This is a genomic window from Paenalicyclobacillus ferrooxydans (genome assembly GCF_001399675.1).
In the GTDB taxonomy this organism is placed as follows: domain Bacteria; phylum Bacillota; class Bacilli; order Alicyclobacillales; family Alicyclobacillaceae; genus Alicyclobacillus_B; species Alicyclobacillus_B ferrooxydans.
On the sequence record NZ_LJCO01000011.1, the window covers coordinates 1 to 57671 of the forward strand.

The following is a 57671-nucleotide window of genomic DNA, read 5'->3' on the forward strand; positions in this document are numbered from 1 at the left end:
AGCACAAGGAGCACAAGGAGCACAAGGAGCACAAGGAGCACAAGGAGCACAAGGAGCACAAGGAGCACAAGGAGCCCAAGGAGCCCAAGGAGCACAAGGAGCACAAGGAGCACAAGGAGCACAAGGAGCACAAGGAGCACAAGGAGCACAAGGAGCACAAGGAGCCCAAGGAGCCCAAGGAGCACAAGGAGCACAAGGAGCTGCGGGAGGTAACAGCATCTACTTGGCTTCGCCACAGGTCCCAGCTGGAACCAATTATCTTAGTGAAGGTTCAGCCGGGGATCTCCCGAGCAACAATGTGGTTATTCCAAGCAGTATGCACATTACGGGGTTAGTGTTTAGCATCCGCAATGAAAAACTAGCCTCGGGAGACTCGGTAACGGCTACGGTAGTTATCAGCACGGATTGTGGAAACACAGCGACAACCACACCTGCGACCGTAACGATTACCGGACCAACGACTGGAACAACAGCTTGTTGCGCGTTCATAACCAACTTGTCTATTCCCGTAGCTCGATGCAACCTTGTCTCGGTACAAATTACGGCTCCTAATGCATTGCAGAGGGGCGCAGCAGCAACCATTTTATTAGGTCCATAAAGGTTGTGGTTCAGCAGAAACCTTTATACTAGGCCCACCTACGACTGCGTAATATCCTCAAGAACATGAAAATGACAAAGGGCAGGCACTTGATACCTGCCCTTTGTCGACTGTTGTTTTATGGAATATGACTATGAGTCTTTTAGTATCGGATGCGTCTTATCCTTCTCTGAAAGAACTACCTCGCGAAAAGGCCAGTCGATGTGTAAATCGGGATCGTCCCAGGCAATTCCTTTGTCATGTTCTTTTGAGTAATACTGGTCGACCTTGTACATGACCTGCGTATTTGGAACCAATGTACAGAAACCATGGGCAAACCCGCGCGGAATCAGGAGTTGCCGGTGGTTTTCTGCCGTCAAAATAACCCCAACCCATTGCCCGAACGTCGGAGAATCCTTCCGAATATCCACGGCCACGTCGTAAATGGCACCTGCGATAACCCGCACGAGCTTGGTTTGTGCCATCGGCTCTTCCTGATAATGAAGTCCCCGTACCGTTCCTGCTGTAACGGATAACGAGTGATTATCTTGGACAAAGTCATAGTTTATGCCAGATTGCTGCATCGTTTTGCGATTGTAGCTCTCAACGAAGAAACCTCGCTCATCACCGTGTACAGTCGGCTCAAGGATGACGACTTCGTGCAACTGTGTCTCCACTATCTTCATTGTCCGCGTACCTCGCTCATTGAATTTGGCTGGCACTCCCGCAAAAAACGTTCGAGCGCATCTTGCCACGTCGGCAAGTCGTTGAAACCATTACGTTCAATTTCTGAATGGGCAAGTACCGAGTATTTCGGTCTCCTCGCAGGCCGTGGAAACTCTTCGGTGCTGCATGGACTTAAGTCCACGGTTAATGAAGCTTGTGTAAAAATCTCCTTTGCAAACTCGTACCACGAGCACTGGCCTGTATTTGTTGCGTGATAAATACCGAATTTGTTCGATCCGATAAGCTCCAGCAAAAACTGAGCCAGGTCCTTTGTGTATGTCGGACAACCGAACTGGTCGTTCACGACTCGGATGGACTTACCCCCTTGACCTAGGCGCAGCATGGTCTTCACGAAATTATTGCCGTGGATACCAAAGACCCAAGACGTGCGGACGATAAAGTAACTGTTTGTGCACTCTTGGATGAAGTGTTCACCAGCTAACTTCGTCGCACCGTACACGTTCCTAGGATTCGGCGTGTCAGATTCGCAGTACGGGTGTTCTGTGTCACCATCAAATACATAGTCGGTGCTGATGGCACACAACTTCGCCCTGACTTTGTCCGCTGCGAGGGCTACATTCCTGGTACCCTCTGCGTTGACCAAGTAAGCCTGTTCAGGGCTTTCCTCGGCCTTGTCTACTGCCGTATAAGCCGCAGTATGAATGATGACATCAGGAGTAACCGCGTCAATAATTGAAGCCGTTTGTTTGGCGTTCGTGATGTCTAACTCACTGTGGGAAAAACCGTACACGTCGTGTGAAGCTGAAAACAGCGATAAGACGTCTCGTCCGAGTTGCCCGTTGGCCCCTGTTACGAGCACCTTCATGGTTCATCACTCACAGTGTCACGTGTTTGGAACGGGGACTTTATTTTTACGTAGTCACGGTAGGCTCCGCTGCGGATGCGCTCCCACCAGTCCTTGTGATGGAGATACCACTGGATTGTCTGCTGAAGTCCTACATCGAGGGAGTACTTTGGCGACCAACCCAACTCTGTGCGAATCTTCGTTGCATCAATCGCGTAGCGTCTGTCGTGGCCAGGTCTGTCTGTCACAAACTGAATCAGGTCGTCTGGCTTGTTTAAGGCACTGAGAATGGATTTTACAATGTCGATATTCGTCCGTTCATTATTTCCGCCAACGTTGTAAACCTCTCCGTCACGCCCGTTGTGAAGAACCAGATCGAGCGCAGCACAGTGGTCCTCCACATGGAGCCAGTCACGAACGTTTTGGCCGTCGCCATAAACAGGTAAGGGCTTATCTTCAATCGCGTTGATAATCATGAGCGGGATTAATTTCTCCGGGAACTGGTATGGTCCGTAGTTGTTCGAGCAGCGCGTGATGTGAATGGGGAGACCAAACGTTTCGTGATATGCCCTGACAAGCAAATCTGAACTTGCTTTGCTTGCCGAGTAAGGACTGTTTGGAGAAAGTGGCGTTGTCTCTTGAAAAAAACCTGTAGGACCTAGGCTGCCATACACTTCATCTGTAGAGACATGCATAAATTTACGTACCTTATGCTTGATTGCGGCATCCAGCAAGACCTGAGTACCCATGACATTTGTCTGCAGGAAGGTACTCGGGTTCAGAATGCTTCTGTCGACGTGAGATTCTGCTGCAAAGTGAACAATCACATCGACGCCGCTCTGCAGAATCCGGTTCATCTTCACAGCATCCGTGATATCCGCGTGTACAAAGGAGTAGTTCGGGTTCATTTCGATGTCCCTTAGGTTCTCAAGGTTGCCTGCATACGTTAACGCATCCACATTGACAATTTGGTACGTTGCATACTTGTTCAGCATATAGCGAATGAAGTTGCTCCCGATGAAGCCAGCGCCGCCCGTTACAAGTAATCTCACTGGTACTCACCCCGTTACCTCAGGCATTCACACAACTACCGCGCCCTCGGCTTGTCTGTTGACCATGGACCAAACACCTAGGGACGAATGCTACAGGTATATTCGTCGCCTACGCGATTCGTGCACCCATGGGGAGGGAGGTCGACCTACGGCTGAACACGTTGGCTCGATTTTCTCGGATAACCTAACTGAGGCGATGTCAGGATTCCTTACAAAGCACCTCGACATCCATGAATTTCACTGTATATAATCTAAAACCTATAGGGAGGCTGCTCATGAAACGCATTGATGCCATTATTCGTCCCGAAAAGCTCCAAGCGGTCATTAAAGAGCTGCGCCAGATCAACGTTTCTGGCTTCACGGTGATTCCTGCTCAGGGGCGGGGGCAGCAAAAGGACTTGCACGGCGTATATCGCGGGCATACGTACGATATCAATTTGCACTCTAAGATTAAGTTAGAGATTGTCGTTTCAAACGACTTTCTTCAGCCCACCATCCAAGCAATCATCGGCGCTGCACAGACGGGGCGCATGGGGGACGGGAAGATATTTGTCTATGACGTAGAGGAAGCCTACAACATTCGTACTGGGCTCGTTGATGAGACGATTGACGAACTGAATCGATAGTCGTCTCTCGGTGCCTGCAGGTGGAGACAAGGAGGAGTGACAGTTGACAACCTCAGTTGCGCTGAACACCATTTGGGTTGTTCTGACTGCCGCTCTGGTGCTTTTCATGGAAGGCGGGTTCAGCCTCCTCGAGGCAGGCCTTGTTCGAACGAAAAATGCGGTCAATGTGACGATGAAGATTTTTGCCGATCTTACGTTTGGTGCACTAGCGTTTTACCTAGTGGGGGTTCATCTGCTCTTCGGACATGATGCCCTGCATATCCTTGGATTTGGCAGGGTCATTGGGCCGAGCAACCTGTCCCTTGCCGCTTTTACTCTATTCCAAATCGGTTTTGCTATCGCTGCTACATCTATCATCTCCGGTGCAGTGGCAGAGCGTATGAAATTTTCCGCATACATCGTGATTGTCATACTGACCTGCAGTTTTATTTACCCCATCTCAAGCCACTGGATCTGGGGCTCAGGCGGTTGGTTAGGTCGTCTTGGTATGGAGGATTTTGCGGGATCTACGGCCATTCACACACTTGGCGGGTTTATGGCCTTGGCACTGGCCTTCGTAATTGGGCCGCGTAAAAACCGTTTTAATGCAGATGGATCTGTCAATGTGTTTGCACCCAGTAATATTCCGCTCGCTTCGGCGGGTGCCTTCATCCTTTGGTTCGGATGGTTCGGCTTTAACGCAGGGAGCACGCTGGACGCCCACAGTGCAGTCCTTGGCACCATTGCTCTCAATACATTTCTTGCAGCCGCTGCAGGCGGTGCAAGCGCTATCGTCGTCAGCGTCATGAAGTTCCGCACCGCTGACCCTAGTATGACGATTAACGGATCGCTGGCTGGGCTTGTCGCTATCACCGCCGGTTGTGCGTATGTCGCCTCGTGGTCAGCAATTCTGATTGGATTGACGGCAGGAGCCCTCGTCATCTGGGCGACCGGTTGGGTAGATAAGTTACGTGTTGACGATCCGGTCGGTGCGGTCGCGGTCCACGGCGTGAATGGCGTGTTTGGGACACTGGCGGTCGGCTTGTTTGATGAGAAGCAAGGGTTGCTCACAACAGGTCATGTGCATTTGTTGCTCGTTCAACTCCTGGGTACGTTCATTGTGGCGCTGTGGGGGTTTGTATCCGCAATCGGGATCGGGACGCTCCTCAAACGAACGATTGGCATCCGTGTTTCTGAGGATAGTGAGGACGAGGGGATGGATATCATTGCACACGGGATCCCGGCGTACAACGAACTCGAGCGGTTTAGTGAAGGAAGCCAAATTGGTTTTGGGTATCTCGACAACATGTTCATGGAGCGTCAGAAAGACGTCCAGAATTCGCTGGACGGTTGAATCAATCCTAGCCCAGCGCACAAGCGCTGGGTTTTCATTTCCACAATGTGGTTTGTCACCTGCGGAATATATCGGAATTATCTGACGTATTCATGAGGTAGACTCGCTTATGGTCATACAAACGACCGACCCACCTACCCGCCATCAACTCCACCAACATCCGCAAATTGACACTTCTGCATGTCCCATCTTAGGAAAGAAGGGAATGTACATGGAGGTATCAAGTTGTTGTGGAGCTCCTCTTATGCCTCGAACTCAATCCGATCCTACGAACTTTTCAGATGACGACTACGAGTTGGTTATAAACGTCTGGTTTTGTTCAAAGTGCGGGGCCGTGATGGAAACGAAAAGGGAAAGGGGACGCGTGCATGACACAACCCAAAGTGGAGATCCCGCCAGTGGAACTTCAGAAGGTCATTACACCGAGTCCACGGAGTGATCTCATTGTCGAAGGCATCCAGATGATAAGCGGGCTTCTGCTCGTCTTATTCCTCTGGGTACATATGCTGTTCATCGCATCGGTTTGGTTGGGGGCGACTTCCTTCAACGCATTGGCGAACTTCATGAGCAGGTATGGCCTGGTCTGGATTACAGTGGCGTTTCTGGTGGTTGTCATCGGATCGCACGTGGGCGCGGTTGTTCGTCGAATTCCGAAGCAGTTCCGCGAGCAGAGAATTGTCTGGCGGCACGCTAAGCTGATTCGTCACATGGACACCTGGTCTTGGATATTTCAATCTATCACGGGCGCAGCACTTCTGGCTCTTGCTATTATTCATGTCGTTGTGGTCACGTACGGGGGCATCAGTGCAAAAATCAGTTCGACACGGGTGTTCAACCATTTCCTTATCTTCTACATCGTCTTGCTGCTCTTGGCAGAATACCATGCCAGCGTCGGTTTGTACCGAATTTTCGTGAAGTGGGGATGGGTCAGTCAACACCGCTTACACCGCGTGCTTGGGGTCATCACCGTTCTAACAGTGGGCATTGGCGCCGTCTCACTGTACGTCCTGTATACATTGGGGGCGCATTTTGCATGAATGACTACGATCTGTTTGTCACCGATGTCTTGATTATTGGTGCTGGACTGGCTGGGGAACGAGCGGCCATTGAGGCAGCATCGCAAGGATTGAATGTCACGATACTGAGTCTGGTCCCTCCGCGTCGGTCGCATAGTGCGGCTGCCCAAGGGGGCATGCAGGCTGCTTTGGGGAATGCCGCAATGGGCCAAGGAGACTCTCCGGATGTCCATTTTGCCGATACGGTAAAAGGATCGGATTGGGGGTGCGATCAAGAGGTTGCACGCATGTTTGTGGACATGGCTCCGGTGGCTGTGAGAGAGGCGGCGTTTTGGGGTGTGCCGTGGACACGAGTGACGATGGATAAACGCATTTACGACGGCCAGGAAATCCACGAAGACCCGAAAAAGGTTGGACTCATTACTGCACGCAATTTCGGTGGAACCGCGAAATGGCGAACGTGTTATACGGCGGACGGTACAGGCCATGCGCTGTTATACACGACGGACAGCATGGTGTTGAAGCTCGGTGTTACCGTCCACGACCGTGTGGAAGCCCTAAGCCTCATCCACGACGGCGACCGTTGTTATGGCGCCGTCGCCCGCTGCCTTCGCACCGGAAACCTGAGGGCTTATTCTGCACGGACGACGGTGATTGCCACAGGCGGCTACGGGAGACTGTACGGTGTCTCGACAAACGCGGTCATCAACGAGGGCACTGGGATGGCGATTGCACTTGAAACAGGCAAGGTCCCGCTCGGCAATATGGAGGCCGTGCAATTCCATCCAACCGGCTTGGTCCCGTCCGGCATCCTGATTACGGAAGGGGCGCGCGGGGACGGCGGGTATCTGCTCGACAAAAATGGATATCGCTTTATGCCGGATTATGAACCGAAGAAAAAGGAACTGGCCTCCCGTGATGTGGTCTCTCGTCGCATGATCCAGCACATGCGTGCTGGATATGGGGTCGATAGCCCGTACGGCCCGCACCTCTGGCTCGACATTCGCCATCTTGGGGCGAAGCATATCGAAACCAACCTTCGCGAAATTACGAGTATCTGCCGGAAGTTTAACGGGATCGATCCGGTCCATGAACTCATCCCCGTGCGTCCAACACAGCATTACTCCATGGGCGGCGTGCGCGTGAATAAGCACGGTTACGTGTACGGGATGAAGAATCTGTTTGCCTTGGGAGAAGCCGCATGCTGGGACCTCCATGGATTCAATCGCCTCGGCGGGAACTCGCTGGCGGAGACCATTGTATCTGGCAAAATTATTGGCGAGAAAATTGCCGAGTTCACGAAGGACGCGTTGCTCGATGTCCGCTCCTCCCTGATTGACCAACATGTGCACGATCAGGCGGAGCGCATTGAGAAGCTGCGGGCAAAAAAGAGTGGAACAGCCGACGTCTTTCGGCTGCGGCACGAGATGGAAGAGATTTTACGGGAGCACGTCTTCGTGTTCCGAACTGAAGCAGCGCTGGCCGAAGCAGTTGAGCAGTTGCATGCCCTGCACGTCCGCGCGGGAGACCTGCGGCTTCGGGGAAGCGGGCTTGGTGCGGACCCAGAGCTTAGTGCGGCACTTCGATTGCCAGGTATGGTGAAGCTGGCCTACTGCATTGCCAAAGGTGCCCTCGCACGGACAGAGAGCCGCGGCAGCCACTTTCGGGAGGATTATCCCAAGCGGGATGATGAGAACTGGTTGAAACGTACACTGGCTTATTGGTCCTACGAGAAAAACGAGCCTGTGCTCGACTACGAGCCGGTCGTCATCACGGAGTTGCCACCAGGTGACCGAGGATATGGAGAGGCAACCAGTGGCCCGGTTCAGAAAAAATAGATTACTGATGGGAGAGGGAGCTGATGGCGTCTCGGGAACTGACTTTCCGTATTTTACGATATAATCCGGAAACACCGGATGTGAAACCGCACTTGCAGGACTTCCATCTCAATGAGGAGCCGGGGATGACGCTCTTCATCGTTTTGAATCGCTTGCGTGAGGAGCAAGATCCGAGTCTGCGCTTTGACTTTGTGTGCCGCGCTTCCATTTGCGGGTCATGCGGCATGCTCATCAATGGAAAACCAAATCTGGCCTGCAAAACTCTTACAAAAGCCTTGCCCGATGTCACAACCTTGATGCCTTTACCTGTGTTTAAGCTGCTTGGAGATCTCTCTGTGGATACGGGCGTCTGGTTTAGGGACGTATCTTTGCGGACGGAATCCTGGGTTCACACGGACGAAGTGTTTGATCCCGATGCAGCAGAGGAGAAAATGGACAACGAATTGGCGAAAGAAATCTACGAGGCAGAACGCTGTATCGAATGCGGTTGTTGCATCGGCGGGTGTGCGACGGCCAACATTAAGCCCAGTTTCATCGGTGCGGCAGGCATCAATCGGGTGGCCCGGTTCATGATGGACCCGCGGGATAAGCGAACTGAGCAAGAGTACTTCGAGGTCGTGGCAAGTGAAGACGGCGTGTTTGGCTGCGTGGGTTTGATGGCCTGTGATGACAACTGCCCAGTTGGAGTCCCGCTTCGGTCCCAGCTAGCTTACGTCCGACGAAAGATGGCGGTGGCCGGGTGGCATATGGGTAGAGGCAGATAGAAACGATGAGTGGCTGTGCGTTGCCTTCACCAGCGACCCTAGGACAAATGTCCTAGGGTTTTTAGTTTCATGAGTTAGCTGGGATAAGTTAGCTGGCGGATTTATGGATCAACGGTTGTACGAGGTTTGCCGATTGCTGTGATGATGATGTAATACCATCCGCTCGATGTCGCAAACTAAGACATGGGGAGGGATGACGGCGTGCATGCTCATCAGAGGAAACACTTGCTTACGTCAGGATTTTTCATTGTTTCGTTCCTGATTACGTTCGCCATCTTCATTGAAAGGCTGGAACTTCACCGACTCATCGGCTTTGATGCGAGAATTACACACGTTGTTCGAAGAAAAATTGATCATCCGATAACACGATTTATGAAGTTCTTTACTTTTCTGGGTTCTCCGGCAGTCGTTTCCGCATTCGTAGCACTGACCGCCTCAGTGTTGTATCGCATGGGAAGGAAACGGGACGCAGCGGCCATGATTGCTGCGAATGCGATGGGAGCAGGATTTAATGAAGGCTTGAAATATATGTTCCGGCGCAAGCGCCCTGACATTCATCGCTTGGTTCCAGCACACGGATACAGCTTTCCGAGCGGGCATTCCATGGGTTCCGTGATGTTTTACGGAACCATCTGTTATTTCTTTTGCAGACAGGTTTCGAGCGTTCTTTGGAGAATCATTGCGTTCCTCGTCAGCGCAGTCATGGTCATCATCACTGGCACGAGTCGAATTTATCTCGGCGTTCACTATCCGAGCGACGTTTTGTCTGGATATGCGGCAGCAGGCGCATGGTTAAGCGCATCGATTAAGGGATTTCACGCATTCCTGCCTGGCGGTTCACGACGATGACGATGGAAACGCGACGATGTGGTTTAATCTTGCAAGAGCCGTATGTGATACAATTCAGATTAGTTTGTGCACTATGTGTGTTTGCGAGATGGGAGAGACGAGGATGGCAGGAAAACGGGCAGTTGGACCAGAGGACTTGTACGAGTTAACAGCACTTGCCGAGCCGCAGCTTGCACCAGGTAGTCAACTCGCGACATGGGTTGTGATATCAGTCGACAGAGAGCAAGACGGGTATCGTCGTTGAGACAGCTCGTCTAGGTGCCAAGTCCGAGTGGACTTTGAGCCCAGAAAGTTTGTCCGAAGTGAGCGGAAAGGACCTGTTTGCCAAAGAGAGGCTCGGTAATCTGCTGCGAGATGGCGTCGAGGAACGACTGACTGGTCTCAACGATGTTTTTTGCAAACAAGTTTATCTCGCAGAAGCTCAGCGGATGGTGTTTGATGGTGCAGACAACTGGCCTATCGAGGGATGGCTGATGCTTCCCGCCAATGACGCATCGAGAGCAGCAGATGCAAAAGACGGGTACCCGCTCATTTTGGTCGTGCACGGTGGACCGCACGGCGCCTTCGGGTGTGGCCTTTTCACTCAAACACCAGACGTTCTGCGGGTCGGGATTCGCGGTTCTGTACGTGAATCCCCGCGGCAGCCAGGCCTATGGCACGGACTTTGCTACGGCTGTGATTGGAGATTGGGGTGGCAAGGACTACATCGACCTGATGAACGCAGTGGACACGGTCGTGGCACGAGGTTTAGCCGATCCGATGCGCCTAGGCGTAACGGGCTACAGCTATGGGGGATTCATGACCACGTGGATCATCGGGCATACGGATCGCTTCCAAGCAGCAGCACCGGGAGGATGTGTGTCTAATCTAATCAGCTTCCACGGTACAAGTGACATCGGCAAGAACTGGGGCCCAAAAGAGCACCTCGCAACTGTAGCTGATGGATTTGAAGCACTGTGGGCGCGTTCACCGATTTCCTATGTGAAAAACGTCACCACGCCAACCCTTTTGTATCACGCAGAGGGTGACAATCGGTGTCCGATTGGACAGTCTGAAGAATTCTACACCGCTCTGCGGGACTTGGGGAAAGAAGCCGTGTTTGTTCGATACTCTAGGGGAAGTCACTCGTACGGATCGACCGGAAAACCGGCGTTTCGGGTTGATACCAATGAGCGCCTGAACCGCTGGTTTAAGGAGAAATTGACTGTTCCGGCAGCGGATGCAGCAGTGCAGGCGTAGATGGCCGCCATGTATCCTGATAGATATGGACAAGAATGGAGAATACTATCATATCCACGCTTATCCAGTGTTCTACGCGTATCCATGCTTATCCAATGTTTTCGAGATAGGGGGCGATGTCTCGAATGGACATCCAACCAGATATCATTGAACGTGCCATTCAAGTGGCAATCGATGCACACCGAGGGCAAACACGAAAGGGCTCAGAGATTCCCTACATCACGCACCCGATTGCTGTCGGGTTTATTCTCGCGAGGGCCGGAGCAAGCGATGAGATTATTGCTGCGGGTATCCTGCATGACACGGTAGAAGACACCACACTGACTGAGGAGGATATTGAGCGACAGTTCGGTTCGAATGTGGCGAGACTCGTAGCAGGCGCGTCAGAGCCGGACAAAAGTTTGTCGTGGAAGGAACGCAAGGATCACACTATCGATTACCTAAAGGCGGCTCCCGAAGACGTCCGTCTCCTGACGTGCGCGGACAAACTGCACAACATCCGGTCCATCAGGCGTGATATGGAGACGATGGGAGACAGTCTTTGGGATCGCTTCAAGCGTGGAAAACCTCATCAGGAATGGTATTACCGAAGTGTCATCGACAGCCTTGGCACGCAAGGAACCTTTGAACTTCTGGAGGAACTTCGCACAGAGGTCGATGCGGTGTTTGGGTCATCTGAAGCATGAACGAGAGCCAGCGGACCGCAAGCCAAGGTGCACGCACGGAGGCAGATGCGTTACTTCAGGCATAGCTCGTCCGAACTAAAAAAACCAGTTATTTCTTCACTATAACAACAGTATCTTTATATCTTCTCTATCACCGTGGAGAATTCCTATAATTCGGTGTAATAAGATTTTCTCCCGGGGAGAGATGACGATGAAAAAACTGCTGTACGCGACAGATGGATCGGAAATCGCAGAAAACGCAGGGCGATGGACAGCCAAGTTGCTGCGCGGGTGGACGGAAGCGAAGGCGACCGCATTGTACGTCACACAGGATATTGTACTGGGATATGACGTGACTTCGGACGATGACCAGCGGCGGGAAGAGGCTTTCATCCTGGAATTGAATCGGCAGCTCGTGGAGGAAATCTTCCCGGATGTAGTAGCGAAAGTCGCGTTTGCTCATCATACAGGGCGGCCGCCGCAAAAGATTATCGAGGTCGCACGAGAGCAAGAGGCAGAACTGATTGTGATAGGAAGCCACGGTTATAACCTGTTCGATAGAATCTTTCTGGGCAGCGTCAGTGAGGAAGTCTTTCATCGCTCAGATGTACCCGTTCTGATTGTGCCGAACACCGATGCACCTGTTCAAAATGACGCCCGAATCCGAAAAATTCTCTTTGCCACGGACGGAACACCGTCTACAGAGTACGCCGGCGAACTCGTCACCTCGCTTCTCGAAGCGTTCCCGGATGCAGAACTGACCGTACTCTATGCAAAGCAGTCGATTGACAGTTACTACAGGGACTATATTTCCGAGGATGTCATTCAGAAAGAAGAACTTCGTGCCCGAGAGATTCGAGACAACCTGAATTCCGGGCTTCTTGCACCGTGGTCGCGCCGGTGGATGTTTCGTACGGCGGAGGGCGGCGCGGCTCAGATCATCTGTAAAATTGCAAGCGATGAGGAGTTTGATCTCGTTGTCATCGGGAGTCATGGCTTTGACCTTCCGGAGCGCCTATTTCGTGGCAGCGTCAGCAACGCTGTGGCACATCGGTCAAAGGTGCCGGTGTTGATTGCCAAAATGCCCCGGGCGGTTCAGGTGGGTGTTGAGGCCATCCATCAACAGCAAGAAGAGATTCCATCTTTGCCCCCACTGTTCTAAGGCCTTCATCAGTGTATTGAGCTGTATTCATCCGTATAAGGAGTGCGAATTCGGACGAATTCGCACTCCTATTTGTTGTGAGTTTTGGGGTAACTTGTTCATCTGTTTACGATTGCGTTAAAATGTTGAATAGATAAAAAATTCCAATCTGAGAGGTGGCACAGCGAGATTTGTAGCAGTCACGTATGCAAGTAATTGCAAGTAATTAGAAGATAGAAAATTGATGAGTGGTTGATGAGGTGAGAGGGGATGAGCAATAGGATGGAATCCTATACCTACAACATTGAGATGTTCAGAGAGACGTTTGAGTATGAGTTTACATACATCAAAGGCTTTATGCGAAACGTTCACCGGTTTGCAAACCGTCCGGCGCTAACCTGTCCTTTACGGAACCAGTCATGGACGTATGCCGAACTGAATCGGGATGTGAATCAGTTGGTTCACGCGCTGTTACAGGATGGCGTGGGTAAAAACGATGTCGTGATGTACCAATTGCTAAACTCTGTCGAGTTTGTTCACTGCTACCTTGCTCCTCAGAAAATCGGTGCCATCAATTGTCCCATTAACTTTCGACTTTCACCCGGCGAGACCGCATATATCATTGACGACAGCAGACCGGCTGTGTTTGTCTACGACGTTGAGGTTCGGGAAACAGCGGAACAGGCTTTGCAAATGGCCACGTACAAACCGCGTCGCGTCGTCATGGTAGATATGAGAGGTGAGGCGGAGGCACCTGAAGGATACACTCTGTACGCAGACTATGTTCAGGACCAGAGTACAGCGGATCCAGAGATCGACAAACCTTCCCACATCTACGATGAAAACACCAGACTATACACTTCGGGAACAACCGGCCGACCAAAGGGCGTCCCCATCAACAATATCAATGATGTTCTCTCCGCCCATGATGTGGCGATGCATTTTCCTTTGAGCCCAATCGACAAAACGATGAACATGAGCCCGTGGTTTCACCGTGGCGGGATTCATTCGGGTGGACCGAATCCGACCTTGTATATGGGTGGAGAAGTTGTCATTCTTCGATACTTTCATCCGAAGACCTCTCTGGACTACGTTTCGAAGTACGGCCTGACGTTCTTGATTGGCGCTCCACCGATGCTGAAAATGCTGTACGATGCGCAGAAGAAGTCCCCGGCTGATTTATCCGGATTAAAAGGGATTGTCACCATGGGTGCACCGCTCAGCCGAGAGGACTGTATCAAATTCCAGGAGACGTTAACACCAAACATTTTCAATGGTTACGGTACCTCTGAGGCCTTTTGGAACACGTTCCTTCGCCCCTATGATTTACCTGAAATGTCTGGCTCCGCAGGACGTGCATGCACGGACGATGATGTGCGTGTCGTGAAGATTTTTCCAGAGCGAAAAGCTGAACCCGACGAATTGGCGGCTCGGGATAACGTGGAAGTCGGTGAAGTGATTGTCAGGGCCCCAGGCAAGACCACCTATGCTTACTTTAACAATGAAGCTGAGAGCAAAAAGGTCTTTTACAAAGGCTGGATTTACATCGGTGACATGGCTACTTGGGATGAAAACGAGTATGTGACCATCGTCAGTCGAAAAAATGACATGATTGTTTCCTCAGCCGAGAACATCTATCCCGTAGAAGTGGAAGAAGTGCTCAGCGAACACCCGGAAGTGAAGGAATGCGTCGTGGTTGGGGCTCCCGATGAGCTGCGGGGACAGGTGGTCGTCGCCTATGTGGTCAAGGCTGATGATTCGCTGACCGCGGAGGAACTGCACAAGTTTTGTGCTGCCCATCCGTCGCTTGCTGCTTACAAGAGACCGCGGTATTACCGCTTTATTGATGAGCTACCCTATACGGCCACTGGGAAAAAGAAACACTTCGTCGTGCGATTAATGGCAGCAGAAGATCAGAAAAATGGACTGTTTGAAAGAGCTTAAGATCTGGTCTAAGGCTCACACTCAGAGAAAGGATTTGTGCTATGTACCGTAACGACAACTGTTTTGGCTGTGGGTCGGACAATCCGATGGGACTTCATCTAAAGGTAGAGCAACAAGATGAGGGTAGAGTCGTGACGCACTTTGTCTGCGAACCAAAGCACGCAGGTTGGCCGGGTATTCAACACGGCGGCGTCACAAGTGCATTGCTCGATGAGGTTTCCGGCTACGTTCCGAACTTTATGGGCGTAATGACGATGACTGCGGAGTTGAAGATTTCGTATCGTGATCCGATCTACGTTGGCGAGCATCTCGAGATCCAGGCAGAGCCGATTCGCGTAACCAGACGTTTGATTGATGTAGCGGCACGAATCGTGAATCACGAAGGCGCCGTGAAGGCGGAATCGCTAGCGAAGATGGTTGTTCTTACAGCGGAACAAAGGCGGGCTGCTGGCTTGAAAGATGTTGAGATGGAATAGTGGCCAATGAGGACTGCATCTTCATCCAATCACCGTGAACAGCAACAATGCCTCCCCTGTCGGAGGGGCATTGTTGCCCTAGCCCTCACAGGTGGTTAAAGCCTTGACACTCCTCTGCCTCGAGAGGGTGGCTTGGTGAATGTTTTCGAAAGTAGTGGAGGGCTCTGTGAACATCGCTGATAAAAGCGGTTGCCAAATCATGCGTGAATCCGTATCGGACGACAATTCGTGCTGCCACGAGGTGCTCAAGATTCCTCGGCAAGGTGTATGCCGGCACCTGCCATCCCCGCGTGCGCAGTTCATGCGTGAGGTCGTAAAGATTGAAAGGGACTCGGACGTTGTGACTGAGTGTCCAGGTCACGACAGGAATGCCATCCAAGCCGGTATGAATCAGTTCGAATATCCCCAAACGTGCCAGTTCTTTTGAGATGAGTGTTGCGATACTCTGCAGTTCTGCCATGATGGCTCGGTAACCTTGTCGACCAAACCGCAGGAATTGGTAGTATTGTGAAATCACCTGACCACCCGGGCGTGAAAAGTTTAACGCGAACGTAGGCATGCTTCCGCCAAGGTAGTTCACGTGAAAGACGAGGTCTTCCGGTAAATCCCTTCGTTCCCGCCACACGACCCAGCCTACCCCGACCGGTGCCAACCCATATTTATGCCCGGACGCATTGATGGACTTCACGCGTGGAAGGCAAAAGTCCCAGCGCAGCTGAGGTTGCAGAAACGGTGCGACAAATCCGCCGCTCGCCGCATCGACATGGACAGGAATGTCCCACCCAGTTTCCGCCTCGAGAGCATCTAAGGCCTCGCATGCAGCCTGCACCGGATCGTAATGACCAGTAAACGTGAGTCCTAAGGTTGCCACAACGCCAATCGTATTCTCATCACAGGACTCTGCGAGTTGATCGGGAGAAAGCGTGTAACAGCCATCCTCCATCGGGAGTTCTCGCAACTCCACGTCAAAATAGCGGGCAAACTTGTGCCAGCATACCTGAACGGGACCGGTAACGAGGTTCGGTTGTCCCTTCGGCCGATCACGCTGTTCCTGCCGCTTACGCCAGTTCCATTTCAGCGCAAGGCCACCCAGCATGGCAGCCTCACTCGATCCGGTTGTGGATGTTCCAATCGTCTGCTTTGAGTCCGGAGCATGCCAGAGAGCTGCAAGCACGCGCACGCAGCGCATCTCAATTTCCGTTGTTTTCGGGTACTCGTCTTTATCGATCATGTTCTTACTGATGCTGAGGTCCATGAGGCTTCGAATCTCGGTGTCTTCCCAAGTGGTGCAAAAGGTGGCCAGATTTTGACGCGCCCGTCCGTCAAGCATGAGTTCGTCGGCCACGAGTCGGTAGACCTTAGCGGCATCATGCTGGTCTTCGGGGAGCTGGTCCCTGGGGATTTGAAGGTTGAAATCGAGGGGAACAAAGTCGTTTTGCTCCTGACGGTATTCGTCGGACCGGGAACCGTACAAGGACGTCATCGGATCCATCATCTCCCTCCCTCAAGGATGTATATTCGAGGGAGCCAGAACTTTGCGGCCTGGATACGATTCCCGGCATGGCGATATGACTAGTCAGCCCATTGTCCGTCGTGAGGGAACTGTGCAAAGTCCTCCGGGTCATGTGAGATCTTCGTCCCTTACGTCATGCTCATAGAACAGGTGTCGCTGTGGTGTGCTGAAACCCCTTCAAACCTTCCCATATAAGCACCTCCAATCTGCTCCAAAGTATTCAATGATCACTTTTATGATAGACCGTGGAAACTGCACAATTTGTCGAATGGCGACAAATAAGACAGGACTGAGTCTTGGTGTGATAAAATGAACTACTGTCTAGCAAAACCTATTTCTTTGGCTGACAGCCGATGAACTCGTGATTGAATAACGGTTGTCGGGGCGCTTGGTTGCGTCAGCGGATATGACCAGAGATGGAGTCAGGGAAGCTTTTGTCCAGTTCGGATACTATCAAACGATTAGGAGTTCTCCGTTTTCGGAGGAAGGTAAAGGAGTGTGTATAATGTCAGTTGCAAACATTGTGCTTTCGTACTTTAACGAACTATGCATTATATCAAGTGCAGTTGTTTTCGGTTTTGGATGGGCGAGTATCCGCAAACAGAAAGTGGACCGTCATCGCCGACTGATGTTGACTGGCTCGGTGCTCGCTGCGCTGTTCTTCATTACGTATGTCTTGAAGACATTCCTGATTGGTGACACAGCTTTCGGGGGGCCGAAAAGTGTAGCCTCGTTTTACTACATCTTTTTACAATCTCACTCAATCTTGGCTACTTTTGCTGCAATACTAGGCATCATCACACTGGTGTTTGCGTTTCGAGGCCGCTTTCAGAAGCATCGCCGCATAGGACCATGGACGGTGAGTATTTGGTTCATTACTGCGGCAACCGGACTTACAGTCTTCATTTTGCTTTACATTGCCTTCCCCCCTGGACCGACGACAAACTTGTTCCGAGCTTGGCTGGGTTAAGACGCGGCTTAAGCATCCGGACAATCGATCACTATGTAACCAGGAGGTCTGAATCAACCTCATGCACCAGCTTTTGTGGTTTATCCACATCATTGGCATTTGTCTTTGGTTCGGTATCACTGCAGGAAGCTTATTGGTATGGCCTTCACGAAACTCGTCGATGAAATCCTCCAGCCGAGAAGTCGACACTCGAACGCTCGTCACTCTGATTACGCGCGTGAGTCATACAGGGGCTGGCTTGGCGGCACTCGGAGGTGTAGCCCTGTCATTCGTTATCCGACCGAAGACCGAGTTGGGGGCGTTTTGGTTGGTTTCAATGCAAGGGCTTGGTGCGATTGCATTCTTCCTGTCAGTCATCGTTCTTACACGTATCGGGAAGCGCTTGGTGCGTCACGATGCTGCTTCCTTTGAGGAGAATCAGGCTAAGGAGCAGAATCAGGCTGACTTGGCACGTTATCGTGGGTGGCTGGGTGCGGTTTTCATTTTGCTGCTGGTGTGTCTGTTCATGGCTGCGTTCAAACCTCTCTTGTAAGATGCCGCGGAAGAGGCTGGAGGGCGGAAGATGCTGAACCGCGGAAGCACGTGCAGATTCGCTAACGTATGCTAATATGTCCGCTCGGTCAGACATATTTGGGGGAATCCGCATGGTTCAAGCTGTCGCGTTGGTTCGAGGACGTGTCGTGGATGACGTATTTCAAATGACACTTCACATCAATGGCAAGCCAGTCCATCCTGTTGTACTTGATACGGGTGCGGCGACGTTGATATTGAATGGAGAAATAGCTCGCCGTCTTCATCTGCCGAACCTTGGTGCAATTCAAGTGGTCGGAGTGGGTGGGGCGGCGTCTGCATTCCGTTCGAAATGTGATTTGAAACTGGGGAATCGGCTGTTTCGAGACGTACCCTGTGTGGTTATCAAGCGGTTTTCCAAGCAGGGTTTACTTGGATTAAAATTTTTCCGCGACAATCAACTCGGCATCATGCTCAACCCGAGAATGCAGACGTTGAGGGTCTATCGAACTTAGTCGCTAGAGTTCTATCCTCCGCGAGTCGGCGGAGCCACATTCGGACTCAGTACTTCTCTATCGAACTCAGTACTTTTCTAGTGGTTAAAAACGACCTGATGATCTCGGCATCATCAGGTCGTTTTTTATCGCACAGCTTACGCCCGCGAGACGGTCAACGTTTGCTTCACAGGATCAAGCTGCAACATAATTTTGTTCTCCAGGAAGAAGCGCAGACCAAACAGACCGGAACCTTCTGTGAAACTCGGGTCTACGATGCAAGGTGTCTTGGGGAATCGATTGCCGTTGATCTCAATCTCACATTCCGACCGATACGCCTGTGCTGTACCGCCGACGCCTCCGACCTGAATTGGGCCTAGGTTTGGCAACCCGAGCTGATTTGCAACTTTCTGGGTAAACGTCAGTTCAAAAGCACCGGTGTCAAGAATCATACGATGAACCCGCGTTCCATTAATCAGCGGTGCAAAGTAAAATGTATCATTTTGGATGGCACCCCGATATATCGCCATACTCAAGTGTCATTCCTCCTGAGGTCAGAAAATTGGTGTATCGAAACAGTTTACGGGCAGACGAAACCATAGGAGACGGCCACTGCCAGCCCTTGCAAGTCATCACGATTTGTCTCCAATTTGTCACTGAATCTGTCCGAGCTCCGTCAAAGCTTTGACGATGAAAATCACTGTGACGGGGTGAAATGTTGTGGTTCCATATAAACGGTTTACATCGGGTGTGTCGATTCTTGTCATAACGACACTAGGGCTGACAGGCTGTGCGACTGGCGGGGGAAACTCTGACGGTGCGACAACACAGCCAAGCAACCAGGCTACAACACAGACTGCAAACGGTACAGGTGCATCCTATGGACAGTCAGCTGGGAATAACAGCGCCACCGGCAACACGACTGGGAGCAGTGGGTCCGCTGGATTGTCCGGACAATCCAGTAACAATTCGTCATCCACGAGTCAGGCCACGGGCGATTCGTCTGCAACAAGTCAAGGAACTGGCGCACAAGCGGCCTCGTCCGGTTTTCCGGCCCTCGTTACAATGGCCATGAATCAGTTTCCGGCAAAGGTGCTAAACGGTGCGAAAGCTCCGGTGGTACTGCCGCAAGCAGACTCTGGTGGCAGTCAAATGTACTATCGCACCTGGCAGACAATGACCGGTCCCATTCTCAACTACAGTGTCATGTTCTCGTCCGCAAGTAACCGTCTCGCTGCATTCATGGGCTCGACGTACTCCGGCATGTCCGCGGGGAACGCGGTTTGGCTGCCAAACGGGGTGCCACAAGATGGGCAGACAACAAACTCTACGGTTGCGCTCTCGGACGGGATTGTTGCCAAGGAAGTCACCTTTCTTGCGCCAAAGGACAGTGCGAAGGAGGTCTCCTCTGCGTCTCTCTTCTGGCAGGAGGGCCGTTGGCAAATTGAAGTGTCTCGAACACAGACCACCGAGGTTCCGGTTGCCGAAGCCAATCAGGTTGCTGCGTATTTGCACAGCCATTTTATGCCGGTGCCACAGTCGAAGGGTTCCATCTTTGTCAACGTGTTTCCGGGTGAGAACGCGAACGGGCAAGTGTCTGGTGCCAGTGTGAACGAGACCGTCAAGTGGCAGGAAGGGTCGCATGTGTATGAAGTTGACACATACAGCCATGCGTACAATCCGATTCAAACTGGACTTGCAATGGCTATATCCATGCAACCCTATTCGCACTGAACTTGATGTACATCGAAAACGGCGTACCGCTTGGTTACGCCGTTTCTTGTACTGATTCTTGTGTCTGATTGTACTATATTGTATAGTACAATCAGACACAAGATGCGGATTGGGGGAGATGGGATGTGGCTTCGCGTGGATACCCGCTCTCATACGCCGATGTACCAGCAGATCATCGATGGTGTGAAAGAACAGATTGCGCGTGGGAATTTGAAGCCGGGTGATCGGATGATGCCGGTTCGCGAATTGGCGACGACGCTGTCTCTCAATCACAACACCGTAGCTAAGGCGTATCAGGAGTTGGAGCGCGAACAGGTCATCGAACTGATTCGGGGGCGGGGCACCTTTGTTTCCAGCCAATCGGAAGTAATTGACAGTGAGAATCGGAAACGCGAGCTGCGAGATGCCATGAAAAAGTGGCTTGTGGATGCCCATCACCTGCAAATGTCGGAGGAAGAGATCATGTCCATGTTCCACGCGGTGGTGGTGGAATTACGTGAGGGCAAAGGTGGGGATATGCTGTGAATCCGGTGATCGAAGCGACAGATGTAACGAAATCTTTTGAGAATGAAGCCGTCATCAAAGGGATAGACTTTCGGGCTTACGAGGGGAGTATCCATGCAGTCGTGGGACCGAACGGTGCCGGCAAGAGTACGTTCTTGAAAATACTCGCCGGATTAACGCAAGCGACCGAAGGACGGATTCGAATCTTTGACCATGAAGTTCAGGATGGGGCTGCACTGCGGCAGCGGGTGCACTACATTAGCCCGGAGGTAAATCTGTACCCGTTATTCCGCGTGAAAGATATTCTGAGATACGGCAGTTTGTTGTACGACCGGTGGGACAGAGAGCGTTGCAGTGTATTGGTGGATGCCTTTTCACTCCCGCTCGACAAGGTGATTCGTAAACTCTCCCTTGGAATGAAGATGAGGTTGCGCATCGTCCTGGCGTTGTCTGCATGCGCGGATGTCCTGCTGTTGGACGAGGCCACCAACGGATTAGACCCCGGAGCAAAAGATCAGATTCTCGATCTCGTTTTACAAGAGTCTGCCAATCGGGGTGTGACGGTTCTCATGGCTACACATCAACTCGCGGAGGTGGAGCGAGCTGCGGATACAGTCAGCGTTCTGGTTCGGGGACGCATCATTACGACAGAAAGCGTCGATAGGCTGAAAGAACACGTGTACGAGGTGTACACTGCGTTTCCTGCCAACAGCATTGGGGTTACCGCACAGTTGCCTGAGGACGTGCATGCCGTGTTCCACGGTGATCAGGTACAACTCATATGGGCAGGAGAGCCCAGAGAGATTCAGGCAACCTTACACGGCCTCGGAGCAAGGTTTATCGACATTCAGCCTACCACGCTTGAGAAGTGGTTTGAATCCATGCTGACAAAGGAAGGGGTGCAAAATGGACGGATCGTTCTTCCCAACAGCCCTGTTGTATAAGGAATGGATGCAAAAACGTTGGCTAAGTCTAATGATCTTCATCTTCATCAGTTGGTCTGTGTTTATCGAGACTTTGATGCCCCTTACAGATCTGCAGCATCGATTTATCACCATCACGGGTTCGAATGGTTCTGTGCAGCGCGTGGACGTGGTGGTCAACAATTTCACATGGAATGTCAACGAGATCGTGGGGCATTTCAGCGCAGGATGGTGGGCGTCTATCGTTGTCGTTGGACTGGCCGTCTATTCACTATGGACAGAGCGAAACCATGACTCGGGTTGGTTTACGTTGTCTGGTCCGGTGTCGAAGAGGCAAATCATAAGAGTCAAGTACGTCTACGATTTGTCACTGATTGCAGCCACATTCACCTTTTTGGCGCTCAGTTTAGGTGTCATCGACTGGATACTAGGGATTCACTATCCGCTCTATGGGATCTTTCGCTGGTGGGTTGCTGAATTGGCGATTCAGTGCTCGATGTACGGACTCAGTCTCCTCTTCGGCACGTTGATAGGAAACAGTGTTGTTGTGGCCCTCCTCGCGTTTGCTGTCTCTAACGTGCCGATGTACATCGGCATTCCTTTGACGCACATGCTCGGGGCGAATGGAGTGGTGTATGCGGATCCGTCGAAATACTTCATTCCGGTAAGTTGGCGGGTCATGTGGATGGTAACCCATTTATCTCCACTCAACTGGTTCAGTCTCGACTTCTCCAAGTTGTGGACAAGTCCATGGCCGTATTTCATATGGTTTCTCTTGTTCACCGTCCTCTCTTGTTGGGTCTCCGAGCGGATATACGAACGCACAGCCAATGAACGGATGTCGAATTTTCTTGCGTTCAAGTGGCTTCAACACCCGGTTACACTGTTGGCTTCAGGTGTTGTGGCAGCTTTGATTGTAAAGTTCACACGGATAGGACATGTCATGTGGACGCAACAAGCGGCGTGGATAGCCGTTATCACACTGGTTCTGTGGGGAATCGTCATTTTGTTTCGGGAAAAAGTTGCTAGCCACTTTTGAGTCACCGGAGTCGAAAAGGGGGGAGATTGATGACAGTGGAATCATCAAGCGGGGGCGCTGTACAGGACTTGTATCTTCGATACGCCGCAGACGTCTACAGACTGGCCATGCAGTCGACGCATGACCACGCCGAGGCCGAGGATATCGTTCATGAAGTGTTCTTACGTGTCCTCTGCAAGTGGGATGACTTTCGAGGCGATGCGCACGTGAAGACGTGGATTTGGCGGATTGCAAAAAACTACTTGATAGATTCAGCCAGGAGGCGAATGAGACAGCAAGAGCTCATGGCTGAGGTCGGTTCCACTTATCGCCCGAATCTCCTCGTGTCTTTGATTGAGTTTGAGGATGCAATACATCGGTTACCGGACCAGCAACAGCGTGTCCTTGATCTGCGCGTTGTGCAGGATCTCTCGGTGGCCGACACCGCAAACGTACTCGGGTGTTCCGAAGGGAAAGTTCGGGTCGATACGCACAGGGCGTTATCGCGAATGAGAAAGGTACTTTACGAAGGGGTTACGTAGCTAATACTGGAAAAAAGGCAGATCCAGCGCTTCGACAATGCGCGGATCTGCCTTTTTTATGTTTGTATTGCACTGAATTCAGTGATGCCGTCACCCCGTTACTGGAGCTGCGGCTTCGCCATGGGGAACGTTGGCTGTGTGCCTGCGCGTCACGATCGTAACAACAATGGCTAACGCAAACAGGACGCCTGCCCCGAGGAACGGTCCAAACAGCCCCATTCTCGTGAGTAGCGAGGCAATAGCCGGTCCAATGATACCTCCGAAATAAAGCGGGAGGTAGACAAGATTTAAAGCCGTACTGCGGTGGGTTTCGGGAATCCTTGTTGAAAAGAGAGCAAACACCATAGCGCCGCCGATACTGAGTCCAGCACTGAACACAGTCAGCCCGACGGTGAACCACAGCACGCTGTGTGACCATCCAAGCACCAAGGATGCGGGCAGCAAGCAGACAAATGCCGCCATTAGGATGCGGTTGAAACCAACTTTGTCTCCGATCCGTCCTGCGAACACCGTGATGACTGCACCGATTACCGCAGAAAAGCCCATTAAACCACCGATCGAGACGGTAGCAGACACTGAGTGCAAAGGCAGGTGTTCAATCGCGATCGGGAGGTACGGATTGATCATTTGTCTCGCCATCATCAACACTGAGTAAATGCTGAATAACGCCCATGTGACGCGGAGACTAAACGTAAATCGGATGGAATGCCACGCTACCGTCCATGCGGACTGGCGAACGGGTTCTGTGATGGTCATCCCGGACACAGATTTTGAGGGTGCTGCGGGGGAATCAAGTTGGGGTTGCTTATAGAACAAGAGCAACATGGTGCCGGTGACAAACGAGAGCACGCCGTCAAAAATATACAGACCGTGCAGGTTCAAGAGATGCAGTCCTGTGACCAAGCCGCCGATGAGGGGACCGCCTGCCATACCAATCGAAGACGAGACGCTGAACACAGACACGGCAAAACCAACCTTGCCGTCTGGAGCTGCTTGGCGAATCGCAGCCAGCATGATGCCGGTATTGCCAAGTTGAAAACCGACCAGCGCCATTGCAATAAAGATACCAAGCAGCGAATGGCTGAGTCCAAGCGTAACCAGTACCACCATTTCGACGTAAGCGCTGCGCATGACGACGAGTTTGCCGCCGTAGCGCTGCGCCCACACACCCCACAGAGGAACGAACGGCAAGCCAACGACAAACGTAATGGCGGAGAGGATACCGACCCATGTCTCCACGTGAGGAACGTGGATGGACTGTAAATAGACAGGCATAAATGCGAACACGTGGCTCATGGAGATGGATTCTACGGCCGACGTGATAAAGAACAAGATAAGAACCATTTGCCAAGGTGTCTGGCGCTGATTTGTCTTCATAAACGAGAACCTCCAGTAACCTCATGTACAGCTAACCTCATGCACAACCGAGATGTTAACAGATTTGGCTGCGACGAGATACGGTTAAATTTATCCGCCAGGCTTGCCACGGATAGCGGAAGGAGACACGACACTGCATGCATCAAACGGTTCTCGTTTGAAAGCGCTGTATCATACAATAAAGATAAAATTTTCTGAATTCTACGCAGGAAGCTGAGGCGATTGTAATGTCACAAAGCGTGACCGAGATGCTGAGAGACATTCTGATCGATATTGCACTGGACAACCGGGATTTTGATAGACTTCGGTTGCTGACATCAAAGGATTGGGAGAAGTATGTCGTTGAACATGGCGATGCCGATCCGTTTGAGTTCCTCTTGGCAGACGAGCATTTCTTTGAATGTCGTGTGATTGACATCTCGGGAAGAGACACAATCTTGAACTACCGATATAAGGAGATGCAAGACGAGATTCTTTTCATCGGCGAGATTAGGGTGCCTGTTGCGGGGAACGGGTCAGTCCAGTCGACCTATCGGCCGATGCGAAAGACGGTCGCTTGTGAGGCCTCGGAGCCGGCGTGGCTAAAGTCACTGGTTCATAAGGCGCGCCAAACCTCCATCCGACTGCACGGAATAAGCGAGATAAGATAAAACGCAATGCGCGAGATAAGATAAAATGGACTTGGTCGAAAATTGCGAACAGTAACCGCGACAACCGCAACCACCGCGCGACGGCGACAACCGCGACAACCACAAAACTGCGACCACGTACCACGAATGCTTGTCTATTATCTACCAATTGTCTACCTACCTATTGATGAAAAGAGGTCGTACATGTGCCGCGAACGAGTCGAAAAGAAGCACCAGATGCACTGAAGTTCGATTTGACCCACCTCTATCGTACGCGTGTTGAATGGGAGCAGGATACCGAAGCACTGCGCACCGATGTCCGTCATTTGGCGGAATACCGAGGTCGTGTGATGAGCAGTGCAAAGACACTTTATGAAGTGCTTGAATGGCTCGAATCCCTCGGGAATCGGTTTGACCTTATCCGTCAGTTTGCGCACACCCAATATATGGCCGACGCGTCCGATCCCGATGCTCAACTGCTCGCCAGCGAAGAGGAAACCTTAGCCCAAACATTCCTTGCGGCTGCCGCGTTTGTCGAACCGGAGATAGTGCAATCGGCGAAGATGGATGTTGAGGAGCTCGTCGCAGAGGAGCTAAGGCTTTCTCGTTACGAGAATTACCTCCGCAACCTGCAACAGCAAAAAGCCCATCAGCTTTCTGCCGAAGGTGAGCAGATTCTAGCGACACTGTCGGTCAGTATTGACGGGCCAAACCGGCTTTACGGTATGCTCACAAATGCCGACCTGCACTGTGAATCTGTAACGCGGTCTGACGGTACAAAGGAAGCAGTCGCGATTGACACGGCCTTTTTCAAACTGTTACTGGACACCGATCGAGACGTTCGGCGCGCTGCCTACGAGTCTCTGATGAAGGGACTAAAGACCTACGAATACACACTTGTAACAAACTACATTACGCATGTTAAGACACAGGTGTCGATTGCCAAGCTGCGAAATTATGATTCTGCGGCAGAAATGTTCCTCGAGAAAGACGGCATCCCGGTCAACTTCTATCGGACTGCGCTGGACGTCATTATGGAAGAGGCAAAGCCGATTGCACGCCGTTATGTTGAATTGCAAAAGCGTGTTCAGGGCGTAGACAAGGTATATTTCTACGACTTGTGTGCACCGCTTTCCGAATCGGACGTCCGACTATCTTATGAGGAAGGACAAGCACTGATTGAGTCAGCGCTGCAGGTGCTGGGGGATGAATACCACAACTTCTTACACGCGGCGTTTGCAGAGAAACGCATTGACCTCGCTGATAATGATGGCAAGTTCCCGATTCCAGTGACATTGACTTCGTACGGAGCACCGACGTATATCATGTCCACTTGGTATGACTTGTTGTCAGACGCACTGACACTCAGTCATGAACTCGGACACCTTGTCCATACGGATTTCACAAGGCAAAAAAACCGATTTGATGCGGATTATGGCATGCTGCTGGCGGAGACGGCATCGACAACAAATGAGTGGCTGCTGTTTCATCATCTCAAGCAGTCCGGCGATAAGAGGCAGGTTCTTGCGGGGGCTCGCCAACTGATTGAGTTTGATTTTGTTATGTTGATTGGCATGTTGTTTGTGATTGAAAAGATGCAGGCTGAGGTATACAACAAGGTTGAGGCAGGAGAGCCTGTTTCGGCCGCGGAGGTATCGAAAATTCAGGCCCGGTATATCCACGAATTTTACGGAGACGGTCTTACCGTGAGCGAGCACGATGGGTTGCTATGGGCGGTCTGGCCGCAACCAATGTACGCGACCCTGTATCCGTACTGCTACTCCGCGGCGCTCTGCATGTCTGGTGCCATCGCAGAGGCGATTCAATCAGAGGGGCAGCCGGCGGTCGACCGTTACCTTCAGTTCTTGATGTCAGCTGGAAGCAAGTCGGCTCCGCAGACCTACGAGATTGCGGGGGTGAATATGCTGGATCCAGACACCCTGCGAACCGGGATCCAACGTTTTGGCAGTGTCCTCGATGAATTGGAGTCCCTGCTCTAGTCCTAGCTTGAAGGTACACTCACTCACGGTTTTCGTTAATCCTAAGCAGTTCGCTTCCGGCGAACTGCTTCTTTATTTCTTCACATCATGGGAACACTGCGGGGGTTCAGGACCGTTTTTCTCATTTCTCTGAAAAATGACAAGTTCCGTCAATACAACTTCATATTGCAATGTGAAAGTCCCGATGATGCTCCAAATTTTCTTCAATTCATTACAAGGTACTATGCACATTTACCATTTCTCCCGTCTGGACTAGTTTATTTTCCTATGCATAAATCCCCCAAACGCATCTCTGTTGTTTGCTCAGGATCAACGACAATAAAGACCAGCGGGAGGTGCAAGAATGCTTCCTAGGCAATCTTACTTACTTAGTCCATGAGGGGGTTACGCACGTGGGGTATTTTGAAGCCGTAGGAGCGGAACTGAAGAAGAGTTGGTGGAATGCAGTCGTGGTCGTGGTATTTACCATCGCCAGACTAATCTTTGGATGGGACTGGTTTAAAGCCGGATTGGAGAAACTGTCCTGGTTGTCCAACGGCAAAGCAAACTCCGCTGGTATGATTCAAGGAATGGTCAAGAACCTCCAACATTCACATGGCGCGGACCCGCTTCACCTCAACAATCTGCTCGTTTGGTTCGCGAACCACCTGTTCCTGACTATGACAGGACTGACTGACTTTCTCGTTGTTGCATTTGAAATCTTGATTGGTGTGTTTGTCTTCTTCGGTTTTGGATTTATCTACACCATGGTTGCAGCATTGTTCTTAAACCTTCAATACGCAACTGCCGGTTCAGCAAACAACTTTGGTTATCTTGTAACGGATATTGTCTGGTTCAAGTTCCCCAGCTACGCCAGCCTGATTGGCATTGATGGTTACATCCGTCACCGCAGAGGCCAGAACCTGCTTGGTCCTGCAGGGAAGGCGACCCGTAAGCTCTCCGAAGGAAGAGACGAGGGCGGACGCACTTCCTTGCCGACGGGTGGACGCGGTGGAGCGAGAGCCTGACCGAAAGCCTAACCGAACGCACGAAAGCCTAACCGAAAGCCTGATGGTATCCGCGTTCGCTTGATTGGACGAAGGCTTGGGACGCACAAAGTTTGACGAACGGTTGAGGTTGATGCACTGCGTACTGGGCCGCGCAGTTCATCTCATCTCATCTCATCCATACCGAATGCACCGAAGCAGAATGCCACCCTCCTTATGGTGGCATTCTGCTTGCTGTCGGGAAACTCCCGGCAGTCGTTTTTATTGGGAGTAGTGTTTGCGGAGGTATGGCAGTGAGTTACTTATTTAACGACAGGACCGAAAGGAATCAGGGGAGGGTACCTGCAGCTCAGCCGCACGCGACGACCGGAGCCCAACAGCACGAATGAGTCCAACAGAGGAACTTAGTTCCTCTGTTGGCAAGGTGAAACCCAGCCGCCGGCATGAACGAGTCAAACAGAGGAACCCAGTTCCTCTGTTGGCAAGGTGAAGCCCGGCCGCCGGCATGAACGAGTCAAACAGAGGAACTCAGTTCCTCTGTTGGCAAGGTGAAGCCCAGCCGCCGGCATGAACGAGTCAAACAGAGGAACCCAGTTCCTCTGTTGGCAAGGTGAAGCCCGGCCGCCGTCATGAACGAGTCAAACAGAGGAACTCAGTTCCTCTGTTGGCAAGGCGGAGCCTGGCCGCCGGCACGAATGAGTCAAACAGAGGAACTGAGTTCCTCTGTTGGCAAGGGGGAGCCTGGCCGACGGCACGGATGAGTCAAACAGAGGAACTCAGTTCCTCTGTTGGCAAGGTGAAGCCCAGCCGCCGGCATGAACGAGTCAAACAGAGGAACCCAGTTCCTCTGTTGGCAAGGCGGAGCCTGGCCGCCGGCACGAATGAGTCAAACAGAGGAACCCAGTTCCTCTGTTGGCAAGGTGAAGCCCGGCCGCCGGCACGGATGAGTCAAACAGAGGAACTGAGTTCCTCTGTTGGCAAGGGGGAGCCTGGCCGACGGCACGAATGAGTCAAACAGAGGAACCCAGTTCCTCTGTTGGCAAGGGGAAACCCAGCCGCCGGCATGAATGAGTCAAACACCGGAACTGAGTTCCTCTGTGGGCAAGGCGAAACCAAGCCGACGGCATGAATGAGTCAAATAGCGGAACCCAGTTCCTCTGTTGGCAAGGCGAAACCCAGCTGCCGGCACGACGGCGGCCGAAGTCGACTAAGAAGCGTCGGCGGGGGCCATGCAGGATTCTAGGTCAAACGTATATTTTGTTTGAATAAAACAAATATTTTCTCTTGACACTCAATCGGTGTGCAGGATAAAATGACTCCAATTCCAAATGCAAACGGCTGGGATGAAGAGAGTACGGATTTGCGTCAGTCCAGAGAGTCGGTGGTTGGTGTGAACCGATCTGAACAGATACCGGAAGTACACTTCGGAGCCGCATGGTGAACTCCTAAGGGATATTAGCCATTGCCGGAAGCGTCTCGTACGTTTTCGTTATTTCAATGAAGTGAAGGCATTCGTGCCTTTATTAGGGTGGTACCGCGAGTATGTCTCGTCCCTTGTCGGGGGCGGGCTTTTTTGTTTTTGAAAACAACATATTTCAAAAGCTGAGATGGAGAGAGTACGTGCGGGACTGGGTACAGAGAGTCGGCGGTCGCTGCGAGCCGAACCACAGGAAGCACGGAAGTACACTCCGGAGCTGTTAGGTGAACCCCTTGGTGGGTAGTAGCCTAAACCGGGCACTAACCAGTGCGCCGTTATCCGTAATCAAGTGAAAGGTGTTGTGCCTTTTATTAGGGTGGTACCGCGAGAAGTCTCGTCCCTATACAGGATGAGGCTTTTTGTTTTACACCAGAGAAATGTTATGGCACAAGTCTTTTATTAGGGTGGTACCGCGAGAAAACCTCGTCCCTAAGCTGTGGGGCGGGGTTTTTCTATTTTCAATTGGTCACAAATGTTTTTTGCACCTGCTGCATCAACCCAATGCATCAACCCAATGCATCAACCCAATGCATCAACTCACAGCGATACGAACATAAGGGAGGATACAATCCATGGCGATGACAATTCGTGAGGTCAACAAGAAACCAGCTCCGTACAAACTTGCAAGCCGTGCAAACCATCTTGAGCCGACTATCGTGACTGTAGCTCAGCATAAAATTGGTGATGGGTCTGTCACCGTGATGGCTGGTCCGTGTTCAGTCGAGAGTCGCGATCAAATCATTGAAATTGCACGGCAACTGAAAGATGCCGGGGCACATCTTTTGCGAGGCGGAGCGTTTAAACCGAGGAGTTCACCGTACTCGTTTCAAGGACTGGGTGAAACGGGTCTCAAGTTCCTTGCTGAAGCACGGGAAGTAACAGGCTTGCCTGTTGTATCCGAAGTCATGGAAATCGAACACCTGCCGATGGCATGTGAATACATCGACATGGTACAAATTGGTGCACGCAATATGCAAAACTACCCATTGTTGAAGGCCGTCGGGAGAACCACGAAACCCGTTTTGTTGAAGCGCGGGTTGTCGGCGACGATTGAAGAGTGGTTAATGTCTGCCGAGTATATTTTAAGTGAAGGCAACCCCAATGTGGTCCTTTGTGAACGAGGGATTCGAACCTTCGAGACTGCGACGCGAAACACGCTTGACCTGAATGCTGTACCCGTAGTGAAGCATCTCAGCCACTTGCCGATCATCGTCGATCCGAGCCATGGAACAGGCGTTGCTCGCTACGTCACTGCCATGAGCATGGCTGCAGTAGCTTGCGGTGCTGATGGCCTCATCCTTGAAGCGCACAATACACCTGAATCGGCCCTGTCAGATGGAGATCAGAGTATTACACCTGGCGAATTTGAGAGCTTGATGCGTCACATCAACGTCCTTGAAGAGAGTTGTGCACAACTACGAGAGGGTGTGTTGAATGGATAACATCAGGGAGGAACTCGAACAGTACCGCGCACAGATTGACGATGTCGACCGCGAGCTTCTCGCATGTCTTGCCGCCCGGTTTCGCCTATCTGAGACGATTGGGCTTTTGAAGCGTTCAGCTGACGTGCATGTGGTTCAACAAGACAGGGCAACGGAGGTAAAAAAGCGCTACGAAACCCTGGGGACGTCCCAGGGTCTGCGGCCCGATTTCATATTAGAGTTGTTTCACTTGATTCATCAAGAATCTTGTCGGGTCCAAGATCGCTTGCGATGAACCAGGGCCGTCCGCTTGATGTCATCTTGTCATCCTCACGAACGCCGCGGGACGGCATCAGGAGCAGGTGCGTCGAAGCCTCGGAACAACCGACCGTAGAGCAAGGTGGAGCATAGCTGTAAGCCGCCCGCGATAAAAAACGGCAATGCAAAAATGCCTGTGTCCAACATCGTCCCCGATAGGGTGGGGCCGATAGCAGATGGAAGGCGCATCGCAAGGGCGTTCATGCTCACAGAGAAGCCGCGTCGTTTGTCTCGGGTCAAGCTGCTGCTGAGTGCCGATCTCGCTCCTTGCGTCCCGCGGCTGAACGCGGACCGGATGACGTAGATGGCGGACGCCAGCCAGAACGACGGCGCGAGCGGCAAGATGAGGATCATGAAAATGCCAAAGAGCTGCAGGTAAACGACTGACTTGACCATGCCGAATCGCTTTGTCAATGCACCAGTGATGAGTGACGACATGCCAGTGAGGACGAATGACAGGGCCAAGGTGGTACCAATTTCAGAGGAAGTGGCACCGAATTTCATTGCAAACCAATAGGACATCATCGGGCCCATAAACCCGATGGCAAGTCCGTTCAGCGCGTTGACACCCGCCAGTTTGGCCATGTTTTTGTTCTCTTGGCGCCGGATAGACGATTCGTCCATGGCAGGGCCGGCATTCGTTTCGAGATTCCGTGTGGCACTGGGGTGGTCAGAGTTCGCTTGTACGCCAGCGTCCGCACTCGCTGTCACTGCATGCTCTCGAACGGCTTTACTTTTATTCGACGATCCGTTTGTTCCCGATGGAGCCGTCGCGATAACACCGACGCAAGCCAGAGAAATGAGAAACATGAGTCCGAACAGCGGATGGAATCCCGCAGCACCAGGCAGCGCATTGTGCCATAATCTTGGTGTTCCTGCAAGTAGTGCTCCTGTAGCCATGCCAAAGAATCCGAGTGCTGTGTTTGTACTGAATACACTGCCGCGTTCCGAACGTGGTACTCTGGAAGCCATCCAGGCCTGTTCGGCAGGAGTGAATGGCCCAGCTGCACCGTTTTGCCCGCGCCCGAACCCGGTTAGAACAATAATGATGGTGAGTATGGCGGCGTTGGTGGTGGTGACAAGCAAGAGTGCTGCAATCGCTGTGATGACTTCATAGACGATAAGGAAGGGCTTACGTCCGAGTCTGTCGCTCATCACGCCAATCATTACGATGAGAGCGGCTCCTACCAAACCGGCAGCAGACATTACGCCGCCGATTGCGGTACCGGACCAATGCAAGTCCTTCAGATAGAGGGTAAGGTCGACGACGGCAATCCCCTGTGTAATGCTCCGCAAAGTACGCGCAATCTGCAGGTGCGAAACGGTTTTGTCTCTGCTTGTTCTCGCCATGGGTGTTCTTACACCTCTTTATCCTTTTTGGTCTACGGGTTTATCATTTGGTAGACCGTATTATTTACTAATAAAAATATATCCTAACTGTCAACATCAGAAGCAGGTTCGACAGGAAACTCTTTCAAAATTCCAAGCTGTCCAGCATCAACTGACAGACTCTGACAAAACCGATGTGCTACGGTAGTCTCTGCCACGCAAAAAGCTTGAAGGTGATAGAGATGGGACTAGGGTTTGTCTTGGTCATTACAGTGCTAGCGAGTTTAATCGGGATGCTTGCGAGGACGAGTGTAAAGCAGGCAGCTGAGCCGCAAGAAGAGGACAATCAAAATGATGTCCTATGACGATGGAATACCCGCGAAATTACATACGTGTAACTTTCAATGAGAAACGCCATATGTATTTAGGAATGCCAAAAGAGCACCGAGAGAGGGATACATGGTGTCGCTCCCATCGGTGCTCTTGCCGGATTGCAACTACCACAATTACCACAATTACCACAATTACCGAGATTACCGAGATTACCGAGATTACCGAGATTACCGAGATTACCGAGATTACCGAGATTACCGAGATTACCGCAACTGCTCCGGACGACTCAGGTAATCAGCTACAGCAGCTAGAAAATGCGCTGCCGGACCTCCATCTGTTGCGCGGTGGTCGAACGTGAGACTGAGCGGCAGTCTATGCATGACGATCAGTGTATTTTCAGAGAAAACCACTTTCTGCTCAATTTGCCCGACCCCGAGGATACCGACCTCAGGCGGATTGATGATTGGTGTGAAAAACTCAATGCCATACGCACCGAGGTTGGTCACGGTGAACGTACTGCCAGTTAGTTCAGCTGACGAGGCCTTGCCGGACCGGGCCTTATCGGCGAGTGCAGTTGCTTCAAACTGGAGGTCTGCCAGACTCTTTTGATTGGCGTCTTTAATCACCGGCACCATGAGTCCTGCATCCGTATCGACAGCTACACCTAGGTTCACCGAACTTGATTGCCGAATCACTTCGCCGTCAATGGTGGCATTGAGATACGGATGGTCTGTTAAGGCTTTGACCACGGCGGCAAGAACCCAGGTATTCCAACTGACTCCGGGTTCAAGGGTGCTGCGTAAAGCGGCGAGCTTGCTGACATCCGCCCAGCGCGTAAGAGTGAGTTGTGCAGACTGCTGCAGGCTTTGCAACATCCGTTTGGCAATGGTTTTTCGAATTGGTGACATTGGCTCAGGTGCTTCCTCAGCTGAACCGGCCCTGTCAGTCAAACGCGTTCGGTGCAACTCAGCTTCCGAACCTACCTTAAGTGCGGCCGCTTGAATGTCCGCTTCGGTAATCCGGCCGTTTGGTCCGGTTCCATTTACCTTGGCAAGATCGACACCCAGCTGACTTGCCAAACGGCGGATCCGCGGCGGGGCTGAGACAAAACTGCTGTTTTGACCCGTAATCGCAGATATGGGATCGGCCGTGACAGCTTGTGCAGGGGCGGCACCGGATCGCGATGCTCCACTCGTTACGCCAGAGTCAGTGTGGGCATCTCCATCGAGACCAGATTTCTCTGGCAGGCTGACGACAACCTCTTTGTCACCTTTGGTCTCGATGATGCCGAGGATGTCGCCAACCGCCGCGACTTCTGCACGCCCCACGCAGATCTCGCGCAGGATGCCGGACGCTGGAGCTTCGATTTCGAAGGTCGCTTTCTCAGATTGAACCTCAAGGAGGACATCATTCTCCTGAACCCGATCTCCTTCTGACTTATACCAAAGAACGACGACACTCTCATCCACATCTTCTGCTGTTCTTGGAAGTTTGACCTCTACTGCCTCTGCCAAAATATCTGCCTCCACAAGTTACAAACTGATGATGCGCTTCACTTCGTCGTAGATGATATCCGCGTTTGGAAGCACGAATTTCTCGAGCACAGAGCTGTATGGAATTGGCACATTCGGAATGGCCAGTCGTTTAATAGGTGCTTCAAGTTCGTACAGTGCTTCTTCTGCGACCACTGCAGCGACCTCCGCGGTCATGCCGTAAGAGAGATAATCCTCGTCAACGACAATCAACCGATGGGTCTTGCGAACCGATTCAAGGATGGTGTCTTTATCAAGCGGAGCAATTGAGCGCAGGTCAATCACCTCCGCAGAGATACCCTCTGCCTGAAGGCGATCCGCCGCGCGAGTTGCTGCGTGTGTCATCATCTGAACGCCAACGATGGTGACATCGGTCCCCTCTCGAACGACCTTTGCTTTATCAAGAGGCACCGTATAGGACTCTTCGGGCACGATCCCGATGGACTCGTCGATCTGGTCCATCCAAGCGAGCCCCTGCAGTGCCTTGTGGAACATAAAAACGACAGGGTTGTCTTCGCGAATGGCAGAGGTCATCATGCCTTTCAGGTCGTACGGGGTGGAGGGCGCAACAACTTTCATACCGGGCAGGTGCCCAAACGAAGCGTACAGCGTTTGAGAGTGTTGTGCTGCGTCGTCATATCCGCCCCCAACCGCAGTCATTAAGACCATCGGCAGTTTCACGTTGCCGCCTGACATGTAGTGGATCTTGGCCATATGGTTGTAAATCTGGTCCATGCACACGCCGTGAAAATCAACAAACATCAGTTCTGCAATGGGGCGCAGGCCTTCTGCTGCCGCCCCGATAGCAGTACCGATAAACGCAGTTTCTGAGATAGGAGTGTCACGTACACGTTCTGGCCCGAACTTATTCAGCAACCCCTCGGTTGCGCCGAAAATTCCGCCGTAGCCTGCTACGTCTTCACCCATTACGAACACACGCGGATCACGTTCCATCTCCTGTGCGATGGCTTCGGACAGGGCCTTACTCCCTGTCAACATCCGTTTTGTTGCAGTATTCATGACTATGCCCCCTCATCGCTCGCTTCAGTTCTTGTTCAAATTCCCGCTCAAATTGTCGTTCAAAGTCCGCTCAAATCCTCGCGCACTCTCACGCACTCTCGCTCAAGCCCTAGTTCAAGCCCTTTTTCAAACTACAGTTCACGGTTCACTATCCGCTCAGGCATCAACAGCTCACAGTTGAACGCGTTGTCACACATGGGCGCGTTGTCGGACGTCTTGCCAGAGATGGGCCTGTCTTCAGATAGGTGTGCCTTCAGATAGGTGTGTCTTCAGATAGGTGTGTTTTCAGATGGGCCTGTCTTCAGCTGTCCTGGCCCGTTGCTGCAACCTCTGCTGTTACACCTGTGTGGACTGGCTCAAAAACATCGTCTAGTGCGGCTTCGGGGCTCGGGTACGCGCTGTCCCTCGCGAACTGGTAGGCAGCGTCAACTTCCGCCTTTGCGTGTTCTTCCATCTGTGAAATCTCGCTGTCCGTCGCTGCACCTTCAGCCAGCATGTAGTTTTTCAGACGCACAATCGGATCGCGCTGATGTAGTTCCGGGACTTCAGTCTTCTTACGGTAGACTTCAGGGTCTCCTTGGAAATGTCCTAGATAGCGATAGGTCTCGATCTCGATAATGGACGGCCCGTCACCGCGCCTCGCCCTGGCAACAGCTTCTTCGCTGACCCTGTACATCTCGAGTGGATCGTTATCCTTCACATATGCTCCGGGGATACCGTACGCGGCGCCGCGTACGTCATTTGAGGGGACGGCAGTGGAGGCGGATTTTGGCACTGAAATGCCGTACGCATTATCTTCTATGACCACAATCACAGGCAACTTCCAGACAGCGGCCAAGTTCAAAGATTCGTGGAACGCCCCTGCGTTTGCTGCCCCTTCGCCGATAAACGCCACAGCAACGTAATCTTTTCCTTGCATCTTGGCAGCAAGGGCAGCACCGACAGCATGAGGAACGCCTGCGGCGACGATGCCACCGCAAGAGAACTTCGCGACCGGATCAAACAGGTGCATGTGCCCGCCTTTCCCTTTGCCGAGGCCGGTTTCTTTACCAAAGATTTCAGCGGTCATCTTCATCAAGTCCACGCCTTTCGCGATGGCGTGGTGATGGGGGCGGTGCGGCGCAGTGACTGTATCATCATTGGTTAAATGTGCACAGATACCAACGGCTGCTGGCTCCTGACCGGCAGCCAAGTGCATTTCACCGGGTACAGGACCCGCGCCGATATTAAACACCGGGTTCTTTCCTTCTGCGTACACCTGGACCATGGTTTCTTCGTAATAGCGGATTTTCACCATTGTCTCGTACATCCACTTTAGTTGAGATGCTTCGATGGACAACACTGTCCCCTCCTTTAGATCGTGTTTCGTGAGACTCGATCACTTTCGCGAGACTGGGCCGTGTTTCGTAAGGCTCAGTCATCTGTGTGAACTCGATGATGTTTCGTGAACCGCTCACGAGTCCATTAGGGAGGTATCGCAAATTCTGTGCCAAGCTGTCCGATCTGAGCACAAGCTGCAACTGTGGGGAAACAACGGGGGAGAAAGAGCACGAATGATGATGCTGTCGAACAAAAGGTGTCCCGAAACGGGACATTTCGGGACACTTGGGTGGGACACATGAGACAAAACGGCACACCGATCTAACGTCAACGAGCCCTCAGTTTGTAACGCAAGGTTCACCAAGTTCACCAAGTTCACCAAGTTCACCAAAGGTGAGTTCCGGCATACCTTATCGCTTATTGTGGCCTCGGGAGAGTAGATGAGTTCCGGACTGGCGTACGGTGGCCTCAAGATATACAAAAAACGTGAACGGATCGCCTAGGACTTTAGACCATACCGTTCCAATTGGCGATAGAGAGTACTCCGCGAGATGCCGAGCCGTCGAGCAGCGGCCTTGTAATTTCCGTGGCATGCCTCAATGGATTCGAGGAGGACTCTCCGTTTGACTTGTTCTTTCAAGTCGATTGTAGTACCTCGGGGAATGCTGACACCGTCTTTCAACATCTCAGGTGGGAGGTATTCAGGCCGCAAGGTATCTCCCGTCGCCCTCAAGATGGCTCGCTCCAATACGTTTTGTAACTCACGAACATTGCCCGGCCAATCCCAGTTCATTAAGAAGTGCATAAAGTCGTCCGAAATAAACCTGACTTGCCTCGTTCCAGGGCGATTCAACCGTTGACTCAGTTGCCTGACAAATACCTGAGCCATCCTCGGGATGTCATCTCTGCGTTCGCGAAGACTGGGAACTATAATTGGGATCACGTTTAGTCGGTAAAATAAGTCCTGGCGGAATTGCCCGCACTCAACCGCCTTCATGAGGTTCTCATTCGTTGCCGCGATAATGCGGACATCTACTGGCGTCACCTTGTCGCCGCCAATGCGCACGACTTCTTGATTTTGCAACACACGCAACAGATGGACCTGCATCTCAAGTGACATCTCTCCGACCTCATCGAGGAACAACGTACCCCCGTCAGCCAATTCGAACTTTCCTGCGTGTCCACCTTTTTTGGCACCTGTGAAAGCACCTTCGGCGTATCCAAACAACTCGCTGCCAAGCAGCTCTCTGGGAATTGCACCGCAGTTGATGGCAATAAACGGTTGGTGTTGTCGAGTACTATCCGCATGAATCGCCTGAGCGAGAAGGTCTTTGCCTGTGCCGCTTTCACCCGTCAACAACACGGTCGAGTCACATCCGGCTGCAATGCGGGCGTCGCGCAGGCATTCTAAAAAAGTGCGCGATTCACCGAGGATATCGCCAAAGGTCACTTTGGGATGACGGGCGGTCATGTGATTGACAAACTGTCTCACTTTCGCCATGTCCCGCAGTGTAATGAGAGAACCCATGCGAGCGCCTGTCTCATCAAAGATGGGTTTCATGCTAAACAAAACGCGCCATTCATGTCCTAGGTTTGGAACGGTAAAGGCGACCTCTCGGTCCACAATCTCAAGTCCTGTTGCAAGCAACAACGATAACTCTTGCGCCTGTAATAAGTTCGATAGAGTTTGTCCGAGAATTTGCACCTCGTTCAGATTCGTGAGCTGCAGGAACTCTCGGTTTACATGGATGACTCGGTTGTCCTTGCTTAACACCAAAACCCCTTCTGGAAGGGTATCAATCGCTGATTCGAGATAGCGCTGCATCAGAGCGTTCGCACGGTTTTTTTCCTCGAGCATCCACAGATTTTCAATCGCCGTGACAGCTGACACAATCATGCCAAGCGTATGGGTATGTACAGCTTCAAAGGGTCCAGACATGTTTAGAACACCGACAATCTCACCAGAGGGATTGCGGATGGGGGATGCGGAACAGGTCCACCACTGACATGCTTTGGAATAGTGTTCGGCAGCAAAGATCTGTAGCGGCTTTTTGATGACAAGGCAGGTTCCAATGGCGTTGGTGCCAACGGATCGTTCGCTCCAATCGGCCCCTTCCACAAACTCAATTTGAGCAGCCTTTCTCATCGGAGCATCGTCACCGATAACCTTCAGCAACACGCCCTGTTTGTCGCATAAAGTCACGACAAAGCCTGAACCTCTGACCAGGTTGTAGATACGCATCATGAGGGGAATGGAGATTTCAATCAGATCTTGATTCCGGAGCTGGAGGTCTGTTAAATCTTGCTGTCGGAAGCGGACGGTCCCTGTTTCCTGTAGAGGATTCACATCAAAAGCACGGGACCTTTGCCACGACTCTGTTACGACGGGAGATAGGTCCGATACGAGGGGATGGTTCCTCAGCCCATGGAGAACATAGGCCTCCCATGCCCCTTGGAGCATTTGCTTATCTTTCATTTCACCACATCCAAACGAACATTTGTGAGAGGTTGAAACCGATTGATAGGCATTTGACTTCAGCGTACACCAATCTGCGTGAATGTTGAACTGAATTTTCGATGAGTTGGTTGATTTGGATGATCTGGTTGAGGGATTTCACCCATCTTTCCATAGCCAGGACGTACTTTCAGTCAACGGCTAGTCATTGAGATGGCCTCTATCGATGTTCTCGTGCGCATCGGCAGGCTCACTGTAAATGTGCTGCCCTGACCGAGCTCGCTTTGAACGGTGATGGTTCCGTTGAAATGATCGACGAGTTGTTTCACCATGAACAGACCAATTCCTTGGCCGTTCACCTCGTGGTTCATCTTCTCGTACTTGCGAAACAGCTTACCTTGTTGCTCCAGACTCATACCAATGCCCTGATCGACGACGATGATCGTGATTTGATTCGCGTTCTTTGCGATATGGAAGTAAACGCGCTGCCCCTCGGTACTGTACTTAATGGCATTGCTGAGGAGGTTTGTGACAATCAATTTGATCCCGTTTCGGTTGGCAAACAGGACATCTGATTCCTCCAGTTCGATGTCGGTCTCGAGGACAATATTCTGTGTCAGCGCCTTGACCCGCATCATCTCAACCGCTTCATCAATCGCGGGTTGAATCAGTGTCAGCGTTTTTTGCCAGACGGCGTCCGTGCTCAACATTTGTTCGGTATTGATAATATGTGAAAGCTCGTTATCAATTGCGGAAGCGTAGTTGATGATCCCTTCAAGCTTAGCTTTGCGGCCTCGGTCCGATTCGTCTTCTGACAGCAAGGCGGCATATGCCTTGATGACGGTTAGTGGGTTTCTCACTTCGTGCGAGACGACGTGGATAAAGTCTAGTTTTTGTTTGTAAAGGTCCATTTCGGATTCCAGGTTTTGCTGTACCGAAATCGAAGGGAAGACTGTGGGATTCCTCTGATTCGAGGTCTTATACAAATTCGAGCGAACCAGGTGGTCGTCTGTCATGATGAACGCATGGGATTTCATCAGATCGAGATGTGTTTGCGTCGGCACGAGCCTGGCGTCGTAGGCACAAACGGTGGTGTACCCTAACTCTGTTATCGTGATGTCGGCAAAATTTTCGTAGGCATGTATGTCATCTGGAATCTCCTTGAGGTGATAGATCTCTACATGACCCCAGAGTCGAATAATGGTTTTGTTTTTGACATACGGTTCCACAATGGAGTCGAGCCTTGTGAGGACACGGTCGAAATTGACATCACCATGAGCTTCGTAAAACTCATGACTATCAATGTAATGTAGATATTCTTTATTCAATGTGCAATCTTGAAGATGGTTAAGGACCTCCTGGTAACGATCCTGACGATCGATAAAAATGACGTGCTGCTCAAGCTGAATCCCTGTTTGAATGAAGGAGATGGCATTCTCGATATAGGCCTCGTCTGTGCTGTAGAAATACAAAATGTGCGATTCGTGTTCAACGCTAAGGGACTTCGTCAAGGGGATTCTTGGCATCTCATTGTCCTCGTTTCATACGCACAGCGTAAATAGATTGAGAATTTCTATAATCGAAGGAAAGTATGACACACTTTCGATATGGAATCCACAGTTTGGAAAAGATATGTTACATTTGGATATAGGCCTATGCGACGGGTTGTTTATCAGTAAATTCTTTATTTTACCTATAGAACTGATACCTATAATTGAAAGAGGTTTTGTCGACGGATGGATCACTCAAACAGGCAGTGGAGTCATTTGCTTTGGATTTCTTTAGCTGAGTTGTTTGCACTGAGCGTTTGGTTCAGCGGCACCGCAGTATCCCATCAGTTATACGTCTCCTACCATAGTACCGCGGTAAATCCCGTATGGTTGACAATCTCCGTGCAGATAGGTTTTATTCTCGGAGCGCTTGTGAGTTCATTCTTTGCTTTGTCAGACAGGTACAGTGCCAAGCGGCTGTTTGTCATCTGTTCACTTCTTGCAGGCGTCCTAAACCTGTTGCTCATGTTTATGCCGAATGCCTGGCTTGGCATTCTGATGCGCGGTCTCACCGGGATCACGCTCGCGGGTGTGTACCCGACGGCGGTGAAAATCTTGTCGAGTCACTTTCAAAAGCGTAAAGGACTCGCGATTGGCGTGTTAATTGGTGCACTGACCATGGGTTCCAATCTGCCGCACTTTATTCTGTTTTTCACATCAACACTGGATTGGAAGGTTATGATTGAGGTCAGCTCAGCCTTGGCTTGGATTGCTGGAATCGTGATGTGGCTGTTTGTTGTGGACAACCATCAGAAGTCATCCGGTCAGGCTGTTTCAACCAAACAGCTCGCTCGTGTGTTTGGAAATCAACGCGTGATGTTGTCCAACTTTGGGTACTTTGGTCACATGTGGGAGCTGTACGCCGCGTGGACCTGGTTACCGGTCTTTTTGATTGCCAATGCCAAGTCAGAGACAACTGGATCAATTGTTGCATTTGTCACGATTGGTCTCTTCGGGGCTGTGGGATGCGTGATTGGCGGATTGGTTGCAGACTGGATTGGCAAGGCAAATCTGACTATCCTCGCGATGGCGGTGAGCGCAACATGTGCCCTTGTGATTGGCTTTACCAATCACACATCGTGGTGGGTAACAGTGACCGTCGCGGGCATCTGGGGGGTCTTTGTGATTGCCGACTCGGCTCAGTTTTCGGCATCCGTAACGGATCATGCGGAACCTGAGTACATCGGAACTGCCCTGGCTTTTCAGATGTCCGTTGGATTCCTCATTACAACGATATCCATCTATTTGCTGCCGGTGATCGTTTCCTGGGTGACTTGGCGATACGCATTCATGGTTCTCGCGATTGGGCCCGTGTTTGGCATTGTATCCATGAGTCGATTAAAGAGCATTACGTCTCTTTCTTCGCGTGGAGAATCGTATGAAGTGAGGCCTTAGGCCTTGGGTCTTAGGCCTTGGGTCTTAGGCCTTGGGTCTTAGGCCTTACGCACGGTTTGAACAGGCGGTCCCACACGAAGAAGTTCAGGTTCCGGCTGCGCAGCTTGGGCAGATGGCACACCTTGACAGCGAGCGGATGAACGCCAAATCAAAGCGGCTGCGGTGGAGCCGGACATGTAGACCGGATCGTCGAGGTTAAAATATCTTAATATTCACACTTGAGAAGGAATTGTGCCGCATACATATCGAATACTTTTGTCAACGACTGAGCGATTTCCGAGAGGGGCGACACGTGATGATAACACCACTCACACCGATGGAATTCAAACGCCGTGCGGCAAAACTTTATCCAGATAAGATTGCCGTGGTGGATGACAACGTAGAATTCACATACCGGACTTTTGTGGAACGTACAAACCGCTTGTCAAACGGCCTGGCAGCGCTCGGCGTGGAACCGGGCACGAAGGTGGCCGTCGTAGCACCGAATACGCATGAAATGCTGGAGTGTTTCTACGGTGTCCCTCAGATGGGGGCAGTTCTTGTCCCCATCAATTACAGATTGCAGCCACACGAAGTGGAGTACATCGTGAATCACAGCGACACCGAGGTCTTGATTGTGGACGCGGAATACAGCCATTTGGTTGAACCCATTCGAGATGCCATCCCAAATGTCCGCCACATCGTCCAGATTGCGCACGGGGGTGCCAAAGCTGTGCCGCACGCCTTGGATTACGAGGCTTTATTGCGCAAGGCTTCTCCTGTCGATCGCGCTGTCACCATCGACGAAAATCAGCCCATCACCATCAACTACACGAGCGGCACCACCTCAAAACCGAAGGGGGTCGTCCTGACGCATCGGAACGTCTATATGAATGCGGTCGATTTTCTCTTCCACTTGCGTGTTGCGTATGACGACGTCTATTTGCATACGCTGCCGATGTTTCACGCAAACGGGTGGGGCGGGGTGTGGGCCATCACTGGTGTGGGAGGGACGCATATCTGTTTGCGCAAGGTTGATCCCGCCCGCGTCATCAACCTCTATCAGGAGAAACGGATCACCGTCGCGTGCGGTGCCCCGACGGTACTGAACATGCTGCTGCAGGCTCCGCATGTGGAGGAAGCCAACATTACTTGGCCGACGCGCATTGCCACGGCAGGATCGCCGCCGCCAGCGGCCGTCATTGACAGGGTTCAGCGGCTGCTCAACATGGAGGTCATCCATGTCTACGGCCTGACCGAAGTCTCACCGTTTATCACGTGGTGTGAGTGGCGTGAGGAGTTTGAAGGCTTGTCGAGCGAGGAGCAGGCGGCACTCAAGGCTTGCCAGGGCGTCGAGATGCTGTTCAACGGAGAGACGACTGTGATGCGGCAAGATGGCACAGAGATCGCGTGGGATGGCAGGGAAATCGGCGAGATCGTCACGCGTGGGAACGTCGTCATGGAAGGCTACTACAAGCAACCGGAGGAGACCGCGAAGGCGATGGCGGGCGGTTGGTTTCACACGGGCGATCTCGCCGTGATCCACCCGAACGGCTACATCGAGATTGTCGATAGATTAAAGGATGTCATTATCTCCGGTGGGGAAAACGTGTCGTCGATTGAGGTGGAAGGAGCCTTGTACAAGCATCCACAGGTGGCCGATGTCGCGGTGGTCGCGCGCCCTGACGAAAAGTGGGGCGAGGTCCCGGTGGCGTTTGTCGTGCTGAAGCCGGGTGCAGAAGTGAGTGCGGAAGAGTTAACCAATTCTGCCGCGAACGCCTGGCACACTTTAAGACGCCGAAGGACTACCGATTTGTGACGGAGCTTCCGCGCACCGCAACGGGGAAGCTGCAAAAGTTCAAGATTCGGGACGCGGTCTGGGAAGGCAAAGACAAGAAGGTGCAGTGAGCGAGGTAGGTGGTAGGCGCCGGCCGGGAAGCAACGCGGGGTCAGGGTGGCGGCGTGGGCGGGTGAGCAGCGCGTGGCCAGATAGAGGAAGAGAGTTCCGCTAGCACGTTGTATCGCGATCGCGATGGCCCAGCCCCCATGCCGCCTTACATCCCCATGCCGCCCTCCCGAGCACCGATGGTACCTGCTTCATAATGCTGGTTCAACGGGAGCATCCGCGCCATCGTGCCGAGGTTCTCCTGCATCCGCACAAACTGCAGCTGAATAAACGGCGATGGTATCTGATTGACAAACTCCTGCGTTTCATTCAGCCACTGTATGATATCTGGCGAAATCGAAGTCGTCTCATCCTTCACCGCCGCTTCCATGTCCTTGATGATGTGTTCGATCCGATCGACCCAAGCGGCGATATCCGGTTGCGACAACAACGGTCCGTGCACGTCAACGCGAGCTTCGAGCGCGAGAAGGGTATCCGTAAACCGATGAACTGCCGTCAGCACGCCTGTGACCGCATGGACATCGAGGATCTGTTCGACAGGCTCACGCAGGAACTGGTCGACTACGCTGACAGCATTCGTTCGTTCGGTACGCATGTGCTTGCGTGCTGACTCAACCTCGGTCAGGGACTCAGGGGTGCGGGTGGCAACGGATCGAAAATAAACAGCAACCGAATCCAGCAAGCTGGCCAGAGTGCCCGCAACATTTTGACGCTGCCATGTCGGCCAGATCAGATACACCACAATCGCAAGAAGGCTTCCAAGAAGGGTGTTCAGCACACGTGCTGTAATGGTGACACCAGGAGCACCACTCTCAAAGAAGGACATCAATACGACAATCTCTGAGGTGACAAAAAACGAAAACAAGACGTAGTTCACATTCAGGACACTGTACATCGCCCATGCGAAAACGACGATGAGCGTGATCCCGAGGTAGTGACTTGAGTCTGGGATAATCGTCAGCAAGGACGCAACGATCACGCCCGCGAATGTACCTACAATCCGGCCAATACCGCGGGTAAAGGTGCTGAAAAAGTCTCCTTTAAGGATGATCATAGTCGTGAGCGGCAACCAGTAACCCCGGTGCAAAACTGGGAGTTCACGGTAGATGGTTGCTGCAATCGCCAGGGCGAATGCGAGGCGGATGGCATGACGAAACGCAGTAGAGTGGAAGGTCACGTTCGCCAACAGGGTTTTGCCCATCTGTTGAAATTGCCGCAGGTGTGAACGCCGTGGAGAATAGGAGACAACGTAGGCCGGATCGATGACCTCAGAAGACAGGACATCAGCAACCTGAGCTATCTTAGACTGTAATTGGTGCATCAGTTGAAGCACATCTCGGCGGGTTTCGTCCGAACCAGTGGTTTGTAACCCTGGGATTTGCAGGTTGTGACCCTGTCGCCACTCCTGCATCATGCCGTCGTCTGCCACTCCGTCCGTTTTCCGAATGAATTTTGCTGAGAACGCCAACATGACGGAAACGTCGGTGAGCCGAGCCTGAATGAACGGGATCAGATCCTGCGACAACGACGGGTTGTTGTGGATGTTCTTCTCAATCTGAATCAGGGCCACAACGTCGATGCGGATTAATTCGGCGAGATCGAGCAGAACCTTGAGTTTTTCCCACCGGTGTTTGGAAATGAAGGAATCGTTCAGTGCACCGCCCGCGTCCATCAGACTGGCAGCGACCGCCAAATCAGCCTTCCGTGTATGTACCTTTGCATAGTTGGACAACACCGTGTAAACATTTCGCACCGCTGTCGTTTCTGTGTCCTCACGACTGAACCATTCTGATCCCGTTGACAACATAGCCTGGAGCACACCACCAATGAGAACAGAGATCGCACTTTGCGCCGCATGCAAGGGAGTTTGCGGGGCTTGAGACATGATGATGAGCGCGTTTGTGGTAAGCACGGCTACTTGTCCGGCAGTTGGACTGACTGAGGTCCAAAGCCCCGCCATGAAGCCGCTGAACACAATCAGAAGAATGGTTGCGAGCGTGTGAAAGGCAAACAATGCACCCACGAACGTGGCGAACGCCATCCAGGCGCCCACAAACAGGGTTGTTCTGAGACGTTTGCGAGATGTACCCGCCATCGCGGAGAATGCAGAAACCAAGGCTCCAACAGAGACTCCCACCCCAACGAGTGGATGGTGCGTCAGTGTGCCAACCAACAGAGGGAGTGCGATGGCGATCGCGTTTGGCAAGGATGGTCCGATTCGCAGCTTGGTTGCATCGTATTTCGTCAGGTCGCTCATCCCGCGCAGGGTCCGCTTCCACAACATGCCTGGTCCACCTCCTTCGGACAACCGCGGTTTCATTATATCCGAACAGAGAACACTGGCACACGGGGGATCGGCTCACGGCAACACGAAGCAGAAAAGTGCCTATCGATAGACTGTCTACGTTGGACGCTGTAAGCGCCATTAGCCATTGAAGGTTCAACGGATCATCGGGCGATCTCGAAGGTGATCCTGCTGTGCAACAAGAGAACACGGCAGTTAGGCGTGCCACACTCGGCACGCCATGTCATGGTATGAACCTGATTAACATCAGCGGGGCATCTCACCCCCTATCAAACGTTTTGGACTAACCTTCGTGGCCGAATACCTTCGCAAATGCCATCGTTACAGCGACGATAAAGTCTGGTACAAACGGCCAATTGGCAACCCGAGCAAGTCGAGGTGAGGTTGAGTAGAATATGACACGTCTCCGCTTTGCCCCAGACCGCTTCGCTATGGCTACGGTTGATCCGCCTTGACCGTTGCCACCCCATGGAACGACTTGGTATCTCATTTTATCAGGGCGTTGGCGATTCACGAGCAGAACCTTCACGTTCTTCACACCCTTCCGATGAGAGGTTATACATACATATTATTCGGGTGGGAATTTATGCAAGTCCCATCGGATGGACAAGTTCAAACGAAGCTAAGACTCGTTACGGTTTCAGGTTCAGCAGCGGCAAATAGATCTTCACACGCGTACCTTGACCAGGTTTGCTTTCAAACTCGATTGTGCCAGCATGGGCAGAAACAATCTCAGAACTAATCGCAATGCCCAACCCTTTTCCGTTTGGTTTCGTGGTGACAAACGGTGTGCCGAGCTGGTCCAGAACCGTGGCACCCATCCCGACACCTTCATCGATCACTTCCACGAGGAGCTTATTGTCTTCGACATCGGTGCGGATCATCAAATAGCCGCCATCAGGCATCGCTTCAATCGCGTTTTTAAAAAGGTTGATAAACTCTTGACGCAGGTGCGCTTCATCGCAGTGTACCATTGGGGCGTTCAGTCGATAGTCGATGTGCATCGTTATATTGTTAAACACAGCTTGGGATGTTAGGACAATCATCGCGTCCTCAAGAATCAATTGGACGTCTCGGGAGTGGAAGGTTAAGTTGTGATAATCCTTAACGAGTATCAACTCGTGTAAAAGGATCTCGAGGCGTTCGACCTCTTCGTGAATGAGGTCGATGTATTTGCGATTGATACCTCTGGATTTCTTCATCAAGACTTGCGTACATTCTTTCAGTGTCTCTACAGGAAATTGCATGTCCTGCGAGATGGCAGATGCTAACTGCTCGGCAACTTGAATACCTTGCGCTTCTGGTGACAGGCTGAACGTCTTGCTCGTCATGGTATGCTCACCTAGATTTCTTGTTAGTCAATCCTAATTTTAATGTAACAAATTGTTGTAGGTGAGGGTAGATGTTTTGCCATAAAAATTTCACACACATTTTCAGTCGATGTGTGTGAATGTGTAACATAAAGATTTTATTACTTACCTCAACTGTGGTTTGTTATCTCTCAGTCCGAAGGACAAAAGAACAGTAGCCATGCTGACAACGCTGAGGATGATGAATAAGGTGCGGGCCCCAGACGCTGTACTGATGCTCGATCCGACGAGGACAGAGGAGAGAATTGTACCGAGGTACCTCAGCAGTGTGTACACCCCCGAAGCTTGACCCGTATCTTGGTGGGGGGCAGAGTCGAGGACAATCTTCTGGATGACTACATTGCTGATGGAAAAGCTGACTCCGATGAGCGCAAGGGCAAGAACCATCATGAGTACCGACAGAGAATTGACCCAGCATAGGATGAAGACGCCTGCAAAAAGGAGCAAGCCGGCGAGAAGAATGGGTATGCGGCGGCGTTGACTCTGTGCCAAATGTCCTCCGAGCGGTGAGGCAAGGCTCATCACCCCAGCAAAGGCCAGGAGAACGAGACCGCTTCCTGTCGCGGTGAATTTGCGAACCGTTTCGAGCAGCACTGGTAACCCATACAGGATACAGTACATGACCAAGTTTGCCAGCACTGTAATCAGACTGCTGAACGTAAACTGCGATTGCGAGAACCATCGAACCGGAATGATCGGTGACGTATGCCTAAGCTCGGCAACAATCAGCCCAGTGGTGAGTATCACGCCGAGAACCAAAGTTAACAGTTGCGCATTCGCAAACGGGTGTTTCGAGTTCGACCAGAGAAGCCACGCGGTGACTGCGGACGCAAAGAGGAGGATACCCATCACATCCATCTGATGGTTTTTTGCTGTGTTGTTTTCACGTGAGACCGAATGCAATCTGTCAGCTCGGTTACCCTTAGGAAGGATTCGCCATAACAGCACCATGGCGACAACAGATAAGGGAATATTCAACCAGAAGATGGAGTGCCACGAAGCCAGATCGATGAGAAAACCGCCAATCGTTGGCCCGACTGCAACAGCTACACCGCCAGCCATCCCTATCCAGCCGAGAATCCGACCAATGTCGCCGGAACGGTACTGCCGGAGCAACCCAACGGCGTTTGGATAAATCATCGAGGTTCCCACCGCTTGAACCACCCGCCAGAAGACAAATAACCAAAGTTCATTGGAAAACGGTGCGAGGACAGCAGTGAAAATCATTAAAGCAAGTCCAATGTAGACAAAGCGCGCGCGCCCCCAAGCATCGCCAAGTTTCCCCATCACCGGTTGAGCAATGGCACTGCCAAGGTAGTATCCCGAGATAATCCAAGTGATTCCGGAAGAAGTGGTGTGAAGGGCACTGAGAAGAACCGGAAGTGCCACCGAAATGGTCGACGAGTTGAGCGGATTCAGAATGACGCAAAGCATGATAGCTGCAATAAAGGCAATCCCGTATTTCTCTTGCCTGGATTCAGCGCGTGATGTAGATGTCATGAAATTTCGAACCTCCGCCTTATGTACAGGTAAAAGAACAACAGTCCCATTATATCGGACTCAACAAGTTGTTTGTGAAGGTAGAAGCGGGCTGTTTTTTGTCCATCCTGTATGAAGGAGGTGATGACGTTGCATACAAAAGCGTTGTCTTGGTTGAGACGAGGACATAAAGGGATTCGGATGATGAAAGTCATTGGGATTGCATTTTTACTTTACTGGCTCATCCACTTTGTCTCGACGTCGTTCAAGGTCGGTGAGGCCTTCGTTTCGATCGCCGTGTACGTTGGATTTATTGCCTGGATGAAACACCAGAGGGTCATGCGCTTGAGACTTGCTGACATTGATGACGTCGACCAAATGGAAGGGGCAGGATTTCTCCAGCGCATGATGGTCCACTTTCACGACCTTGGCCTCAAGGCGCAGGGCACGAAGGGTAAAGTGAATTTTGGAGCCGACATCATTGTTACCGGACCCGGCCGAGACAAGGTTGTTGTTCACTGTAAACAGTGCCCAGCGAATGAGTCCGTCGACATTGATGCGGTACAAGCTGTTATCGGTGCAATTCGCTACTACAATGCACAATCAGCGATGGTCATCACAAATCGAAACTTGACGAAAGCGGCTCGTGAACTCGCTCATGTGAACGACGTTGAGGTTTGGGAGCGGGATGAACTCGCCAAAAACCTTGTATCTGTTGTGGATTGGAAGCCGTCATTCTGGAGCGAGGTAAAGGCAGTGCTCGGGGAATTGCGCCACATGCGCAAGTAGACGGCTGAGCCACATGTCCAAGTAGACCGCTGAGGCATATGTGCAAATCGCAGCTAAGGTACAAGTGTGAGTAGACGGAGCTGAAGGCACGAAGGAAATTCGTGCCTTTTTTATACCTGAACAAAACCGAATCTCTTGTCCTATCGGATTTGTGGGATAATAGCGAGTAACCGACGTAACAAGCGAGTCTATCTGTTATTTTGCAAGGAGGGACAGCGTTGGCACCAGATACTGAATTGCCGGCAGCCAATCCACAGCGCCAAGATCATTCAACAAGTTCCGTTCGGACGGCCACAGAAATCAGTCAAGACGGGGCATTCAAACGTCAGCTCAATCGCTTCGTGACGCGATTTGGAGACGAAGAAGGAGAGTTGCCGATTGAGGCGGGGCGATATCGCCTGATATGGAGCGCAGCGTGTCCGTGGGCACACCGCTCGGTGATTGTACGCAGGGTCTTGGGGCTCGAAGAGACCATCAGTTTGGGTACGGTCAGTCCGCTGCGACCGAGGCTTACCCGTGTGGACTGGGAGTTTAGCCTTAACGAAGGTGGTGTCGATCCGGTCCTTGGCATCCGCTACTTGAGTGAAATCTACCTGCATACGGACCCTGACTACACAGGCAGACCGACAGTCCCTGTTGTGGTCGATGTGAAGGAAGGCCGAGCGGTAAACAACGATTACTTTCGACTGACCAACGATTTGGAAACTGTTTGGTTGCCATTTCACGGTGAACAGTCGCCGGATCTGTACCCAGCACATCTCCGAAACGAGATCGACACACTAAACGACACCATCTATCACGATGTTAACAATGGCGTGTACAAGTGTGGATTTGCCCGCTCGCAAGAAGCATATGAGGATGCGTATGGCGTGCTCTTCGCACGACTCGACGAGTTGGAGGAACGCCTGTCAACAAGGCGGTTCTTGTTTGGCGACTTCATCACGGACTCTGATGTCCGACTCTACACCACCCTCGTCCGGTTCGATGCAGCATATTACACTGCATTCAAGACGAATCGCAACCTCATTCGGGAGTTCCGACACCTCTCCGGGTATGTTCGGGACTTGTACCAAACGCCGGGTTTCGGGGACACAACAGACTTTGATGCTATTAAGAGGCATTATCACTTGTCGATCACGATTGACACCGACAAGCCTGAAGTCAGCATTTTGCCGAAGGGTCCTGATTTGTCATTCTGGGATTTACCGCATGACAGAGAGAAACTCAGTACCCGTCCGGATAAGTTTCTTCGCCGCTTATAGTTATCCTATTGGATTGCTAAACTGGTTTCGGCCCGGCTTCTATACCTGGTCTTCTATGGGGCCTCAATCGAACAAACGGAGGTAGATGTCATGAATATACGCGATGCTCTCACCGAAGACTTGGGGTTTATCCGCGAGCAACGAGTACATGCGTATTCTGAGTATGCAGGCGTGCTGCCGAGTAGTCATTGGCGGGCTTTGCGACAGGCCATTTCATCGAATGCGGACGCACAGCCCGGGGTTGAGCTGATTGTGGCCGAAGTGGATGGACACATCGCAGGCAGCGTAGCTTTGTTTCCTGCCAAATCAGATGCGTATGAAGGGATGCTTGAGGACACTCTGGACTATCCGGAAATCCGCATGCTGGCAGTCGGAACAGACTATCGAGGGCAAGGGATCGCATCGGCGCTGGTGACAGAATGCATCAATCGCTCGGAAGCGAAAGGATTTCGCAGCGTTGGTTTGCACACGGGAGAATTTATGCGTGGTGCCCTCCAGTTGTATGAGAAACTGGGATTTGAGCGGATACCGGAATTCGACTTTCAGCCCGCAGACGATGGGATTACAGTCAAGGCGTTTCTCCGCCGGATCTAGCTCATTTTGAATCTGAACCCAATCAGGCTTACAATACATATCGAACCAATTTGGGATAAGGGGGAAGGAACGCATGGAAAAAATCGCAGACGGTATTGCAAGACTCGATTTAACAATGAACTTTGGCGAGCACCAGATGGTAATTCATCCGACTCTGCTCTGGGATGACAAGGATGTCATTTTGGTGGACACTGGATTCCCAGGCATGCTGCCAGCCATTCAAGAGGAAATGGCCCGTGCGGGAGTCCCTTTTGAACGTTTATCGAAGGTAATTCTGACGCACCAAGATTCGGATCATATCGGTGGATTACCGGAAATTCTCAAAGCGGTTGACCATAAGGTTGAGGTGTTGGCTCACGAACTCGATAAACCTTACATCGAGGGAGAAAAAATGCTCATCAAGTTTGACCCGTCACGAGGCGAACCACCGAAGGCTAAGGTCGACGTCTTGATCCACGATGGCGAAGTGCTCCCTTATGTCGGGGGCCTTACGGTGATCTTTACACCAGGACATACGCCAGGCCACGTGAGTCTGTATCATGCCGCAAGCAAGACACTTATCACTGGAGACGCCACCATCTCCGAGGGTGGAAAACTACTCGGCCCGAACCCGCAGTTTACACCGGATAAGGATACAGCGTGGAAGTCGCTCGGAAAGTTCAGCAACTTCGATATTCATACAGCACTGTGTTACCACGGCGGGATATGCAACGACGAGGTCAACGATCAATTCGTGAAGTTGGCCGCACAGCAAGCCTAAGCCATCCCTTTTGAAGTAAATCCATACGGAAGTAAATCCATACGGAAGCAAAAAGCAAAAAGCAACGGCGCACCATTGGCCGTTGCTTTTTTATCCACCTAGACCAGATTGTCTTCCGAATCAGCTCGCGTCCTGCACAACTGCTGCAGACGGCTCAGATACCCGAAGGCGCACCCACAGCATATTGGCGAGGTACAGGATAGCAGCCATGCCGAGCATGGTGCGAATCCCGAAAAAAGATGAACCTAGACCTCCAAGAAGCGGCCCCATAAAACTGCCAAGAAATGTGGCACTCGACGTAAACCCGTAAATCTGTCCGCGCTGGTCACTGGGGGCCATGCGTCCGATTAAGGCGTTTGCGGTCGGCAGGATGCCCCCAACAAACAAGCCAAGTCCAAATCTGGAAAGAACGAATATCCAAATGTTTGGCGCGAACGCCTGGGGCAGATAAAACAATCCTGCACCCGTCATACAGATGGTAAGTACCTTTCGGTATCCGAGTACGTCGCTTCGTTTGCCGAGGAACGGGGAAGCAATCAGGTCTGCGAGACCCGTGACCGCAAAAGCGAATCCGGCGACGGTGTTGAGGTATGATACGTTCCCAGCGAGGTGTTGCATAAACACAGACAAGACAGGCTGCACGCTCATGACAGTGAACTGGGTCAGGAACAAGACGACGAACATTGCTTGAATGGTTTTCATCTGGCGTACAGCTTTGAACTGTTGAAGCAGCGACGGCCGTTTCTTGCTGGAGGCGGGTTTGGCGGCCAATTGTTCGTGAACGAAGATACCTGTGATGACGGTTGCCGTGAGTGCAAACCCTGTCGTAAGAAAGAAGACAATACGATAATTATGAAAGGCATCCGCCGTGACTCCGCCGAGAAGCGGTCCGACCAGCGTACCCACCATGCCTGCGGATTGGATCCAGCCGAGAGAGAATCCCAGTCGATCCTCCGGAATAACGCTTGCGACGAGTGCGATCGAAGCGGCAGAAAATCCGCTGAATGCACCCTGCATGGCTCTCAGACCGAGCAGTTCCCACGTGTTCTGTGCAAACCCGCAGAGACCGGTGAATATAGCAATTGCGATGGTAGAACGGAGCACCATGGCCTTACGGCCGCTTTTATCGGATAGAGAACCCCACAATGGCGACATCAGTGCAGCCATGAGCGGGGTCATGCCTTGAATGAGTCCTGTCAGCATCTCTACGCGATGAACATTGTGTACACCGAGCTGCTCAACGTAAAAGGCCATGAAGGGGTTGGAGCTGGAAAACGCAATAGACATAATAAATTGCACTCCAGCCATGAGCCAGAGCGTTGTTTTCCACGAGCTGGCTTTTCGGGGCTGAGAAGGCACGGCCTCACTCGTGATTGTTGGTCTTCTGCTCAAAAGAGTCACTCCATACTGGGTTCGATAGGTTACACAAAATGTTTCGCTACCAGAATATTTCTGCACACCGTAAGAGGTCTGTCAATATGTAAAAACAGCGGCTTTTCGGAAAGACTTGCAAGTAGGGGTTCTTGCGTGGAAAATGGCACAAGTGACATAAGGCAATGATGGGGTCTACGGACACAGATGAGGTGATACGATATTGGATAAACTGCCCGGCTTTATAGTGGATAAGGAGACGCAACTACTCCCATTTCTGTTAGAGAAGTATGCAAACAAAGGTCGTAACAAGGTGAAATCTATGCTGACCCGAGGCCAGATTAAAGTGGGGAACCGCGTTGTGACGCGTCACGATCACCCGCTGATACCTGGTGACAGAGTCAGCGTATTAAACACCGGATCGGTTCAACAGAGAGAACTCATGGCTGGGGTCAAGATGATGTACGAAGACGACGATATTATCGTTATCGACAAGCCGCCTGGCCTGTTGTCCATTGCCACCGAGGAAGAGAAAGAGCGGACTGCGTTTCGTATCTTGAACGACTACGTGCGAGAAAACAACCCGAAATCTCGTGTCTTCATCGTCCACCGACTTGACAGAGAAACTTCCGGGGTGATGCTGTTTGCCAAGTCCGAGACGGTCAAGCAGAGGCTGCAAGATAATTGGAAGGAACTGATTCTTGAACGGTCATATGTGGTATTGGTCGAGGGTCAGGTGAAAGAAGAACAAGGGACGATTAAAAATTGGCTCAAAGAAAGCAGCACGAAGACGATGTTCGTCAGTCGCCCGGGAGACGGCGTGGTCGCTGTAACACATTACCAGGTGATAGAAAAGTCACCGCTGTATTCTCTGCTGGCTGTTCAATTGGAAACGGGCCGCAAGAACCAGATTCGGGTCCATATGCAGAGTATTGGCCACAGTGTGGTCGGAGACAGGCGATACGGCGGCAAGCGCAGTCCAATTGACAGGCTTGGACTGCACGCGCGGATTCTGGCGTTCACGCACCCCGTAACGGGTGAAACACTGCGGTTCGAGACGGCGATTCCGGCTAAGTTCCGTTCACTTGTCGCAGGTAAGAAGGCGTAACCTGCAAGGATGCAAAACTGAAGGAAGACGATGATAGGCAAGAGATGGATAGTTGCGTTAACATAGGAACTATCCATCTCTCATCTAGTGCTGGTCACGTCTCGTCTGACTATAGGGTTTCAGAAGGTATGGACGATACTCGTTTATAACCGCTTTGTTCTGAATCATATCAATCGTGTGGTTTTTCAGGGGGGGAGAAGCATGAGGTTTGTTCCTACGAAGTCACGTACCGAAGCGATTGTGGACCCAAGGGCCGGGTACATGGAGTTTGATCTGACATCGGCCCTCGGGTATCAAGAGTTTCGGGGAATGTTTGCTGAACTCGGTGTCAAGGCAGCCCTGTTCAATGGTTACATGGTGCAGTCGGGTACAGAAGACACACGGATTTCCACAACACCTGTGCAGTTCCACCTGTTTGAACACAGTATGTACCTTGCCCCTCCGTTTGAGGCAAAGTCATACTACTTTGAGCTTCCAAGAACGACAGCAAGGCTCAGTAAGGTTTATTTTCGAATTCCCCTTGGTTTTGGCTCTGCCGCTCTGGATGGATACAAGCCGCCCCGGGAGGATTTGTACGCAGTTGATATTTGGACTGAAGACGAGCATGGAACGCAGGCGATTTATACCCTCATCTACGAAGCACAGATTCGGACGGATGGTCGGGAATACCACATCGAAAGGTTTGAATCAGAGCAGTTGATGGGCTGAAGACGTGTGACTGAAATACGATGTATGCCACTGACAACAAGGGGCTTGTAAGGGGGGAGCAAGCGTGCAGGTTGTACCATCTGCTGTTGGGCAATCAGACGGGGTGATTGTATTCTGGGACGACAACCCGGAAATTGGGGTGGCGTGGCCAAGACCCGTGCAAGTCGTGGATTCCATTGAATGGGGAATCGGATCGGTCAACGAAGAAGAGTGTCTTGTCCTTTATATGTTTGTTGATGGACAGTCCCTGGAGTTGTACATGCTCCCTGAACTGCCAACCAATGCGACCCAGGTTCTCGACGTAGTCAAGCTTGTATGTGACTGGGACCCAAACATGGTAAAGGTTCGCTACGGAGAGTCTCCGGGAGATAAAACACATGAGGTTCTGTTTTTACTCCCAAAATCCGAAGATGCGGGAGTAGTGGCAAAACTGCGTGAGTTGCACATGCGAACATTGCACCAAGGCGACAAAGGGTCTCGTCGTGATACCGCCGGACATATCGGAGACGGTCCTGCAGTCACCGCAGAGTCCTCTTTGATGCTTCGCCTGGACTCGTACCTCAAGGAGTCGATCCGGGATGTAGAGGAATAGGGGGCGCATCCATGCATCTTGAGAGTCACCGGGTATTTCAGGCTGCCGTGGAATACGGCAGTGTTACGAAGGCAGCGCAAATCCTGCATATGACACAATCCACAGCCAGCCGCCACCTGCAATCTTTGGAAGACGAGTATGGCGGGCTGCTGTTCGATAGAAGCGCTACGGGCCTGACTTTGACGCCATTTGGACGCAAACTCTATCCTTACACGTGTGATCTCCTCAGCTGCCACGAGCAGGCTAAGGAAGAGTTAGCTCGCATGCGACACGAGGGCGGCGGTATCTCAGTGGGCGCGACGCTGACCATTGGCGAATATCTGGTGCCTAAAATGTTGGGGCGGATTCGCAGTTTGTATCCGCAGTCGGAAATCCGTATGCGGATTTCCAATACCAGCGAGGTGTTGGAGGACTTGATGCGGCATCGGATCGACATCGCGCTTGTGGAAGGGAAGGTAGATGCCGGGACGGACTTGAAGGTCGATGTCTGGCGTGACGATGAACTGGTTCTCGTCTGTTCGGCCATGCATCCGTTTGCGAGCGTGCCGAGTGTCACGCTGCAAGATTTGGTCGGTGAACCGATTCTGTTTCGTGAAGAGGGATCCGGTACGCGTCAGGCGACGGAAACGGCCTTGGAAGCGGCAGGGATGTTGTCTGCGATGACGATCGCAATGGAACTTGGCAGCACGGAGGCCATTAAGGCAGCCGTCGAGGTCGGACTTGGCATGGCATTTTTGTCGCGGCTGACTGTAGAGCGCGACTGTCAGAGTGGTCGTTTAGTAGAGGTGCCGGTAGAAGGGTTTCACATCCTGCGGCATCTCTACATCGTTGAACGACTCGAGCGGTTTGAGAAGGTCCTGGTTCGATGCTTCTTACAGATTCTCCGCCAAGAATCTGCTTAGACGAGCGGCAAACCAGTCACACGGGCCACTTCCGGATCCCACGCGACGAGGTCCGTCTTATCGAGTTCACGCACGGACTGCTTGCCGAGGGCGCGGATACCACTCTTGAGCTCTTCACTCGAACTGACGAGAAAGTTGGCGAGGC

The 57671-nt window shown here is 51.8% G+C and carries 56 protein-coding genes, 1 pseudogene and 2 other annotated features (1 of these 59 running past the window's edge); of the genes and pseudogenes, 38 read left to right on the forward strand and 19 right to left on the reverse strand.

Translation table 11 applies throughout. The features are described 5' to 3' along the window. Nucleotides 1-335, forward strand: a 335-nt coding sequence (locus AN477_RS25365; protein ID WP_245631680.1) for a hypothetical protein, incomplete at its 5' end; no start/stop codon positions are given. Between the two features lie 394 nt (nt 336-729). On the opposite strand, the gene rfbC is transcribed toward AN477_RS25365, so the two are convergent. The 3 genes from rfbC to rfbB are packed head-to-tail and all read right to left on the reverse strand — an operon-like array spanning nt 730 to nt 3160. Beyond that, nucleotides 730-1263, reverse strand: a complete 534-nt coding sequence (gene rfbC / locus AN477_RS02130) for a dTDP-4-dehydrorhamnose 3,5-epimerase (protein ID WP_054967549.1) — start codon at nt 1261-1263, stop codon at nt 730-732. Beyond that, the gene (gene rfbD / locus AN477_RS02135) at nt 1260-2129 is read right to left on the reverse strand and encodes a dTDP-4-dehydrorhamnose reductase (protein ID WP_054967550.1); all 870 of its coding nucleotides are present in this window, start codon (nt 2127-2129) and stop codon (nt 1260-1262) included. Before rfbD ends, rfbC begins: the two co-directional genes overlap by 4 nt. Next, nucleotides 2126-3160 (reverse strand): dTDP-glucose 4,6-dehydratase, encoded by a 1035-nt coding sequence (gene rfbB, locus AN477_RS02140; protein ID WP_054967551.1) that lies wholly within the window; start codon nt 3158-3160, stop codon nt 2126-2128. The genes rfbD and rfbB overlap by 4 nt, the downstream gene beginning before the upstream one ends. Nucleotides 3161-3435: 275 nt before the next feature. On the opposite strand from rfbB, the gene AN477_RS02145 reads away from it, so the two are divergent. From AN477_RS02145 to AN477_RS24180, 7 genes are all read left to right on the forward strand, one after another. Next, the gene (locus tag AN477_RS02145) at nt 3436-3786 is read left to right on the forward strand and encodes a P-II family nitrogen regulator (protein ID WP_054967552.1); all 351 of its coding nucleotides are present in this window, start codon (nt 3436-3438) and stop codon (nt 3784-3786) included. Between the two features lie 43 nt (nt 3787-3829). Then, the gene (locus AN477_RS02150) at nt 3830-5119 is read left to right on the forward strand and encodes an ammonium transporter (protein ID WP_083485873.1); all 1290 of its coding nucleotides are present in this window, start codon (nt 3830-3832) and stop codon (nt 5117-5119) included. A gap of 368 nt (nt 5120-5487) precedes the next feature. Then, nucleotides 5488-6156, forward strand: a complete 669-nt coding sequence (locus AN477_RS02155) for a succinate dehydrogenase/fumarate reductase transmembrane subunit (RefSeq protein ID WP_054967553.1) — start codon at nt 5488-5490, stop codon at nt 6154-6156. Beyond that, a complete protein-coding gene (locus AN477_RS02160; protein WP_054967554.1) occupies nt 6153-7973 on the forward strand; it encodes a fumarate reductase flavoprotein subunit in 1821 nt (606 codons plus the stop codon). The genes AN477_RS02155 and AN477_RS02160 overlap by 4 nt, the downstream gene beginning before the upstream one ends. A gap of 23 nt (nt 7974-7996) precedes the next feature. Further along, nucleotides 7997-8737 (forward strand): fumarate reductase iron-sulfur subunit, encoded by a 741-nt coding sequence (locus AN477_RS02165; RefSeq protein WP_054967555.1) that lies wholly within the window; start codon nt 7997-7999, stop codon nt 8735-8737. A gap of 201 nt (nt 8738-8938) precedes the next feature. Next, nucleotides 8939-9586 (forward strand): phosphatase PAP2 family protein, encoded by a 648-nt coding sequence (locus tag AN477_RS02170; RefSeq protein WP_054967556.1) that lies wholly within the window; start codon nt 8939-8941, stop codon nt 9584-9586. A gap of 103 nt (nt 9587-9689) precedes the next feature. Continuing rightward, entirely contained in the window at nt 9690-9830 is a 141-nt protein-coding gene (locus AN477_RS24180; protein ID WP_157061772.1) for a hypothetical protein, read from the forward strand. Between the two features lie 10 nt (nt 9831-9840). Here the strand turns inward: AN477_RS24180 and AN477_RS24185 are convergent, their stop codons facing one another. Beyond that, on the reverse strand, nt 9841-9990 hold the full coding sequence (locus tag AN477_RS24185; RefSeq protein ID WP_157061773.1) for a hypothetical protein: 150 nt from the start codon (nt 9988-9990) through the stop codon (nt 9841-9843). A 103-nt stretch (nt 9991-10093) separates the two neighbouring features. Here AN477_RS24185 and AN477_RS02175 point away from each other — a divergent pair, with 103 nt between their 5' ends. The 5 genes from AN477_RS02175 to AN477_RS02195 all read left to right on the forward strand — a co-directional run bounded on the left by AN477_RS02175 (nt 10094) and on the right by AN477_RS02195 (nt 15051). After that, the gene (locus tag AN477_RS02175) at nt 10094-10825 is read left to right on the forward strand and encodes an alpha/beta hydrolase family protein (RefSeq protein ID WP_054967557.1); all 732 of its coding nucleotides are present in this window, start codon (nt 10094-10096) and stop codon (nt 10823-10825) included. Nucleotides 10826-10950: 125 nt separating this feature from the next. Next, nucleotides 10951-11511, forward strand: coding sequence for an HD domain-containing protein (locus AN477_RS02180; RefSeq protein ID WP_054967558.1), 561 nt, complete (start codon nt 10951-10953; stop codon nt 11509-11511). 190 nt (nt 11512-11701) lie between these two features. Next, the gene (locus AN477_RS02185) at nt 11702-12652 is read left to right on the forward strand and encodes a universal stress protein (RefSeq protein ID WP_054967559.1); all 951 of its coding nucleotides are present in this window, start codon (nt 11702-11704) and stop codon (nt 12650-12652) included. A gap of 249 nt (nt 12653-12901) precedes the next feature. Next, nucleotides 12902-14575 (forward strand): class I adenylate-forming enzyme family protein, encoded by a 1674-nt coding sequence (locus AN477_RS02190; RefSeq protein WP_245631681.1) that lies wholly within the window; start codon nt 12902-12904, stop codon nt 14573-14575. 41 nt (nt 14576-14616) lie between these two features. Beyond that, entirely contained in the window at nt 14617-15051 is a 435-nt protein-coding gene (locus AN477_RS02195) for a PaaI family thioesterase (protein WP_083485877.1), read from the forward strand. A gap of 85 nt (nt 15052-15136) precedes the next feature. On the opposite strand, the gene gad is transcribed toward AN477_RS02195, so the two are convergent. Continuing rightward, complete coding sequence (gene gad / locus AN477_RS02200; protein ID WP_211265937.1) at nt 15137-16543, reverse strand: glutamate decarboxylase; 1407 nt, start codon at nt 16541-16543, stop codon at nt 15137-15139. Between the two features lie 526 nt (nt 16544-17069). On the opposite strand from gad, the gene AN477_RS02205 reads away from it, so the two are divergent. The 3 genes from AN477_RS02205 (at nt 17070) to AN477_RS02215 (ending at nt 18559) form a co-directional block, all read left to right on the forward strand. After that, a complete protein-coding gene (locus AN477_RS02205; protein WP_054967562.1) occupies nt 17070-17534 on the forward strand; it encodes a DUF420 domain-containing protein in 465 nt (154 codons plus the stop codon). Between the two features lie 61 nt (nt 17535-17595). After that, nucleotides 17596-18066: a DUF2269 family protein gene (locus AN477_RS02210; RefSeq protein ID WP_054967563.1), complete on the forward strand. Its 471-nt coding sequence runs from the start codon at nt 17596-17598 to the stop codon at nt 18064-18066. 112 nt (nt 18067-18178) lie between these two features. Further along, nucleotides 18179-18559 carry a retropepsin-like aspartic protease gene (locus tag AN477_RS02215; RefSeq protein WP_054967564.1) on the forward strand — a complete coding sequence of 127 codons (381 nt, stop codon included), beginning with the start codon at nt 18179-18181 and terminating at the stop codon, nt 18557-18559. 137 nt (nt 18560-18696) lie between these two features. On the opposite strand, the gene AN477_RS02220 is transcribed toward AN477_RS02215, so the two are convergent. Continuing rightward, nucleotides 18697-19068, reverse strand: a complete 372-nt coding sequence (locus tag AN477_RS02220) for a retropepsin-like aspartic protease (protein WP_245631698.1) — start codon at nt 19066-19068, stop codon at nt 18697-18699. A gap of 190 nt (nt 19069-19258) precedes the next feature. Between AN477_RS02220 and AN477_RS02225 the strand changes: the two genes are divergently transcribed. The 5 genes from AN477_RS02225 (at nt 19259) to AN477_RS02245 (ending at nt 23259) form a co-directional block, all read left to right on the forward strand. Beyond that, nucleotides 19259-20272: a hypothetical protein gene (locus AN477_RS02225; protein WP_054967566.1), complete on the forward strand. Its 1014-nt coding sequence runs from the start codon at nt 19259-19261 to the stop codon at nt 20270-20272. Between the two features lie 123 nt (nt 20273-20395). Then, nucleotides 20396-20797 (forward strand): GntR family transcriptional regulator, encoded by a 402-nt coding sequence (locus tag AN477_RS02230; protein WP_054967567.1) that lies wholly within the window; start codon nt 20396-20398, stop codon nt 20795-20797. Then, nucleotides 20794-21720 carry an ABC transporter ATP-binding protein gene (locus AN477_RS02235; RefSeq protein WP_054967568.1) on the forward strand — a complete coding sequence of 309 codons (927 nt, stop codon included), beginning with the start codon at nt 20794-20796 and terminating at the stop codon, nt 21718-21720. Before AN477_RS02230 ends, AN477_RS02235 begins: the two co-directional genes overlap by 4 nt. Continuing rightward, entirely contained in the window at nt 21683-22738 is a 1056-nt protein-coding gene (locus AN477_RS02240; RefSeq protein WP_054967569.1) for an ABC-2 transporter permease, read from the forward strand. The genes AN477_RS02235 and AN477_RS02240 overlap by 38 nt, the downstream gene beginning before the upstream one ends. A 29-nt stretch (nt 22739-22767) precedes the next feature. After that, a complete protein-coding gene (locus AN477_RS02245; protein ID WP_054967570.1) occupies nt 22768-23259 on the forward strand; it encodes an RNA polymerase sigma factor in 492 nt (163 codons plus the stop codon). Nucleotides 23260-23349: 90 nt separating this feature from the next. Here AN477_RS02245 and AN477_RS02250 read toward each other — a convergent pair whose 3' ends face one another. Beyond that, a complete protein-coding gene (locus AN477_RS02250) occupies nt 23350-24636 on the reverse strand; it encodes an MFS transporter (protein WP_054967571.1) in 1287 nt (428 codons plus the stop codon). Nucleotides 24637-24863: 227 nt separating this feature from the next. On the opposite strand from AN477_RS02250, the gene AN477_RS02255 reads away from it, so the two are divergent. The 6 genes from AN477_RS02255 to AN477_RS02280 all read left to right on the forward strand — a co-directional run bounded on the left by AN477_RS02255 (nt 24864) and on the right by AN477_RS02280 (nt 31444). Next, complete coding sequence (locus tag AN477_RS02255) at nt 24864-25286, forward strand: hypothetical protein (RefSeq protein ID WP_054967572.1); 423 nt, start codon at nt 24864-24866, stop codon at nt 25284-25286. Between the two features lie 185 nt (nt 25287-25471). After that, nucleotides 25472-27265 carry a M3 family oligoendopeptidase gene (locus AN477_RS02260; protein ID WP_054967573.1) on the forward strand — a complete coding sequence of 598 codons (1794 nt, stop codon included), beginning with the start codon at nt 25472-25474 and terminating at the stop codon, nt 27263-27265. Between the two features lie 392 nt (nt 27266-27657). Further along, nucleotides 27658-28272, forward strand: a complete 615-nt coding sequence (locus tag AN477_RS02265; protein WP_054967574.1) for a hypothetical protein — start codon at nt 27658-27660, stop codon at nt 28270-28272. Nucleotides 28273-28915: 643 nt separating this feature from the next. Further along, nucleotides 28916-29260, forward strand: coding sequence for a hypothetical protein (locus tag AN477_RS02270; protein WP_157061774.1), 345 nt, complete (start codon nt 28916-28918; stop codon nt 29258-29260). A 322-nt stretch (nt 29261-29582) separates the two neighbouring features. Beyond that, nucleotides 29583-29809 (forward strand) — a binding site (T-box leader). Between the two features lie 37 nt (nt 29810-29846). Then, nucleotides 29847-30073, forward strand: a binding site (T-box leader). Nucleotides 30074-30300: 227 nt separating this feature from the next. Then, nucleotides 30301-31170: a 3-deoxy-7-phosphoheptulonate synthase gene (aroF, locus tag AN477_RS02275; protein WP_083485879.1), complete on the forward strand. Its 870-nt coding sequence runs from the start codon at nt 30301-30303 to the stop codon at nt 31168-31170. Continuing rightward, complete coding sequence (locus AN477_RS02280) at nt 31163-31444, forward strand: chorismate mutase (RefSeq protein ID WP_054967576.1); 282 nt, start codon at nt 31163-31165, stop codon at nt 31442-31444. Before aroF ends, AN477_RS02280 begins: the two co-directional genes overlap by 8 nt. 35 nt (nt 31445-31479) lie before the next feature. Here the strand turns inward: AN477_RS02280 and AN477_RS02285 are convergent, their stop codons facing one another. Then, complete coding sequence (locus tag AN477_RS02285) at nt 31480-32817, reverse strand: MFS transporter (protein WP_054967577.1); 1338 nt, start codon at nt 32815-32817, stop codon at nt 31480-31482. A 221-nt stretch (nt 32818-33038) separates the two neighbouring features. Here AN477_RS02285 and AN477_RS25625 point away from each other — a divergent pair, with 221 nt between their 5' ends. After that, nucleotides 33039-33161: a hypothetical protein gene (locus tag AN477_RS25625; RefSeq protein WP_281176301.1), complete on the forward strand. Its 123-nt coding sequence runs from the start codon at nt 33039-33041 to the stop codon at nt 33159-33161. Nucleotides 33162-33392: 231 nt separating this feature from the next. Here AN477_RS25625 and AN477_RS02290 read toward each other — a convergent pair whose 3' ends face one another. The 5 genes from AN477_RS02290 to AN477_RS02310 all read right to left on the reverse strand — a co-directional run bounded on the left by AN477_RS02290 (nt 33393) and on the right by AN477_RS02310 (nt 40982). Continuing rightward, the gene (locus AN477_RS02290) at nt 33393-34643 is read right to left on the reverse strand and encodes a dihydrolipoamide acetyltransferase family protein (protein WP_054967578.1); all 1251 of its coding nucleotides are present in this window, start codon (nt 34641-34643) and stop codon (nt 33393-33395) included. An 18-nt stretch (nt 34644-34661) separates the two neighbouring features. Then, complete coding sequence (locus AN477_RS02295) at nt 34662-35681, reverse strand: alpha-ketoacid dehydrogenase subunit beta (RefSeq protein WP_054967579.1); 1020 nt, start codon at nt 35679-35681, stop codon at nt 34662-34664. Between the two features lie 301 nt (nt 35682-35982). Beyond that, nucleotides 35983-36990 (reverse strand): thiamine pyrophosphate-dependent dehydrogenase E1 component subunit alpha, encoded by a 1008-nt coding sequence (locus tag AN477_RS02300; RefSeq protein ID WP_157061787.1) that lies wholly within the window; start codon nt 36988-36990, stop codon nt 35983-35985. Between the two features lie 510 nt (nt 36991-37500). Beyond that, complete coding sequence (locus AN477_RS02305; protein ID WP_054967581.1) at nt 37501-39477, reverse strand: sigma-54-dependent Fis family transcriptional regulator; 1977 nt, start codon at nt 39475-39477, stop codon at nt 37501-37503. A gap of 173 nt (nt 39478-39650) precedes the next feature. Further along, on the reverse strand, nt 39651-40982 hold the full coding sequence (locus tag AN477_RS02310) for an ATP-binding protein (RefSeq protein ID WP_054967582.1): 1332 nt from the start codon (nt 40980-40982) through the stop codon (nt 39651-39653). A gap of 210 nt (nt 40983-41192) precedes the next feature. Between AN477_RS02310 and AN477_RS02315 the strand changes: the two genes are divergently transcribed. Together AN477_RS02315 and AN477_RS02320 are read left to right on the forward strand one after the other, a co-directional pair. Continuing rightward, on the forward strand, nt 41193-42401 hold the full coding sequence (locus AN477_RS02315) for an MFS transporter (protein ID WP_054967583.1): 1209 nt from the start codon (nt 41193-41195) through the stop codon (nt 42399-42401). 316 nt (nt 42402-42717) lie between these two features. Next, a pseudogene (locus tag AN477_RS02320) lies at nt 42718-44288 on the forward strand (long-chain-fatty-acid--CoA ligase). Between the two features lie 146 nt (nt 44289-44434). Here the strand turns inward: AN477_RS02320 and AN477_RS02325 are convergent. From AN477_RS02325 to AN477_RS02340, 4 genes are all read right to left on the reverse strand, one after another. Beyond that, entirely contained in the window at nt 44435-46570 is a 2136-nt protein-coding gene (locus tag AN477_RS02325; protein ID WP_054967584.1) for an FUSC family protein, read from the reverse strand. Nucleotides 46571-46874: 304 nt separating this feature from the next. Beyond that, complete coding sequence (locus tag AN477_RS02330; protein ID WP_054967585.1) at nt 46875-47120, reverse strand: hypothetical protein; 246 nt, start codon at nt 47118-47120, stop codon at nt 46875-46877. A 103-nt stretch (nt 47121-47223) separates the two neighbouring features. Continuing rightward, nucleotides 47224-47922, reverse strand: coding sequence for an ATP-binding protein (locus tag AN477_RS02335; RefSeq protein ID WP_054967586.1), 699 nt, complete (start codon nt 47920-47922; stop codon nt 47224-47226). A gap of 144 nt (nt 47923-48066) precedes the next feature. After that, entirely contained in the window at nt 48067-49461 is a 1395-nt protein-coding gene (locus tag AN477_RS02340) for an MFS transporter (RefSeq protein WP_054967587.1), read from the reverse strand. A gap of 129 nt (nt 49462-49590) precedes the next feature. On the opposite strand from AN477_RS02340, the gene AN477_RS02345 reads away from it, so the two are divergent. From AN477_RS02345 to AN477_RS02360, 4 genes are all read left to right on the forward strand, one after another. Continuing rightward, entirely contained in the window at nt 49591-50229 is a 639-nt protein-coding gene (locus AN477_RS02345) for a restriction endonuclease (protein WP_054967588.1), read from the forward strand. 236 nt (nt 50230-50465) lie between these two features. Then, nucleotides 50466-51491 carry a glutathione S-transferase family protein gene (locus AN477_RS02350; protein WP_054967723.1) on the forward strand — a complete coding sequence of 342 codons (1026 nt, stop codon included), beginning with the start codon at nt 50466-50468 and terminating at the stop codon, nt 51489-51491. A gap of 90 nt (nt 51492-51581) precedes the next feature. After that, nucleotides 51582-52085 carry a GNAT family N-acetyltransferase gene (locus tag AN477_RS02355; protein WP_054967589.1) on the forward strand — a complete coding sequence of 168 codons (504 nt, stop codon included), beginning with the start codon at nt 51582-51584 and terminating at the stop codon, nt 52083-52085. 73 nt (nt 52086-52158) lie between these two features. Then, nucleotides 52159-52845: an MBL fold metallo-hydrolase gene (locus AN477_RS02360; RefSeq protein WP_054967590.1), complete on the forward strand. Its 687-nt coding sequence runs from the start codon at nt 52159-52161 to the stop codon at nt 52843-52845. Nucleotides 52846-52965: 120 nt separating this feature from the next. Here AN477_RS02360 and AN477_RS02365 read toward each other — a convergent pair whose 3' ends face one another. Continuing rightward, nucleotides 52966-54153 (reverse strand): MFS transporter, encoded by a 1188-nt coding sequence (locus AN477_RS02365; protein WP_054967724.1) that lies wholly within the window; start codon nt 54151-54153, stop codon nt 52966-52968. A gap of 286 nt (nt 54154-54439) precedes the next feature. Here AN477_RS02365 and AN477_RS02370 point away from each other — a divergent pair, with 286 nt between their 5' ends. The 4 genes from AN477_RS02370 to AN477_RS02385 all read left to right on the forward strand — a co-directional run bounded on the left by AN477_RS02370 (nt 54440) and on the right by AN477_RS02385 (nt 57526). Next, nucleotides 54440-55324, forward strand: coding sequence for an RluA family pseudouridine synthase (locus AN477_RS02370; protein ID WP_245631683.1), 885 nt, complete (start codon nt 54440-54442; stop codon nt 55322-55324). Between the two features lie 201 nt (nt 55325-55525). Beyond that, nucleotides 55526-56032 (forward strand): hypothetical protein, encoded by a 507-nt coding sequence (locus tag AN477_RS02375; protein WP_054967592.1) that lies wholly within the window; start codon nt 55526-55528, stop codon nt 56030-56032. 64 nt (nt 56033-56096) lie between these two features. Then, on the forward strand, nt 56097-56624 hold the full coding sequence (locus AN477_RS02380; protein WP_054967593.1) for a hypothetical protein: 528 nt from the start codon (nt 56097-56099) through the stop codon (nt 56622-56624). A gap of 11 nt (nt 56625-56635) precedes the next feature. Continuing rightward, entirely contained in the window at nt 56636-57526 is an 891-nt protein-coding gene (locus tag AN477_RS02385) for a LysR family transcriptional regulator (RefSeq protein ID WP_054967594.1), read from the forward strand. Here AN477_RS02385 and AN477_RS02390 read toward each other — a convergent pair. Then, on the reverse strand, nt 57523-57671 hold the final stretch of the coding sequence (locus AN477_RS02390; RefSeq protein ID WP_245631684.1) for an FMN-binding glutamate synthase family protein. It continues 1234 nt past the right edge of the window; 149 of the gene's 1383 nt are visible here — the last part of the coding sequence; the start codon falls outside the window, past its right edge; the stop codon is at nt 57523-57525. The genes AN477_RS02385 and AN477_RS02390 overlap by 4 nt on opposite strands.

What these genes read in the sequence shown, in the direction of transcription:
- AN477_RS02215 (WP_054967564.1), top strand. Translation starts at nt 18,179, where the DNA reads ATGGTTCAAGCTGTCGCGTTGGTTCGAGGACGTGTCGTGGATGACGTA.
- AN477_RS02355 (WP_054967589.1), top strand. Translation starts at nt 51,582, where the DNA reads ATGAATATACGCGATGCTCTCACCGAAGACTTGGGGTTTATCCGCGAG.
- AN477_RS02335 (WP_054967586.1), bottom strand. Translation starts at nt 47,922, where the DNA reads ATGACGAGCAAGACGTTCAGCCTGTCACCAGAAGCGCAAGGTATTCAA.
- AN477_RS02220 (WP_245631698.1), bottom strand. Translation starts at nt 19,068, where the DNA reads ATGGCGATATATCGGGGTGCCATCCAAAATGATACATTTTACTTTGCA.
- AN477_RS02195 (WP_083485877.1), top strand. Translation starts at nt 14,617, where the DNA reads ATGTACCGTAACGACAACTGTTTTGGCTGTGGGTCGGACAATCCGATG.
- AN477_RS02295 (WP_054967579.1), bottom strand. Translation starts at nt 35,681, where the DNA reads ATGAATACTGCAACAAAACGGATGTTGACAGGGAGTAAGGCCCTGTCC.
- AN477_RS02310 (WP_054967582.1), bottom strand. Translation starts at nt 40,982, where the DNA reads ATGCCAAGAATCCCCTTGACGAAGTCCCTTAGCGTTGAACACGAATCG.
- AN477_RS02180 (WP_054967558.1), top strand. Translation starts at nt 10,951, where the DNA reads ATGGACATCCAACCAGATATCATTGAACGTGCCATTCAAGTGGCAATC.
- AN477_RS02280 (WP_054967576.1), top strand. Translation starts at nt 31,163, where the DNA reads ATGGATAACATCAGGGAGGAACTCGAACAGTACCGCGCACAGATTGAC.
- AN477_RS02165 (WP_054967555.1), top strand. Translation starts at nt 7,997, where the DNA reads ATGGCGTCTCGGGAACTGACTTTCCGTATTTTACGATATAATCCGGAA.
- AN477_RS02305 (WP_054967581.1), bottom strand. Translation starts at nt 39,477, where the DNA reads ATGAAAGATAAGCAAATGCTCCAAGGGGCATGGGAGGCCTATGTTCTC.
- rfbC (WP_054967549.1), bottom strand. Translation starts at nt 1,263, where the DNA reads ATGAAGATAGTGGAGACACAGTTGCACGAAGTCGTCATCCTTGAGCCG.
- AN477_RS02325 (WP_054967584.1), bottom strand. Translation starts at nt 46,570, where the DNA reads ATGTTGTGGAAGCGGACCCTGCGCGGGATGAGCGACCTGACGAAATAC.
- AN477_RS02385 (WP_054967594.1), top strand. Translation starts at nt 56,636, where the DNA reads ATGCATCTTGAGAGTCACCGGGTATTTCAGGCTGCCGTGGAATACGGC.
- AN477_RS02360 (WP_054967590.1), top strand. Translation starts at nt 52,159, where the DNA reads ATGGAAAAAATCGCAGACGGTATTGCAAGACTCGATTTAACAATGAAC.
- AN477_RS02285 (WP_054967577.1), bottom strand. Translation starts at nt 32,817, where the DNA reads ATGGCGAGAACAAGCAGAGACAAAACCGTTTCGCACCTGCAGATTGCG.
- AN477_RS02245 (WP_054967570.1), top strand. Translation starts at nt 22,768, where the DNA reads ATGACAGTGGAATCATCAAGCGGGGGCGCTGTACAGGACTTGTATCTT.
- AN477_RS02375 (WP_054967592.1), top strand. Translation starts at nt 55,526, where the DNA reads ATGAGGTTTGTTCCTACGAAGTCACGTACCGAAGCGATTGTGGACCCA.
- AN477_RS02340 (WP_054967587.1), bottom strand. Translation starts at nt 49,461, where the DNA reads ATGACATCTACATCACGCGCTGAATCCAGGCAAGAGAAATACGGGATT.
- AN477_RS02160 (WP_054967554.1), top strand. Translation starts at nt 6,153, where the DNA reads ATGAATGACTACGATCTGTTTGTCACCGATGTCTTGATTATTGGTGCT.
- rfbD (WP_054967550.1), bottom strand. Translation starts at nt 2,129, where the DNA reads ATGAAGGTGCTCGTAACAGGGGCCAACGGGCAACTCGGACGAGACGTC.
- AN477_RS02175 (WP_054967557.1), top strand. Translation starts at nt 10,094, where the DNA reads ATGCAAAAGACGGGTACCCGCTCATTTTGGTCGTGCACGGTGGACCGC.
- AN477_RS02255 (WP_054967572.1), top strand. Translation starts at nt 24,864, where the DNA reads ATGTCACAAAGCGTGACCGAGATGCTGAGAGACATTCTGATCGATATT.
- AN477_RS02145 (WP_054967552.1), top strand. Translation starts at nt 3,436, where the DNA reads ATGAAACGCATTGATGCCATTATTCGTCCCGAAAAGCTCCAAGCGGTC.
- AN477_RS24180 (WP_157061772.1), top strand. Translation starts at nt 9,690, where the DNA reads ATGGCAGGAAAACGGGCAGTTGGACCAGAGGACTTGTACGAGTTAACA.
- AN477_RS02365 (WP_054967724.1), bottom strand. Translation starts at nt 54,153, where the DNA reads ATGGCTGGAGTGCAATTTATTATGTCTATTGCGTTTTCCAGCTCCAAC.
- AN477_RS02210 (WP_054967563.1), top strand. Translation starts at nt 17,596, where the DNA reads ATGCACCAGCTTTTGTGGTTTATCCACATCATTGGCATTTGTCTTTGG.
- AN477_RS02190 (WP_245631681.1), top strand. Translation starts at nt 12,902, where the DNA reads ATGAGCAATAGGATGGAATCCTATACCTACAACATTGAGATGTTCAGA.
- AN477_RS25625 (WP_281176301.1), top strand. Translation starts at nt 33,039, where the DNA reads ATGGGACTAGGGTTTGTCTTGGTCATTACAGTGCTAGCGAGTTTAATC.
- AN477_RS02315 (WP_054967583.1), top strand. Translation starts at nt 41,193, where the DNA reads ATGGATCACTCAAACAGGCAGTGGAGTCATTTGCTTTGGATTTCTTTA.
- aroF (WP_083485879.1), top strand. Translation starts at nt 30,301, where the DNA reads ATGGCGATGACAATTCGTGAGGTCAACAAGAAACCAGCTCCGTACAAA.
- AN477_RS02230 (WP_054967567.1), top strand. Translation starts at nt 20,396, where the DNA reads ATGTGGCTTCGCGTGGATACCCGCTCTCATACGCCGATGTACCAGCAG.
- gad (WP_211265937.1), bottom strand. Translation starts at nt 16,543, where the DNA reads ATGGATCCGATGACGTCCTTGTACGGTTCCCGGTCCGACGAATACCGT.
- AN477_RS02250 (WP_054967571.1), bottom strand. Translation starts at nt 24,636, where the DNA reads ATGAAGACAAATCAGCGCCAGACACCTTGGCAAATGGTTCTTATCTTG.
- AN477_RS02155 (WP_054967553.1), top strand. Translation starts at nt 5,488, where the DNA reads ATGACACAACCCAAAGTGGAGATCCCGCCAGTGGAACTTCAGAAGGTC.
- AN477_RS02240 (WP_054967569.1), top strand. Translation starts at nt 21,683, where the DNA reads ATGGACGGATCGTTCTTCCCAACAGCCCTGTTGTATAAGGAATGGATG.
- AN477_RS02300 (WP_157061787.1), bottom strand. Translation starts at nt 36,990, where the DNA reads ATGTACGAGACAATGGTGAAAATCCGCTATTACGAAGAAACCATGGTC.
- AN477_RS02185 (WP_054967559.1), top strand. Translation starts at nt 11,702, where the DNA reads ATGAAAAAACTGCTGTACGCGACAGATGGATCGGAAATCGCAGAAAAC.
- AN477_RS02205 (WP_054967562.1), top strand. Translation starts at nt 17,070, where the DNA reads ATGTCAGTTGCAAACATTGTGCTTTCGTACTTTAACGAACTATGCATT.